Here is a 55,861-nt window from a genome sequence, read left to right as displayed (position 1 = left end):
CGTGCGGTGTGTAGCGCAGTGGGTCGCCAGTGGTATCGGCAAGGCCCGTGGCGATGAGGGCCTGGTCCAGCATCGTGCGGACGGTTTCGTCGGTGAACGCGCGGTCCTCGCCGGAGATGCGTCGTTGGAACAGCAACGGGGCTGGCGCCTGCCACTCGCATTCGCGGCGGTCCCAGGAACGGACCCTGGGAACCGCGCCGGTGCTGTCCCTGGCTCGGCAGATGATCGCGCTCAGGACGTCGGCGAGCTCGGGGCTGACCAGCAGCAGCCGCTCGGTATCCGTCTTGGATGGCACGATCTGCAGGAGGGGGACGAGCTCACCGGTGGTGGGCAGCCGGTATTGGACCAGGCTGTGGTGGCTGAGCTCGAGTAGTTCTTCGATGCGGATGCCGGTGGCCCGCAGGACCTCCACCGCGGCCCAGGTCCAGAAGGCCCGCTCGTCCTCAAGCCCCAGATCCCGGCGCTTGCCGGTGTCCGGATCCTCGGCCCAGATCCGGCCGGCCGTTCCGTACGGAACCACGGCACGTACGAGTTGCTGACCGGCCGCGGTGAACACCTCGCCGGGGCTAGCATGCCGGGCGGCTTCTAGCGCCGCTGCAGTGTCCCTGCGACGCCGGTCGACCGAGCGGACGAGGATGGGCAGGACCGGCAGGCGCTCGCGGGTGCGGGCGTCCATCCGCGCCTTGCGCCGTCGTTGGTGTTTGCGATTCTCCAACTCGTCAGCTCTCACGGGGCTCGGGGCCACCCATGGGCCCCAGCGGCCGGGCTCTTCCAGGGCCCACTGAGCGATATCGAGGTAGAAGGCCCGCACCTGGGTGAGCGTGTCCCGGTGATTGAGCCTCTCGACCTTTGCGCTCGTGCACCGGCCGTCGGGACCGGTGACGGTCTTGTCCTTGGTGCGACTCCTCTGCTTCCACTGCTCGATGACGTCCGGGGCAAGGCGGAGGCTGTCGGCGCCGGGATGGTGGTGCTCGATGTCCTGCCAGAAACACTTGCCGAGATGGTAGGAGAGGGACCTCAGGCTGTTGTAGTCCAGCGCGGGCTGGCGTTCACGCAGATAGTCCACCAGCAGGTCACGGACGGGGCGGCAGATCAATTGGTAGCGGTCGATCAGCTCCTCCGGAGTGCGCTGTCCCAGGTTACGGACCGCGCGCAGATTCTGCGGGGCGTCGTCTCCGAAGGCTCCGAGCTGGTGCAGCAGGCGGTAGAACACCTCGGTCCCCGCCATCGCCCGCTTGAGCACAACGGCTTGGGTCTCGAGGAGTATCCAGGACGTCGCCGATAGTGATGCCGGCCAGCGTGCCGCCCTTCGCCGCGAGGATGAGGGCGCTGCGGCAGAGCGTCGTGCTGACGGCGCCCGGCCGCACGCCCTGGGCTTGGGAGCCCAGCTCCCGCAGGCGCTCAAAGCCGCGCGGATCACGGCTGTGTGCCATGGAGCGGACCAGCACTCCTTGGCGGCTGGCTCCGGCGGCCAGCCAGTCCACCGACGGCCGCAGCAAGTCGGCGCTGATCACCGTCGTCAGGGCCCGGCCCACTACCGGCATACGCCAGGCTGCCTTCAGGCCGCGCTCGTGAAGCCACTGCTTGATCACCGGCCGCCAGACGGCGCCGGCCTGCTCGATGCCGCTGGCCTGCCACCGTTCCTGCCAGGTCTGCCCGGGCTGGTCTTCCAGCCAGTCCAGCACCATGACGATGCCGTGCTTGTGGTGCAGTTCGCTGCCAGCGTTCTCCAGCGTGTAGGGCGGACGGGACAGCACTCGGGCCGCCTCGGCGCGCGAGCGCTCGGTGCCCGGCCAGCTGTCAGGAACGGTCCGGGCGGGGAAGCGCTGCTGGGCGGCCATTGCGCGGTTGCGCCCAGGCGAAACCCCGTGAACCAGGGAGCGGTCGGCGCGTGCCGACAAGGTGGTGGTCATAGGGCACTGGCTCCGAACAGCACTTCGAGGCTCTCCGGCCGGTAGTCGGCTGCGGGAGGGGGTGCGATGCGGGCGGCTGCCTGCCGCGTCTGTTCGGGGTGGTGGGCCAGCTGCCGCTGGATCACCACCTCCTTGCGGGGCGTGAGGTAAAGCTGTGTCGTGGTCAACTGGGCGTGACCAAGGACGAATTGGACATCAGTTAGGGGCAGGCTGGGATCCTCGGCCATGCGGTAGGCGGCGGTGTGCCGCAGCGCATGCAGCGTCGCGGACGTGCCGGCCTTGGTGTTCGCCCGTTCGAACATGCGGTGAACCGCGTGGTAGGTCAGCGGTCTCGATGGTGAGCGCAGAGTCCACCACACCGGGAGGCGCTGCCCGCGTGGGATCGCATCGTCCATCTCCAGCTGGTAAAGCCGCAGCCAGACGAACGCATCGGTCGAGGCAGGGAGTTCCTGGACTTCTCGGGTGCCCTTGCGGACCACCGAGATCAGCTGGCGTCCCGGATCGACGCCCGCCTGCCATGTGCTGAGCAGTTCGCTGGCCCGGGCGCCGGTCGAGACGTAGAAGGCGACCAGCGCCCGGTCCCGGTGCGACGGGAGCCGGGCGAAGATCTCGTTGAACTCCTCGTCAGGGACGCTGCGGGGCACTCGCTTGGGCACCCTCGGCCGGTAGAGACCGGTGCGTTCGTTGCGGGGCGGATCCATCGGGTTGCGGTGGGCGTGGGCCCGCCGACCGCGACACGTCCGGTCCAGCGGGAACGGGTTGAGGAGCGGCCCCGTGCCGGTGTCGCGGTGGAAGTCGTAGAAGCTCCGCAGCACTGTCTCGCTGTGCGCTCGTACCGGCGGTGCGTAGGGCTTCCCGCCCGCAGCCCATCGGCCCGCCTCGCTCGGGCGCCGCCAGTGTGAACGCCTCGGCTGGCCGGCGATCTGAAGCCAGCGGGAAAAATCCCTCGCATCGATCCGACTTGCCCGGTCCCACGACACCTCGACAGCCCACAAGAAGCGGAACCAGCGCAGCAGATCCATCCCGTAGGAACGGGCCGTCGCCGCCGAACGACCGGCTCCCTGCAGATCCCTCAGGAAGGCGCCAGCTCCCTCGACCGGTTGTCCGGCCGGGTCGATGAGCCGGTAGGGATCCCACGGATCATCCATGGCCACCAGCTCCCCGACCAAGGGTACGGACAGGGCTGACAGATCTCTCGATGCCTCCATGGCCGACTCAACGACGCCCCCACTGCAAGGTCACTGACCTGCGGAAACTCCGCCAGTAGTTCAGTCAACAGGTCGGTAGCGGTGCCGCGCTTGTACTCGACGACCACCGGCGCCCCGTTCTCGTCCTGCCCCAACGAGTCGATCCGTCCGCCGTCAACACAGGCGATGACGTATTCGCTCGCCAGAAACCGCACCCCCAGCATCGCCTCCATGTGCGCCTCGACCAGACAGTAGACGGATGCACCCCATCAGGGGAGCTGACGGTGAACGTCTTCCAGGAATTTCCAGCCAGCAACCGTATGGCGCTTGCGCACGAAGGGACTGGGTGGCACAACAACCTCGACCGCATCACCCCGGACGTGGAGCAACCCGATGCCGTAGAAGTCAGCGCGCATCACGGCCTCGTTCTTGCGCCGCAAACGTGCCATCGATCAATACGGAACGAGCAGTGAAAGGTGTGAACCGCTCGGCCCGCTCCATCGCCGATTCCCAGCTGCGTCCGGGCACGAACACCATGTCGACGTGGACCGGCTGGGTTGCCAGACGGGTAATCAATTCGTCGCGTCGAACCACCGCCCCTTTTGGCAGGCACTTCAACGCTCGACGTTCCCTGCCGCTCAGTGATCCGGCAGGAACAGGCTCGCCGAGTGGCAGCGCCATCAAGAGGTTCAGGGCATCCGGTCGCGTCAGGGCATACCCGCAGCCGCCCGTCGCTCCCGCTCTCGCGCCTCGACTCGGTAGGCCGCAACGACTCTCGCTCCCTCGGCTTCAACAACCGCCAGGTCCGCACCGCGGGGTACGAGATCTCCGGGAGCCAGCGCTCCCGCAACCACACCCAAGGGCTCTCGTGCCACGATTGCCATCGATCAACCCGCTCTCGTCCTGCACCCGACGCTCCCCAGCAGGGCTGTACGCACTCATCCTTACCGCTTGCCCCGCGCTACCGGAAGCAGCCTCAACAACAAAGCCAGCGGACCTCAACCGCCCCTCGACACAGGGACGCGTCCCAACCGAACGGCAACGCTAGTACGGACACCCGTGCGACCATCGACCAACTCCCCGGATAGCTCCGCATCGGTCATCCGCTGCCCTCTCGCTGCAAAATTTGCACCCACAACACGTCGTGGACAAGCGACTGCGATCGTAGCCGTGCCGCGCCATGATGCCTACACCTGTTCGAATCCTTGGACGCGCGCCCCGACCTACCGGAAGCATCCGCTCCCAAGCTGCGGCCGACCAGCGCCGCGCCAGCGGCCCCGCAGGCCGAGGGAGGCAAGCATCTGTCACAACCGTGTCACCAACAGCGTCGACGCACCTGGACCGCGAAGACCAAACTCGCGCGACCGGCGTCGAACGGAACCACGTGGCGTCAGAAGGTCTTGCCTACCTGCGCCATGTGGTAGCGCGAAGCCCACTCGCTAGCACCACGGGCTCACCAAGATCCGGACCAGGCGCGGACCAACTCGGCTTCGAAGCAGATGATTCCTCCCCATACCGCAGGTCAGAAGCAAGCCAAGCGTGTACCACCAGCAGACCAAGAACCTGCTTTGACGAACGCGCGCGCCACGCCCAGGCACAGCGCCTTGCCCACGCACGCAGAGGCTGAGCGACGAGGACGGCTCGGTTCCTCACGCAACGACTCAGAGCCGATCAATCCCAGATGTCCGAGTTCAACAGAGCGTAGTCAGCACCAAGTCAGCACGGGAGTCACCGCACCGTCAAATCATCCCGAACTACGCGTCCCGGGCGGCGCTCACTTCGACCCCTTCGAGCCCCTGAACCGCCCTTCTGCGAGCTGACATGGTGGGCACAGGCATAGCCAGCCCTCGAACTATGTTGCCCCGCCACATGTGCCCCTGACCTGCACGTTCCTACCGTGTGCGAACACGTACCCGTCCCCACCGCACACGAGGAAGTGGCGCCCATGACCTCCGCACCCACCGCTCCCCCACCCCCCGCCAGCCTCAAGCGCATCGTCACCGCCAGCCTCATCGGCACCACCATCGAGTGGTACGACTTCTTCCTCTACGGTTCCGCCGCCGCGCTTGTCTTCAACAAGCTCTTCTTCCCGGACTCCGACCCGCTCGTCGGCACGCTGCTGTCGTTCCTGACGTACGCGGTGGGATTCGCCGCCAGGCCCCTCGGCGCGCTGGTGTTCGGGCACTACGGCGACCGGATCGGGCGCAAGAAGCTGCTGGTGCTGAGTCTGCTGATGATGGGCGGGGCGACCTTCGCGATCGGGCTGCTGCCGACGCATGCCACGATCGGGACGGCCGCGCCTGTCCTGCTCACCGTGCTCCGGCTGGTCCAGGGGTTCGCGCTCGGCGGTGAGTGGGGCGGTGCCGTGCTGCTGGTGTCGGAGCACGGGGACGCGCGGCGGCGCGGGTTCTGGGCCTCGTGGCCGCAGACCGGGGCGCCGGCGGGGCAGTTGCTCGCGACCGGTGTGCTGTCCCTGCTGACCGCCGTCCTGTCGGACGCCGCGTTCGGCAGCTGGGGCTGGCGGATCCCGTTCCTGCTCTCCGGGGTACTGGTGATCGTCGGTTTGTGGATTCGTCTGTCTGTCGATGAATCGCCGGTCTTCAAGCAGGCGTTGGCGCAGGCCGAGGCCCGCAAGGCGGACCGGGGCGCGGAGGCGGAGAAGCTGCCGCTCGTCGCCGTGCTGCGGCACCACTGGCGTGACGTCCTGGTCGCGATGGGCGCGCGCATGGCGGAGAACATCAGCTACTACGTGATCACCGCGTTCATCCTCGTCTACGCCACCACCTCGGCCGGTGTCTCCAAGCAGACCGCGCTCAACGCGGTGCTGATCGCGTCGGCGGTGCACTTCGTGGTCATCCCGGCGTGGGGCGCGCTGTCCGACCGGATCGGTCGCCGTCCCGTCTATGTGATGGGTGCCGTAGGTGTCGGGCTGTGGATGTTCCCGTTCTTCTCACTGATCGACACCGGCGGCTTCGGCAACCTGATCCTCGCCGTCACGGTGGGACTGGTGCTGCACGGCGCGATGTATGCCCCCCAGGCCGCGTTCTTCTCCGAGATGTTCGCGACGCGCATGCGCTACTCCGGAGCGTCCATCGGCGCGCAGTTCGCCTCGGTCGCGGCGGGCGCGCCCGCGCCGCTGATCGCGACCGCGCTGCTGGCCGACTACGGCAGCTCCACTCCGATCGCCCTGTATGTCATCGCCGCCGCCGTGCTCACCGTCGTAGCGGTGGCGGCGGCCAAGGAGACCCGCCACCGGGACCTGGCCTGCGTCGTCCCTTCCGCCGACGCGGACCGCACGACGGCCGCCCCGGCGGCGGAGGCCCGGCCCAGCTGATCCCGCCGGCCCAGCCCCCGTACGTCCGTGCCGGTCACGTACGGGGGTCAGTGCTGTCCCGGCTCCGACAACCGGTGTAGACACAGGGCGAGTTGGATCTCCAGGGCGCGGGCCGGGGTCTGCCAGTCGTCGCCGAGGAGGCGGCCGACCCGCTCCAGGCGCTGGGCGACCGTGTTCACATGGACGTGCAGTTCGTCCTTGGTGCGGGCGGGGCTCATGCCGCAGGCGAAGTACGCGTCGAGGGTGCGCAGCAGCTCGGTGCCCCGTCGTCGGTCGTACCTGACGACCTGGCCGATGGTGCGGTCGACGAAGCCGGGTATGTCCCGGTCGCCGGCCAGGAGCAGTCCCAGGAAGCCGAAGTCCTCAGCGGCGGCCCCGTCCCCGGAGCGGCCGAGCAGCCGCAGGGCGTCGAGGCAGCGCCGGGCCTCCGCATAGGCCGTGGCCACGGCGTCGGTGCGGGTGGCGAGGTCCTCAGCGGGGGCGGAGGCACCGACTGTGACCGGTGACGGGACCGCTGTGCCCAGCTGCCGGGCGGCGCGGCGGGCGAGGTCGGTGGCGCTGTCGCCGGGGCCGAGGGGCAGCAGCAGGACGGTGCCGCCGTCGCGCGCGGCGGCCAGGCCGTGCCGGGTCGCGGCGAGGTGGGAGGCCGCGGCCGCGAGGCGTCTGCGGGCGTCCGCCTCCTGGTCGGCGTCGGCCGCGACGCCTTCGAGGCGCGCGGCCAGCACCACGTGGACGGCGTCGAGGTCGGCGTGCAGACGGGCCGCGCGCTCCCGCAGCAGGCGCGGGTCGCGGTCGCGGGCGTCCAGCAGATCGTCCAGCAGTTCGCCGCGTACGCGCTGTTCGGCCTCGGCGGCGGACCGGCGGGCGAGGAGCAGCAGGGAGGTGACCATGGCGGCCCGCTCCAGGGTGCGCTGGTCGACGGGGTCGAGCCCCGGGTGGCCCCGCAGCACGAGGGCGCCGAGCAGTTCCCCGCCGGCGGCGACGGCGGCGATCCAGTCGTCCTGGAACCGCACGGCGTGCCCCTCCGCACGGGACGATTCCAGGGCCTCGGCCGGCGCGGCGGAGGCCTCGGCGAAGACGACCGTGCCGTCGAGGACCTCGGAGACCGCTGCGGCCACGTCGTGCACCCCGCCGCCCCGCAGGACCAGTTCGGCGAGCCGGTCGTGCACGTCGGAGGCTCGCTCGATGACGCCGCTGCGGTCCCGGATGATCTCGTTGGCCAGCTCCAGGTCGGCGAGGGCGGACCGGGTCTCGGCGAGCAGGTTGGCGGTGTCGATGGCGGCCGCCGCGAGGGCGGCGAAGGAGCCGAGCAGGGCGATCTGCTCGCGCTCGAAGACGCGGGCACGGCGATCCGCGGCGAACAGCACGCCGATGACGTGGTGCCCGAGCATCAGAGGTACGCCGAGGATGGCCACGAGCCCCTCGTCCCGCACTCCCGCGTCGATGGTGAGGGTGTGCTGGAAACGGTCGTCCTTGAAGTAGTCGTCGGTGACGTAGGGGCGGGCGGTCTGCGCGACCAGGCCGCCGAGGCCCTCCCCCATGCCGAGCCGTAGCTGCTGGAACCGGGCCGCGACCGAGCCCTCGGTGACCCGCATGTGGGTGTCGCCTCTCACCGGATCGTTCAGGCTGAGGTAGGCGACGTCCGTGCCCAGCAGCGACCGGGCGCGCTGCACGATCGCCTGGAGCACGGCGTCGAGGTCGCGCAGCCCGGCGAGGTCGTGGGCGGTCTCGAACAGGGCGGACAGCTCGGCCTCGCGCCGACGCCGTCCTTCCAGCTCCGAGCGCACGCGCAGGGCGAGCGGCTTGGCCCGCTGGAGCGCGGCGATCCACTCCGCGGACCGGCCTTCGGCGCGCGCGAGCAGCACCGGCTGCTCGTAGGCGTCGGCGGAGGCACCCCGGGCCAGCAGCTCGAGGAACGGCGTCTCGGCGTCGGCCGGCGGTGCTTCGGCGGCGCCGGCGGAGCGCTCGGCTGACTGGGCGTGATCGCTGGACATGCTCACAGGATTCACCATGACCGGGCCGTCCCGTCAGCCCTGTGGACAACGCGCGGACCGACGAGGGCAGGAGGTCAATGGGCGGTCCAGCCGCCGTCGAGCACGAGCGAGGTGCCGGTCACGAAGGACGCCTGCGGACCGCACAGATACGCCACGGCCTCGGCGACCTCCTCCGGTTCGATGAGCCGCTTGACGGCGCTGTCCTGCAGCAGCACCTCGGACAGGACTCGCTCCTCGGGGATGCCGTGTGCCTGCGCCTGGTCGGCGAGCTGCTTCTCGACCAGTGGGGTACGCACATAGGCGGGGTTCACACAGTTCGAGGTGACACCGTGGGGTGCGCCTTCGAGGGCGGCGGTCTTGGAGAGTCCTTCCAGGCCGTGTTTGGCGGCCACATAGGCCGACTTGTAGGCCGAGGCACGCAGCCCGTGTACGGACGACACATTCACGATGCGGCCCCACCCCTGTCCGTACATGTGGGGCAGGGCACCGCGGATGAGCCGGAACGGTGCCTCCAGCATCACGGTGAGCACCAGGTGGAAGGCGTCGGGCGGGAACTCCTCGATGGGGCGCACCAGCTGGAGCCCGGCGTTGTTGACGAGAACGTCGGTGCCGGCGGCGGCGCGTTCGGCGGCGTCCAGGTCGGTGAGGTCGAGGACGTGCGGTTCCAGGGTGCCCGCGAGGTCGTGGCCCTGTTCGGCGAGCGTCTCCAGGCCGGAGGCGTCGCGGTCGACGGCTCTCACCTCGGCCCCGGCGGCCGCGAGCCGCAGCGCGCAGGCGCGGCCGATGCCGCCGGCGGCGCCGGTGACGAGCGCGGTGCGGCCGCCGAGGTCGAGCGAGGAGGCGTGGGGAGCCGGGGAGACACGGGGCACGGTCATGTGTCGACCTTAGGAAGCGTCCCTGCCTCACCCCATATGGTCACGGCCCATAGTTCAGCCGGAGGCAGTGGGGTCGAACCACGTGGGGGCGTCCGACACAGCCTGCTTGATCCTGAGCAGGCCGAACTCGTTCAGTTCGGGCAGGGCGTCGACCTCGAACCAGCCCACGTCCAGCGACTCGTCGTCGTTGACCCGTGCCTCGCCGCCGACGGCCCGGCAGCGGAGGGTGATGTCCATGTACTGGCAGGTGTCGCCGTTGTCGTACGTGACGGGGTTGAGCGCCTGGACGAGGACGACCCGTTCGGCGACGCAGTGCACGGCCGTCTCCTCGTGGACCTCCCGCACGGCGCAGGCCGCGGGCTCCTCCCCCGGGTCGGGGATGCCGCCGATCACGGACCACTTGCCGGTGTCGGACCGGCGGTTGAGCAGCACTCTGCCCTCGTCGTCGAAGACGATGGCGGTGACTCCGGGGAGCCAGAGGAGCTGATGGCCGGCCGATGCGCGGAGGGTGCGGATGAAGTCAGGAGTAGCCATGGCGACGACCCTAATCGGCCGGTCGCGGTGCCCCACGCGATTCAGGCAGCGTGCGACGGGCGTACGGCTACACGTCACCTGCGCGTCGTCCACGCAGACCGGCGCCGACGGCCCACCCCAGGCCGCCGGCCGCGACCAGCACGAGGGCGATCTCCGGCAGGACTCCGAGCCGTGTCGCGGGGGTCTGGGAGGACCGCAGCGGCACCTTCTGCACCAGTGAGTCGGCGACGAACATGCCGGTCCTCTGCGTGATCTTCCCGTCCGGCATGATCATCGCGCTCACGCCGCTGGTCACCGGCACCGTCACGGTCCTGCTGTGCTCGACCGCACGGACCCGGGACATGGCGAGCTGCTGGTAGGTCATCTCGCTGCGGTCGAAGGTGGCGTTGTTGCTCGGCACGGAGATCATCTGGGCGCCGTCGGTGACCTCGGAGCGCACGGTCCAGTCGAAGGCTGCTTCGTAGCAGGTGACGAGCCCGACCTTGGCGCCGTCCATGGTGAACACGCCCGGCTCGGTGCCCCGGCTGAAGTCCTGGCGGACCATCGCCGTCCAGTTCTTGTTGATCGCGCCGATGAACGAGCGCAGCGGCAGATACTCGCCGAACGGCTGGATCTGACGCTTGTCGTAGGTGTCGAGGGGGCCCTTCGCCGGGTCCCACAGGATCTGCTCGTTGTACAGCTTGCCGTCGCGCTCCACTACGCCGCCGACCGAGATGGGCACGCCGATGGCCTTGGCCGCCTTGTCGATCACGGCGCGGGCGTCGGGGTTGGCGAAGGGGTCGATGTCGGAGGAGTTCTCCGGCCACAGCACGAAGTCGGGCTGGGCGGCCTTGCCGGCCTTGACCTCCGCGGCCAGGCGTTCCGTCTCGCGCGCGTGGTAGTCGAGCACGGCCCGCCGCTGGGAGTTGAAGTCGAGGCCGGCGCGGGGCACGTTGCCCTGGATCGCGGCGACGGTCACGCTGCCGTCCTCGGCCTTGTCGCTGACCAGCGTCCGGGCGGCCACCGCCCCGAGGACCGGGACGCCCAGGCTCAACACGGCGACCGCTGCCGCCAGGTGCCGCACGACCCCGGTCGCCCGCCTCTCCAGACCGATCCGCACGGCCTCGTACAGCCCGAAGCCGCACAGGACCACGGCGAAGCCGAGCACCGGGGTACCGCCCACGGCCGCGAGCGGCAGGAACACGCCGTCGGCCTGCCCGAACGCGATCTTCCCCCAGGGGAAGCCGTCGAACGGCACGCGCGCGCGTGCCGCCTCTCCGGCGATCCACACAGCGGCCGCCCACACCGGCCAGCCGGGCAGCTTCGACACGGCCGCGACGCCCGCGCCGACCAGGGCGACGAAGATCGCCTCGATGACGACCAGGGCGAGCCAGGGGCCCGGCCCGACCTCCACTCCGGTCCACACCAGCAGCGGCAGCAGGAAGCCGAGGCCGAAGAGATAGCCGAGGCCCAGTCCCGCCTTCCAGCTCCGGCCGCGCAGCACCCAGCCGAAGACGGCGAAGGCCGGCACGGCCAGCCACCAGAGGGTGCGGGGCGGGAAGCTGACATAGAGGAGCAGGCCGGAGAGCGCGGCTGTGGCGGCCGGAGCGAGACGCCGGGCCCACGTCCGCGCCCGGGGCGCGTTCCGCGGCTCCAACTGGTCCGACTCGCCGACGGAGGTTGCGGTGACGGTCACTCCCGGAGTCTAAGACGAGTGACCTTGAGGCCGACAGCGCGGTCCACAAGGCGGCGGCACCACGCCGTCGGGCGACCGCGCGGGGCGTCGTCCCGCGTCCGCGGCATCGTTCCCTCTCATTTCGTCACGACACATCCACAAACCGCCCACCAGCGGCTACGGTGTGCCGAAGTCTCAGTCGTGCGGCCGGTGGCGGCCCGTGCGGCCGGGGTCTTCACAGTCGGGGGCGACGTGGTGCGGGGGGCGGGGCGGAGTGGGTTCACGTGGGCTGACGTCCGCGTCCGGGCTGGACGCGGACGGCGAGAGAAGAATCGTTTCCGATGCGGCGGGCGTCGTGGTCCTGGGGGCCTGCGCCGGCTGGTCCCTGATCACGGCCGCGGTGCACGAGGGCCGGCCCGAGGGCGTGCTCCTCGCGGTACTGGCCGTGGCGGCCGGGTACGCCGCGGGACGGATCGGCGGGGCTCTGCTGCCGGTCGGCGCGCCGTGCGCCGGGGCGCTGGCGGGTGTCGCGCTGACCGTGGCCGTTCCGCACCTCGCCCCTGGTCCGCAGATCACCACGCCCCTGGGACACGCCGGGGCCACAGCGGCCGTGCTGACGCTGTCGGCGGGTGCCGCGTGCTGCGCGGCCTGGGCCGCCGCCGCTCCGGCCGCCCGGATCGCCCTGCGTCTGGTGGCCGCAGGAACCGCGGTGCTGGCGGCCGTGCTGGGCTCGACCACCGGCTGTGTCACCTGTGCGGCGGTGCTGTTGTGCTCGCTCGCCGCCGGCCGCACCCGTCACCGCGGCGCCGGCCTCGCCGTGCTGGCCGCGGTCGCCGCCCTGGTGGCCTGCCTGGCCTGGGCGGTCGCCGCGCGGGCCGTGCCGGGCGGGTTCGTGGCCGCCCTCGAAGGGCGGCTGACGCCGCACCGCGTACAGCTCTGGGAGGACGCGTGGCGGTTGCTGCGCGAGGACGCCGCCCTGGGGGTCGGCCCGGGCCGCTTCGGTGAGCTGAGCACGACGGCCGCGCAGTCACTGGTGTCCGACGGCAAGCCCCACTCGGCGCCCCTGCAGCAGGCGGCCGAGCAGGGCCTCGTAGGTGTGGCCCTGCTGGCGGCGGCGTTCGGCTGGGTGCTGTACGCCCTGTGGCGCGGCCCGCGCCCGACGCCGGTGGTGCTCACCGCGGGCGCGACCCTGACGGCGCTCGCAGCCATCGCCGCGATCGGCAACGCGCTGAGCTTCACCGCGGTGTCGGTGGGGGCGGGCCTGCTGGCGGGCATGGCCACGGCACGCCCCTGGGCGGACGAACGGCCGGACCGGGCCCCGGACACCCACCCGCGCGGCGCCGGACGCGCACCTGCCTGGTGACCGGCCGCCCCGGTGGTCACGGCCGCCGGACCACCGCCCTCAGTGCGCGGGAGCGCCCGGCTTCGTGGGCCGCAGCCGTGCTTCGATCACCTGTACGGCAGCCTCCGCGTCGTCCACGGTGATCGTGAAGGTGTGTCCGTCCCACAGCTCCAGCACGACGCCCTCGCCCTGTCGTACGACCACGGCGGTGCCCTTCTCGGGCCGCCAGCGGTAGCCCCAGCCGCCCCAGTGGCGGGGGGTGACGTGCGGGAGGTACGTGGCGCCGGCGACATGGGAGAGCGGGATGCGGCGGCGGGGCAGGCCGATGTGGCCGCAGCGCACCTCGAGGTGCTCGTCGTCGACCCGGAGCGCGACGTGCACGAAGGCGAGGGTGCCGAAGAGGACCAGCAGCCCGGCGGCGATGCACCCGACGACGGCCATGACGAGCGCGGCGCCGGACGTCCACGCCGAGTCGACGGCCAGCTCGATGCCCAGCGCCATGCAGGCGGCGCCGACGAGCGCCAGCAGCCACTGGACCCGGTTGGTGGCACGGCCGGTCCAGACATCGGTGTGCGAGTGGGGGGCGTTCTCGCCGTGGGGGTGGTCCCTCATGCATATGAGGTTACTCAGGTTTCGCTCTGCCGGTACCTGGTGGCGGAGCGTGACTGCGCCGACCGGGCGGCAGGCGGCCCGGCAGGGGCGACGGCGGTCGGTGACCGCTGCCGGTCAGCCGGCGGGCGTGACCGCCTGGAGCAGTCGCCCTTCGTCGTACGCCAGGGCCGGCTCGGGCAGCGTCCCCTCGCGTCCGCTCAGCAGCACGGTCAGGGTGCCGTGGGGGGTGGCTCCCGGTGCGGGCTGCTCGCCGAGCCGGCGCAGGGCCTGGGCGGCGACGGCGCCCGCGGAGCCGTGCAGCACGAGGGGCGGGCGGCCGGGGCGCTGGACGGCGGTCCGGATGCGCTCGGCGACCAGTTCGTAGTGAGTGCAGCCCAGAACGACGGTCGTCACCTCGTCGGGGGTGAGCGCGGCGGCCGCGGCCACGGTGGCGTCGATCGCCGCCTCGTCCGCGTGCTCCACCGCCTCGGCGAGGCCCCGGCAGGGGACCTCGGTGACGGGCACCCCGCCGGCGAAGTCCCTGATCAGGGCCTGCTGGTACGGGCTGCCGGTGGTGGCCGGGGTGGCCCAGATGGCTATGGGCCCGCCGCCGGCCGCGGCGGGCTTGATCGCCGGGACGGTGCCGACGACCGGGAGTTCCGGTTCGAGGCGGGCGCGCAGGGCGGTGAGCGCGTGCACGGTCGCGGTGTTGCAGCCGACGATCAGGGCGTCCGGGCGGCGCGCGGCGGCCGCCTCGGCGACGGCCAGGGCGCGCTCGGTCAGGTCCTCCGGGGTCCTCGGTCCCCACGGCATGCCGTCGGGGTCGAGGGAGAGTACGAGATCGGCGTCGGGGCGCAGCCGTCGCATCGCGGCGGTGGCCGCCAGCAGGCCGATTCCGGAGTCCATGAGCGCGATCTTCACCCGATCACGATAGACGATGAGCCTTCTCGGCCAGGTCCGGTGGGGCAGACTGCGCGCGTGAGCGCCGTTGTGTGGACTGCCGCTGGATCCCTTCTCGCCTGGCTGTGGCTGCTGCTCTGTCAGGGCTTCTTCTGGCGCACGGATGTGCGACTGCCGCCTCGCCGGGACCTGGACGTGTGGCCTGCCGTGTGCGTCGTCGTCCCGGCCCGCGACGAGGCGGCGATACTGCCGGCCGCGCTGCCGTCGCTGCTCCTGCAGGACTATCCGGGACGGGCGGAAATCTTCTTCGTCGACGACGGCAGTTCGGACGGCACCGGTGATCTCGCGCGGGAACTGGCACGCCGGCACGGCGGGCTGCCGCTGACCGTGGGCTCGCCGGGCGAGCCGCCCGCGGGCTGGACCGGGAAGCTGTGGGCGGTGCGCCACGGCATCGGCCTGGCACGCGCGCGTGATCCCGAGTATCTGCTCCTGACGGACGCCGACATCGCGCACGCGCCGGACAGTCTGCGGGAACTGGTGGCGGCGGCCCGCGCGGGGCAATTCGACGTGGTCTCGCAGATGGCCCGGCTGCGGGTGGAGAGCGCCTGGGAACGGCTCGTCGTGCCGGCCTTCGTCTACTTCTTCGCGCAGCTCTACCCCTTCCGCCGGATCGGCAAGAAGGGAACGCGGACGGCCGCCGCGGCCGGCGGTTGCGTCCTGCTGCGGACGGAGACCGCCGAGCGGGTGCGGGTCCCGGACGCGTTCCGGCACGCCGTCATCGACGACGTCGCCCTCGCCCGGTCCGTCAAGCGCGGCGGCGGGCGCGTCTGGCTGGGACTCGCCGACCGGGTGGACAGCGTGCGGCCCTATCCGCGGTTGCACGACCTGTGGCGGATGGTCTCGCGCAGCGCGTACGCCCAGCTGCGGCACAACCCCCTGCTGCTGGCCGGGACGGTCGCGGGGCTGGCGCTGGTGTACCTGGTGCCGCCGGTGGCGGTCGTGGCCGGACTGGCCGCGGGGAGCGCGGCGGCGGCGATCACCGGCGGACTGGCGTGGCTCGTGATGACCGGGACGTACGTCCCGATGCTCCGCTACTACCGGCAGCCGCTGTGGCTCGCTCCCCTGCTGCCGTTCACCGCGTTCCTCTATCTCCTCATGACGGTCGATTCGGCGGTGCAGCACTACCGGGGGCGCGGTGCGGCCTGGAAGGGCCGCACCTACGCCCGTCCGGACGCCGTGCCCGACGAGGGCTGACGGCCGCCGGAGACAAGGGGGTCACTTCCTTCCGGGGGTCCAGTTCATGCCCCACCCGTAGGCGTGGTCGACCGTGCGCTGCGGGCTGACCCCGCGCTCGGGCACCAGGTAGCGCGCCTCCCGCTGGACGACCAGGTCGCCGCCTGTGTTGGTGATCAGGGCGAGCGCGCACACGGGCGAGGGGACGGTGCACTCGTCGAGGGAGAACTCGATGGGAGCGCCGTACTGCGGCTGGAGCGTGACGGTGGCGTTCAGGTCGGCGAAGGAGCGGGCGCCTTCGTAGATGGTGACGAAGACGAGGATGCGCCGGAAGGCGTTCTTGTGGTCGAGATTGACGGTGAGGTTCTCACCGGCCGCCACGGCACCGGTGCGGTCGTCGCCGTCGAGGTGGATGTACGGGGGCTGGTGCAGCGCTCCGAAGGTGTTGCCCAGGGCTTGTACGACGCCCTTGCTGCCGTCGGTGAGTTCGAACAGCGCGCACAGGTCGAGGTCGAGGTCGGAGTGCGTCGCGGCCGGGCGGCCGAATTTGCTGCTCCACCCCGAGAACTGCTTGCGCACCTCCCAGTTGAGGTTCACATGGAGGGCGCCGGAGGTGCCGCCCTGCTTGGTGAGCGAGACGGAGGGGGCCGCCTTGGTGAGCGTCACCTTGGTCAGACGGACCGGTGCCGGTGCCGCCGGCGGCGCGGCGGGCGGGGGCGGTGCCGCCTGCTGCGTCATCGGCGGGGGCGTGGACGCCGGGGGCGCGGCGGCCAGCGATGCTGCCACGGAAGGTGCAGCGGCCCGGGCCGTCTGCTGCGGTTCGTCCACCGTGATGCCGTAGTCGGTGGCCAGCCCTTCGAGCCCGCTGCTGTAGCCCTGCCCGACGGCGCGGAACTTCCAGGCGCCCTGGCGGCGGTAGAACTCGCCCAGCACGAAAGCGGTTTCAGTCGTGGCGCCCGGGTTGTCGAAGCGGGCCATCGGGGTGCTCCGGCCGGCGTCCTGGACCTCGATGTACAGGTCCGGGACCTGCCCGAAGCTGCCGCCGTCGGAGGAGGCGGCGAGGACGACCGTCTCGATCGCGGGCTCCACGCGCGTGAGGTCGACGAGCAGCGTGTCGGTCACCCGGTCCCCGGCGTTCCGCTTGCCCTCGTGACTGATCGCGCCGGAGGAGTGCGCGGGCTGGTTGTAAAAGACGAAGTCCGCGTCGGAACGCACCTTCCCGCTTACCAGCAGCAAAGCGGAGGCATCCGCGTCAGGCACACCCGGTCCGGTACGCCAGCCCAATTCCACCCGCAGTGCCGCGGTAGGCACAGGAGTGTTTGAACCTTTCAGCATTTGCATGTCCGCCCCCATCGCGTATCACCGCGCCAGGCACATCCCGGCCGTCCGTCGAGTTCCGTGGGCACAACCTATTCCTCCCCGCGCCGAACTCCCATGCGCCGCCACCGGGAGATCCGGCGGCCAACCCCTGGTAACCCGCCCGGAACTCGGCCTTTACACGATCAGAACCCGGTTCGGTGCCCTTTTTTGGCGAGTTCGCTCGCATTGGGGATCCCAGGTCACTGCGGGCGCGGAAAACAACCCTCTTATCGGTCTCCCCAACCAGCACATCGTTGGCTTAACTTATGTGCCATGACCTCCCCCCGCTCCACCTATGGCGGCGGCTACTACTCCGCCTCCTTCCCGGACACCCCGATCTACGACAGGCTCGTCGCCGAGCGGGGCACCCCGCAGATCGCCCCGATCCGGGTTCCCGCGCAGTACGACATGCCCGGCAGCAACCTGCCCGCCCTCCCGTCCGCGCTGCCCGCTCTGCCGGCAGCCCCCTCCCAGCCCGCCTACGGCTACCCGCAGGCGCAGCAGCCCGCCCCGCTCCAGCAGGCGCCCGCGGCGTACATCCCGCAGCAGGCCTCCGCACCGCGCGGCTACCCCGGCCCCCAGCCCCAGCAGCCGCGCCCGGCGGCTCCCGGCGGCTATGAGGCGATGCGCCCCGCGGCTCCCCGGCCCGCGCCGGCTCCCTATCAGGAGCCGTACAACAACCAGCAGTACCGCGGTTACTGAGCGCACCTGGGGTTGTCGGTGCCGGCTGGCACGATGACCCCATGGGGAACGCACATCTGCACTCGATCCACGTCCATCCGGTCAAGGCGGTCCGGGGCCTGGCGCCCCGGAAGGCCGTCGTGGAGCCCTGGGGTCTGGCCGGAGACCGGCGCTGGGTGCTGATCGACGACGAGGGAAAGGTCCTCACGCAACGCCAGCAGCCGCTCCTGGCACCCGCCTCCGCAGACCTCCTGGCGGACGGCGGCGTCCGGCTGTCCGCGCCCGGCATGGAGCCGCTGACGGTGCCCGTTCCCCGCCCCCTCGGCACGGTGCCGGTGCAGATCTTCCGCGACAAGGTCGAGGCGGTCCCGGCCGAGGACGAAGCCGCGCACGCCTGGTGCAGCGCCTATCTGGGCATCGACGCGCGCCTCGTGTACATGCCCGATCCAGCCACGCGCCGGCCCGTCGACCCGGAGTACGCGCGTCCCGGCGAGACCGTCTCCTTCGCCGACGGCTTCCCGCTGCTGCTCACGACGACGGCCTCGCTCGAGGCCCTCAACACCCTGATCGCACAGGGCGACCACGCGGACGAGGGCCCGCTGCCCATGAATCGTTTCCGGCCGAACGTGGTCGTGGCGGGCACCGCCGCCTGGGCCGAGGACGCGTGGTCGCGCGTCGCCATCGGGGAGGTGTCCTTCCGGGTCGCGAAGCCCTGCGGCCGGTGCGTGGTGACCACCACCGACCAGGGCACGGGCGAGCGCGGCCGCGAGCCCCTGTACAGCCTGGGGCGGCACCGGCGGCTCGGCGGCAAGCTGGTCTTCGGCCAGAACCTGGTGCCCCTGTCCCGGGGCACGATCCGGGTCGGGGACCCTGTCAGGGTCCTCTGACAGCGCGGGCGGAAGGTCTCCGACGCGGTCGGGAACCGCCCCACGGGCCCGGGCGTTGGCCTTGTGTGAGAAGTTCATGAGAGACCCGTGAGAGGTGATGTGGCTCTCTCTTCGACGGGTCGGCGCGTGGAGGGCTCCGCGGGGGGTTATCACGGAGCGGGAAGGGGGTGCGGTCGGTGCGAGCGATCAGGGGGCTCTGGCGCTGGCGGCGCAATCCGCTGTGCCGTGCGACCGATCTGGCCGAGGCCTGGGTGGCGCTGGCCGCCCTGCTGCTGATCCTCCTGGTCGCCCCGGTGGCCGGGGCCTTCGTCGGAGGCGCCGCCCAGGACACGCTGCAGCGGTCCGTCCGGATCCAGCACGAGGCGCGGCATCTCGTGACGGCCACGGTGGTCCGCAAGCTGGACCGCTCCCCGCTCGACGCCGACCCGGAGACCTCGACGGGCAGGGATCTGCGCAACCGCGTCCTCGCCGACTGGACCGCCCCGGACGGCACCACGCACCGGGGCCCGGTCCTGGCGGGCCTCAAGGACCCGCAGCAGGGCGACGAGTTCCGGATATGGACCGACCGGCACGGCCGGATGGTGGCCCGCCCGCTCGACTCGGCCACGGCGTCGACGCACGCGGTCCTCGGCGGCATAGGCGCCGCCCTGGCGGTCGGCGGCCTCGTCGAGGGCGCCAGGCGGCTGATCGTCTGGCGCATGGTCCGCCGCAGGTACGCCCGTTGGGACCAGGCATGGGACAAGGCGGGCCCGGACTGGGGCAGGACGGGCACCGGCAGCTGAGACGGCCTTCCGACTCTGGTCAACCCACCACCCGCGCGCACGCTACGGTGGTCCGGCCGAGACGATCGGCACAACCCGCGCGCGAGCGAGCAGGAGGGGCGCGCCGGTGTCGCTGCCGCGTGCGCGCGCAGGCCCGAGAGGCCGAGCACGGCCGCGACTCACGACACGGGCTGAAGCGCCCCGAGGGCGAACGAGCCATCAGTACGACCGAGGTGGGGGCACAGCTACACCATGGCACAGGGCACGGTCCAGGTGACGCACACCGGAACGTCGCGGTGGCGGCGCCGCACGGGTGAGTACGCATCGCTCGCCGCCGCCCTGGAGGCCGCGGCCGACGGAGACGTCCTCACCGTCGCCCCCGGCACCTACCGGGAGAACCTCGTCGTGCAGCGCGCAGTGACCCTGCGGGGGCCTGAGGGCTCCCCCGGCTCGGTGCGGATCGCGCCGGTGGACGGGGTGCCGCTGACCGTGCGTGCCTCGGCGGTGGTGCAGGACCTGCACGTGGAGGGCCAGGACTCGGCCGCCCCCGCCGTCCTGGTGGAGGAGGGCACACCGGAGCTGCGGGACGTGCGGGTCGTCACGCGCTCGGCGGCGGGGATCGAGGTGCGCGGCAGCGCCCGGCCCACGGTCCGGCGCTGCGCGGTCGACAATCCGGCGGGCGTCGGCATCGCCGTACTCGACGGCGCGGGCGGGGTGTTCGAGGAGTGCGAGGTCGTCGCGGCGGGCCAGTCGGGCGTGGCGGTGCGCGGCGGCGCCCATCCCCGTCTGGAGCGCTGCCGGGTGCACCACACCTCGGGCTCGGGCCTGTCGGCGACCGGGGAGAACTCGGCGCTGGAGGCGGTGGGCTGCGAGATCTACGAGGTCCGGGGCAGCGGGGTGCAGATCACCGGCCGGGCCACCGCGCACCTCACGGACTGCGATGTGCACCGGACGACGGCCGACGGCGTCACACTGGACACGGACGCCGTGCTGACGCTCGCCGACTGCCGCATCCACGACATCCCGGAGAACGCGGTCGACCTGCGCTCGCGTTCGGTCCTCACGCTGACGCGCACCACGGTGCGGCAGTTCGGGCGCAACGGCCTGTCGGTGTGGGACCCGGGCACGCGCGTGGACGCCAACCAGTGCGAGATCTTCGACAGCACGGGCGACTACCCGGCGGTGTGGGTGAGCGACGGGGCCACGGCGGTGCTCGACTCGTGCCGGGTGCACGACGTGCCGGACGCGCTGTTCGTCCTCGACCGCGGCTCGCGCGCGGACGTCGTCGACAGCGACCTGTCGCAGGTGCGCAACACGGCCGTGTCGGTGAGCGACGGCGCGACCGCCCAGCTCGACGACTGCCGGATCCGGGACGCGGCGACGGGCGCCTGGTTCCGCGACCACGGCAGCGGTGGCACCCTCAGCAACTGCACGCTGGACGGCACCCAGACCGGCGTCATCGTCACCAAGGGCGCCGACCCGACCGTGGAGCGCTGCACGATCGACTCCCCGGCGGAGGCCGGGGTCTATGTCTCGGCAGGCGGCCGCGGCAGCTTCCAGAACTGCCGGGTGACGGGCAGCGGCGGCTACGGCTTCCATGTGATCGACGGCAGCCGTACGACGCTCAGGAAGTGCCGTACGGAGCGGTGCACGCGCGGCGGCTACGAATTCGCGGACAGCGGCGCGGACGCGGCGTCCGGGACGGGCCCGCTGGTGGAGGACTGCACCAGCGACGAGAGCGCGGGGCTCAGGGCGCCCGCGGCGCGGGAGACGGCCGTGCAGACGGTGAGCCACTCCCCCGGTCTGCTGGGCGCCCTGCCCGAACAGCGTGCCGAACCGGCGCCCCCGGCCCCGGCCGTGGAGCCTGAACAGCCCTCCCGTACCTCGAAGGCGGTCCTCGGTGAACTGGACGCGCTGGTGGGCCTGGAGAGCGTCAAGCGCGAGGTGCGTGCCCTCACCGACATGATCGAGGTCGGCCGGCGCCGGCAGCAGGCGGGCCTGAAGGCGGCGTCGGTCAAGCGGCACCTGGTCTTCACCGGCTCCCCCGGCACCGGCAAGACGACGGTCGCGCGGCTGTACGGAGAGATCCTCGCCTCCCTGGGGGTGCTGGAGAAGGGCCACCTGGTCGAGGTGTCCCGGGTGGACCTGGTGGGCGAGCACATCGGCTCGACCGCGATCCGCACACAGGAGGCCTTCGAGAAGGCACGCGGCGGCGTGCTGTTCATCGACGAGGCGTACGCGCTGTCCCCCGAGGACGCGGGCCGCGACTTCGGCAAGGAGGCCATCGACACGCTGGTGAAGCTGATGGAGGACCACCGGGACGCGGTCGTGGTGATCGTCGCGGGCTACACGGCCGAGATGGAGCGCTTCCTGTCGGTCAACCCGGGTGTGGCGTCCCGCTTCTCACGGACCATCACCTTCAGCGACTACGGCCCCGAGGACCTGCTGCGGATCGTGGAGCAGCAGGCCGAGGAGCACGAGTACCGGCTGGCACCGGGCGCCGCCGAGGCCCTGGGGAAGTACTTCACGGAGCTCCCCAAGGGCCCGGCGTTCGGCAACGGCCGTACCGCGCGGCAGACGTTCGAGGCCATGGTGGAGCGCCACGCGAGCCGGGTCGCCCAGGTCGCGGAGCCGAGCACGGACGACCTGACGCTGCTCTACTCCGAGGATCTGCCCGAGCTGCTCTGAGGCCTGGCCTACGCGGCGGGCGGCTCGGGCTCGTCGCGGGGAGCCGGCAGGCCCGGCCGCAGCCGGGCCAGCAGCTTGCGGCGTTCCTCGGCGAACGCCGGGTCGGCCTGGTAGTCGGAGTGGCCGAGGATCGGCGCGGGCAGCGGCAGCAGGTCCGTGCGGCCATAGGCGAGGGGGTCCTTCAGAGGGCCGTGGTCGACCTGGTGCCCGCGGTCGCCGGGCAGGCGCATCGGGCCGCCGATGGGGTCGGTGAGCCGGTAGAGGTTGCGCCAGCAGTCGACCTCCCGGTGCAGTGAGCTGAGCGCGGCAGGGCCGAAGTGTGCGGGAAACCAGCGGCCGTAGAGGCGTTCCAGCGGGGAGCCGTAGGTCAGCAGGGCGACGCGTTTGCGGGCGGACGGGGCGAGTTGCCAGGCCGCCGCGGCGGCGAGAACGCTGCCCTGCGAGTGCCCGGAGATGACCAGCCGTCCGCCGGTGGTCCGGGTCCAGGTCGCCATCCGCCAGGTCAGGTCGGGCACGGCGCGTTCGGCGTAGCAGGGCGGGGCGAAGGGGTGGGCGGCGCGCGGCCAGAAGGTGCCGACGTCCCAGAGGATGCCGATGGTGCGGCGGGCCGCCGCGTCCTTGTAGGCGCGCCGGCCCCAGGTGACGAACAGTATGAAGCCGAGGCCGATCAGCCAGGAGCCGAGTGCCTGGGCGGTCTCCGCGGCGCCGTGGACGACGGGGTAGGCGTTCTGCGCGGCCTCCCCCGGTGTCTCGTCGGTGGTCAGGGCGCCCACCAGGGCTCCGGCGCCGAGGAGCAGGGTGACTCCGGAGGTGACGGCGACGATGCGGGGTCCCCGGTCGGTGAGCGCGGCCATCGCGCGGGTGTAGGCGATGCGGCGGGTGCGGGCGCGGTCCTGGGACTCGTCCGGGTAGTCGCGTGCCACGGCCTCACGCTCGGCGCGGGCCAGCTGCCAGGCGCGCCGGGCCAGCCAGCCGAAGAGCACCAGGAGCACCACGATCAGGGGCGGGATGACGGACGCCTGCCAGGTCAGCAGGACCGGTGGGCCGTCTATCGACGTGCCGGTGCCGTCCAGCCAGTCGGACACGCGCTGGGACACGCCGCCGGACATCACCCCGCCCAGGGCGCAGGCGAGCATCGCAACGGCCGGTCCGCCGAGGCCGCGCAGCACGGCCCGCCGGTCGGGGTCGGTGCGGTGCAGGGCGTGGGCGACGCCGGCGAGGACGATCACGAGCAGCCCCTGCACCAGCGCGATACCGCCGAAGGCCATGTCGCCCGGCAGCCGCCCGGCCGACTCCCAGCCGGGGCGCTCCCACCCGGCGTACAGCAGGGCGAGGCCGAGCAGGACGAGCGCGGCGAGCGGCAGTCGTCGTACGAAACGGTCGTCGAGCTCCCGGTCGAGGCGCCTCTCGCTGCGGCCCCGGCGGCACACGACCCACACCACGGCGACCGCGCACGCCACGAGGGCCGCCTCCAGAAGCAGGCCGAGGATGTTCAGTACGGCGGGGCCGCCGGGCTCGCGGTCGCGGCGGGCGGCGGCGCCGGCGACCGCGGCCGCGACGGTGATCAGCCCGGCGGCGGTGTGCGCGGCGCGCAGCCGCGCGACCAGCCGGCGTCCGTACCAGAACCCGGGACGCCCCAGCGCGGTCGGGCTGCCGTCCTCGTCGGGCTCGGGGTGGCGTTCGATCGGCTGCTGGGACTCGTAGTCGCTCCAGGTGCGCTTGGACAGGTACCACAGCAGTGCGGTCAGCGCGGTGGGGACGAAGGCGGCGAGGGCGAGCCTGCGGCCGGGGCTGCTCCACCAGCCGCCGTCCGAGACGGTGGGTGAGAGGAAGCCCAGCCAGGAGTGGCGGTCGGCGCACGGATGAGTGCCCGCGCACTGCCATGCCGCCAGGTCGAGGGCGACCTCGCAGGCCGCCGCGACGAGCAGCACGGTCAGGGTGAGTCCCGCCAGCCGCACCAGGAGGCCGTAGAGGCGCACCGTGCGTCTTCGGCCGCGGGCGGTGGGGCGCATCCAGTGGGCGAGGTTGACGACCATGAACGGCAGCAGCAACAGCCACAGGGCGCGGGTGCCGTTTCCGGAGGTGAGGTTGCACCAGACGTAGGCCTCGGGCACCGGTCCGTCGCGGCGGTGGGCGTCGGGGCTGGTCTCCGCGTCGACGTCGTCGGCGCGGCGGAAGACGGCCGCGATGTTGTCGCCGGTGATCCGCACCGTGCGCGGATCGTTGAGCATGTCCTGCGGCGTGGTGCCGCCCACGCCGTGGACCAGGAGTTCCAGGGCGGTCCCGGTCTCGCCGGGCCGCTGGGCGGGCTGGTCCGGCCCGCCGGTCGAGACATGTTCCTGCGCACGTTCCACTGATTCGCACTTCCCCCGTGACACGCCGTCGGCTCTGTCCGTGCGGGCACAGGATCTCCACTTCTGCGGCTCCGCACACCTCCTGTCACGGAATCTCCCCGATCCGTGATACGGGGAAGCGGCAGCTGAGCTCCGAGTGACATGTGCGCGACGAGTGGTCGGTGGCGCCGCCGGCTCCGCGACATGCGAGGATGAGACGTCCGCGCACCGGAGCCCAGGGAGAATGTCCTAGTGGGGGCGGGTGTGCTGGGCGAGTCGGACGGCATTGAGGCGAAAGGACCGGAGCGTACGTGAGCGAGAATCAGAACCTCCTCGCGGAGCAGCGGCGATCCCTGATCCTCGACGAGGTCCGCCGCCGGGGCGGTGTCCGGGTCAACGAGCTGACCCGGAAGCTCGGCGTGTCGGACATGACCGTCCGCCGCGATCTCGACGCGCTGGCCCGCCAGGGCGTGCTGGAGAAGGTGCACGGCGGCGCGGTCCCGGTGGTCGAGGCGAGTACGCACGAACCGGGTTTCGAGGCCAAGTCGGGCCTGGAGCTGACCGCCAAGGAGGACATCGCGCGGGCCGCGGCCAAGCTGGTCGCGCCGGGCGCGGCGATCGCCCTGTCGGGCGGTACGACGACCTTCGCGCTCGCGCACCAGTTGCAGGACGTGCCGGATCTGACGGTGGTCACCAACTCGGTGCGGGTGGCCGACGTCTTCCACGCGGCGCAGCGCACCTCGGGCCCCCGGCAGGGCGCTGCCACGGTCGTGCTGACCGGTGGGGTGCGCACTCCGTCCGACTCGCTGGTGGGGCCGGTGGCCGACCAGGCGATCGCGGCGCTCCACTTCGACCTGCTGTTCCTCGGTGTGCACGGCATATCGGTCGAGGCCGGTCTGTCGACGCCGAACCTCGCGGAGGCCGAGACCAACCGGCGGCTCGTGCAGTCGGCCCGGCGGGTGGTGGTGGTCGCCGACCACACCAAGTGGGGCAAGGTGGGCCTGAGTTCGTTCGCCTCGCTGGAGCGGATCGACACGCTCGTGACGGACGCCGGCCTGCCGGACGAGGCGCGCGGCGTGGTCGTGGAGCATCTGCGGCGACTGGTGGTGGCCGGGGAGCCCGAGGAGGGGGCAGACATCTGACGGGCCGCCAGCTAGGGTGACGCTTCCGGTGCCGCCCGTTCCGTGCGAGGAGGGCCTCGTCCATGCCTCACCGTCTGCGCCCCGTCGGGCTCGATTTCGCCGGGATCGCGCCCGTGCGGCATGTCTCCGCGATGGTGATCTCGGCTCCGGTGGAAGCGGTCTACCGTGCGCTCGAGGACGTGCCCGGCTGGGTCGACTGGTTTCCCCAGGTGACGGCCGCCCGTGAGATCGACGGGGGTGCGGGCCGCGACATCACGCTCAGCGGGGGCGTCCGGTTCCGTGAGTCGGTCGTCGCGGCGAAGGAACCCGAGGTCTACGCCTACCGCGTCGACGTCACCAACGTGCCCGGCGTGCGGGCGATCGTCGAGGAGTGGCGGCTCGCACCGGCCGGCGACGGCACCCGGGTGCGGTGGACCTTCGCCACCGACGGGACGGCGGCGTACCGGCTCGCCATGAGGCCGATACGGATCGCCCAGGCGCGCGCCTTCCGGGATGCCGTCTCGGCACTGGACCGGAGGCTGGCGGCCTGACGCTGCGGGCCCGGCCTCAGTCCATCCAGACGCCCGTCTCCAGCAGCGCGTCGATCGCGGCCGTGTACGGCGCGATGTCCAGCCCCTGGGCGGCCAGCCAGGTGTCCGAGTAGTACTTGTCGAGATACCGGTCCCCCGGGTCGCACAGCAGGGTCACGACGCTTCCCTGCCGCCCCTCGGACACCATCTCGGCGACGATCTTCAGCGCGCTCCACAGCCCCGTGCCCGTCGAGCCGCCCGCCTTGCGGCCGATGGCGCGCTCCAGTGCCCGTACGGCGGCGACACTGGCCGCGTCGGGCACCTTCATCATCCGGTCGATCGCGCCGGGCACGAAGCTCGGTTCCATACGGGGCCGGCCGATGCCCTCGATACGGGAGCCGCAGTCGCAGGTGACGTCCGGATCGCCGGTGGTCCAGCCCTCGAAGAAGCACGAGTTCTCCGGGTCGGCCACGCAGACGCGCGTGTCGTACTGCATGTAGTGGATGTAGCGCGCGAGGGTCGCGGAGGTGCCGCCGGTGCCCGCCGTTGCGACGATCCACGCCGGCTCGGGATACCGCTCAAGTCGCAGCTGGCGGAAGGTGGATTCGGCGATGTTGTTGTTCCCGCGCCAGTCCGTGGCCCGTTCGGCGTAGGTGAACTGGTCCATGTAGTGGCCGCCGGTCTCCGCCGCGAGACGGGCGGACTCCTCGTACATCGTGCGAGGGTCGTCGACGAAGTGGCACCGTCCGGAATGGAACTCGATGAGGCGGATCTTCTCGGTGCTCGTCGTGCGCGGCATGACGGCGATGAAGGGAACGCCGATGAGCTTCGCGAAGTACGCCTCGGAGACGGCCGTCGAACCGCTGGAGGCCTCGATCACGGGTCTGCCCGGCCGGATCCAGCCATTGCACAGGCCATAGAGGAAGAGTGAGCGGGCCAGCCGGTGCTTGAGGCTGCCGGTGGGATGGGTGGACTCGTCCTTCAGGTACAGGTCGATGCCCCAGCGCTCCGGCAGGGGGAACTGGAGCAGGTGTGTGTCGGCCGAGCGGTTGACGTCGGCCTGGACCCTGCGGACGGCCTCTTTCAGCCACGCGCGGTAGCCGGCGTCACTGTGGTCGACGTCGAGGGTCACGCCGGTCCGGGTCTGCTGGGGAGTGCTCACGAGGGGGCTCCTATCGCTGCGCGCCGACGGCACGTCGCGCGGCCGACACCTCGATGATAGGCAGCTTCCGCACGCTTCTCACCTGCATAAACGCATCTTTGAGCCCCCCAAAGCGCCCCCTGGGGCAGAGGCCGGGGCAAGGGGGCGCGCGGTCCCGGGGGCGCATTCGCGTATGTGCTGCGGGCGCCCCCCGGCGAGGGGGTCTCACGCACTGGTGCTCGACGCCGGGTGCGGGCAGACTTCACCGCGGGACCAAGGCCTCGAACGGGGTACCGGCAGGGGTACGAACACCGCCGGAGCGGACTTCCGAGGCACACTGGATCAGAACACGAGCCGTATCGGCACCGCGGGGAGCGCGGGCCGGTACACCGAGGCGCACAAGGGGGCGGGTGGCATGGCGGAGCCGGAGTTCAGGGCCACGGGCGTGCGGATCGGGAAGCGGCTGCGTTCGCTCACCCGGGCCGGACAGGTCCGGATCAGCGACGGCCGGCTCGAGCTGCTGACCAGCTACGGCAGTGAGATCGACAGCGCGCCGGTACAGGCGGTGCGCGCGTCCAAGCCCTGGTTCGGCCCCGATGACCGGGCCACGGCGGATCTCAACGGCAATCGGTACCTGCTCACCCTGGGCGATCACGACCCCGCCCCGGGCGAGCCGGGGCCGCCCGCGGCACGGCGCTTCATCGAGGCCGTGCGCCGAGCGGCGGGGCGCGGCGACTGAGATGTCCGCGAGTTGCGGTACCTCACCCCCTGCGTCACTCTGGTCTCACGTCACTCTGGGTTTACCGGCGATAACGCTGCGAACCAGCCCGCCGGCCACGACAGCGGGCGGCAGTGCCATGAAGGCGCCCTGCTGGATCCGAACTCCGTGTTCTTCCGGACCTCACGTCGGGGAGTCGCAGCCGTGATCAGCTACCCAAGCAGACACTGCACGGTGGAGCTTCAAGCCCTGCCGTCGCGGATCGGCCAGGTCCGCAGAATCGTATCTGCGCAATTGCGCTACTGGCATCTGGACGCCCTGATCGACCGGGCCTCGCTCGGCGTGACGGAGCTGCTGTCCAACGTCCACCGGCATGCCCAGCCCGACAAGACATGCACGGTGGAGATAGAGCTCCTCCTCGACCGGCTCACCGTCTCGGTGCGCGATCACGACCCGCGGATGCCCGTGGTGGAGGATCCTCAGGACATCGCGCCGCTGGCGACCTGCGGGCGCGGGCTCGCGATGGTGGCCGCCATGAGCGAGAGCTGGGGTGTCCGGCCGGACGGCGAGTCCGGCAAGGTCGTGTGGTTCACCCTGCCGACCTCCGTGGTGGCGCCGTCGCGCCGGGCGCGTCGCCCGGTCCTGGAGAAGCCCGCGCGCAGGTTCGCGGAGGTCGGGCCCTCCGTCGACGGGCTGCGTCCCGACCATGCTCCCGCCCGGTCCGCCGTTGCCGGTTGACCGGGCGGTGACCACCCTTCGCACGGCGGTCACTTCGAGTTGACTCGTTCGGTCAGCATGCTCACGCACCACCGCCCTTGGCCGAGGGTCCGAACTCCTCGTTCAGTACGGACAGCCGGCGCCAGTACTCGTCCTCGTCGATCTCGCCGGAGGCGAAGCGGTGGCCGAGCACGGCGATGGGCGAGTCGTTCCCGACGGCGGACTGCCGCCAGGGGCCGCCCCGGCGTCCGCGCCACACGGTGCGGCGCAGCAGCACGATGCCGCCGCCGATCACCAGCGCCCAGATCAACGGGAAGAACAGGATCCACGGGCCGGGCCCGCCGTCACCGAAGTGCGCCAGGGTCTGCATGTCGTCCAACTCCTCGGATGCGTTGCCGCGATGTTTCCGTGTGCGCTTCCGAGAGTCGCCCCATGAGGGGGCCCGGGTCGTCGTACGGACAGCGGCAGTACGCGTACCTCACCGGGAGTATTGGCCTGCTGTAACTACTAGTATGTACAGTGAGGGCATGAGCACCTCGGAACGGCTGATCGAGTCCACCCGCGAGCTGCTGTGGGAGCGCGGCTATGTGGGCACGAGCCCCAAGGCGATCCTGGAGCGCGCGGACGCCGGGCAGGGCAGCATGTACCACCACTTCAAGGGCAAGCCCGATCTCGCACTGGCCGCGATCCGGCGGACCGCCGAGGAGATGCGGACTGCCGCCGCGGAAGTACTCGACGGCCCCGGAACGCCGTACGAGCGCGTCGAGGCGTATCTGCGGCGCGAGCGGGACGTACTGCGGGGCTGTCCGATCGGCCGGCTGACCATGGACCCGGACGTGATCGCGAGCGACCAACTGCGTGCCCCGGTCGAGGAGACCCTGGACTGGCTCCGGGTGCGGATCGCCGGGATCGTCGAGGAGGGCAAGGAACAGGGCCAGTTCGTGCCCTCGCTGGACGGCGAGGAGGTCGCGGCGGCGGTCGTGGCCACGGTCCAGGGCGGCTATGTCCTCGCCCGCGCCACCGGCTCCCCCGCCGCGTTCGACGCGGGGGTGCGGGGGTTGCTCTCGCTGCTGGCACCCCGTCCCGCCTGAGGAGGCTTCCGTGCACGCCATGCAGTACGAACTCACCCTGCCCGCCGACTACGACATGGGCGTCATCCGCGACCGGGTCGCCCGTGTGGGGCGGCTGCTCGACGACTGGGACGGGCTCGGTCTCAAGACCTATCTGATGCGCGAGCGCGGCCTGCGCGGCTCGCCGGTCAATCAGTACGCGCCCTTCTATCTGTGGAACACCGTGGAAGGCATGAACTCCTTCCTGTGGGGCGGTGGTTTCCAGCGGCTCGGTGACGACTTCGGGCGGCCGTCCGTCCGGCAGTGGACGGGGCTCGCGTACGAGGAAGGGGGCCGGTCCCGGGCGCGGTTCGCGGTGCGGCTGCGCCAACCGTTCCCGGAGGACGGGCTGTTGGCCGGGACGGTGGAGGAGGCGGTGCGGGAGACCCGGCGGCTGGCGAAGGAGGACGGGGCCCTGCTCGCCGCGGCCGCCGTCGACACGAGCAGGTGGGAGCTGGTGCACTTCTCGCTCTGGGAGCACGACACGCCCGAGGCCGACGGTGACGTGTTCGAGGTGCTGCACCTGTCGGCGCCCGGCCGGGACCGGCTGCCGCTGGGGCGCCAGTGGTGAGCGCGATACGAACGGTGTTGGGGGACGTACCCCCTGGAGACCTCGGCGTGTGCGACGCCCACGACCATCTGTTCTTCGGCAGTCCCCGGCTGCCCGGCCAGGAGCTGCGCAGCGTGGCGGCGGCGCGGGCGGAGCTGGCGGCGTTCCGGGAGCAGGGCGGCGGGGCCGTGGTGCAGTGGACGCCGTACGGGCTGGGGCGGCGGGCCGCCGATCTGCCGCCGCTGTCCCGGGAGACCGGTGTGCACGTGGTCGCCGCGACGGGGCTGCACCAGGCCGTGCACTACGACGACGACACACTCGCCGGGCTACGGGGCCGGCTCGCCGACGTCTTCGTCTCCGAACTCACCGAGGGCATCGGGGTGTCGGGGGTGCGGGCGGGGCTCGTCAAGGTCGCGGGCGGGTTCCACGCGCTGGACGCGCACGCCCGCTGGACCATGTCTGCGGCGGCCGAGGCGCATCACGCCACGGGGGCGGCCGTCGCCGTGCACCTGGAGCTGGGCACGGGCGCGCTGGACGTACTGGACCTGCTGTGCGGGGAGTTGGGGGTGCCGCCGCATCGCGTGGTGCTCGGGCACCTCAACCGCTCCCCCGACCTCGTGGTGCACCGGCAGGCCGCGGAGTCCGGCTGCTATCTGGCCTTCGACGGGCCGTCACACGCCCACCACGCCACGGACTGGCGGATGCCGGACGCCGTACGGGCCCTCGCCGACGCCGGGTTCGGCGACCGGGTGCTGCTGGGCGCCGACACCACCACGGCCGCCGCCCGCTCGGTGGACGGCGGCCCCGGGATGCCGTATCTGCTGCGCCGGGTGCGGCCCCGGCTGGTCCACGCCGTGGGCGAGGACCTGGTGGGGCGCATCCTCACGGAGAACCCGGGCCGGGCGTTCGCGGTGGAGTGGCGCTAGCCGGCGTGGTCGCGGGCCTCAGCCTCCGGCCTGGTCACTGTCCTTCAGCTCGCCCCAGCCGTGCCAGCGGTCGACCTCGATCCACGCGCTGACCCGGGGGCGGACGCGGTCCGGGTAGGGCTTTCCGATGTAGTGCCGGGCGAGGCGGTCGATGTCGGCCAGGCCCTCGTCGTCGTGCAGCTCGGTGACCTGGCCGATCAGGGTGACGTGGGTGTACCAGTCGTCGCCGGCGAGGACGGTGAGGGTGACGCGCGGGTCGCGGCGCAGATGCTTGAGGCGTACGCGGCCCTCGTCGAGGTTGATCAGGACGCGGCCGTCCTGCCACAGGTACCAGGTGGCGGTGGAGACGGGCGTGCCGTCGGAGCGCAGCGTGGCCATGACGCACGGGTTGGGCCGGCTCAGCAGGGCGTCGGCCTCGGGCGGCAGCGGCGGCTTGGACATACGGGAACCTCCTGGGTTGATCAGGTGGACGTCTTCTCGTCGAAGCTGGCGAAGTAGGCGGCGACCATGTCCTCGTCGCCGTGGCCCTGGGCGGCGGCACGCTCCATACGGGTGGCGGCCGCCTCGGCGACGTCCAGGCGGACGCCGTTGCCCGCACCGGCCTGGACGATCAGGCGGGCGTCCTTGGCGGCGGTGGTCACCGCGAACTGGGGCGGGGTGAGCCGGTCGTCGAGGACCAGCTCGGACTTGGCGCGCAGATAGCCCATGTCGAGCGGGCCGCCGGCGACCAGGTCGAAGAAGCTGTGCGGGTCGACGTCGAGGGCCTTGGCCAGCGCCAGGGCCTCACCGGCGGCGGCCGTGACGGCGAGGACCCAGCTGTTGGCGACCAGCTTCAGCCGCGTGGCGGCACCCGCGGCCCCGTCCTCTCCGGTCCACAGGGTGCGGGCGCCGACGGCGTCGAAGACCGGCGTCACACGGTCCCGCCCTTCGGCGGGCCCGGCGGCGAGCACGGTCAGCTGCCCGGCCTCGGCGGGCTGACGCGTGCCGAGGACGGGCGCGTCGTAGAAGACCAGGCCGTGCTCGCGGGCGAAGGCGGCCAGATCGGCGATGCCCTCGACACCGGCGGTGGTGGACTGCACCCATGCGATGCCGGGGCGCAGGGCCGGGGCGGCCTCGCGCATCGTCTCCAGGACGGCCGGACCGTCGTAGAGCATGGTCAGGACGACATCGGTGTCCCGCACCGCCTGTGCGGGCGTGTCGCAGATCCGCACGCCCTCGGCGGCCAGCGGCTCGGCCTTGGCACGCGTGCGGTTCCAGGCGCGGACGGTGTGTCCGGCCCGGGCGACGTTGCGGGCCATGGCCGCGCCCATGATGCCGGTGCCCAGGACGCTCACGGTGAGCTTGTCGGTCATTGCGCTCAACTTCCTCGGTGGTGCGGTGCGGGCGTGCTGCCTGCGAACCAGCCTGCCCGCTCAGCGGCGAGCCTTCCCGGAAGCGGCGCGGGCACGCCTGTCCCACCACGCATTCGTGCCGGTTCAGCTCACCGAGATGTCCACGGACGGCCGCAGCTTCGCCGCCGCCGCCAGTGCCTCGTGCACCGGGTGGGTGTCGAAGCCGTCCAGCAGGGCGGCGTCCGCCGGGTGCTCGGCGGCCGGGTAGGCGATCTGCTCGTATGCCGCCTGCACCTCGATGACGGACTCGTTGACGGTCTCCGACCAGGGGTGCCCGCGGTGGGCGAACTCGTCGATCTGGGCCGTCATGGTGGCGACGAACACGCCGGCGTTGAACGGGTCGACGGGCAGGTCACGGGTGCCGCGCCGGGCCCGCACCCGGTCGCTCACCGACCACATCGGGGATCCCCCGATCCCGCTCATCGGGCGTGCGCCGAGCCGCCGTTCGGCGAGGATCACGCTGCGCAGTTCGGTGCCGTCGGCGACCTCGTCGTAGATCTCGGCGACGATCTCGCGCGCGGGGGCGTAGGTGGCCGTGTACGCCCGGTCGAAGAGGTCCCGGCCGACGGGGTCGAGGCCCTCGCGCACGGCCCGCAGCGGGACCGGCTGGTGGTGGTCCCGGCCGATCCGGCGCCGGAGCCGTTTCCGATCGGGCTGTGCGTGCGGCGGGCCGATCTGCGGCGGCCGTCGGTGGCGGCGTTGTGGAGTCTGGCCTAGGTGAGCGCGCTGAGCGGCGTCCTGGGCCTCAGGCGAGCGCCCCGAGGGGATCGTCCAGCACCGGCTGCCACGCCAGTTCCGCCGCGCCGACCAGGCTGTTGTGGTCGAGGGTGCACGGCAGGATGGGGACGCCGCCGCTCTGGCCCCAGAGGCTGCGGTCGGCGACGACCGCGCGGAGGCGGTCGGGGTCGGCGTCCAGGAGGGTGCGGTGGAGGCCGCCGAGGATGATCCGGTCCGGGTTGAGGATGTTGACCAGGCCGGCGAGTCCGAGGCCGAGCCGGTCGATGAGGGCTTCGATGGCGGAGCGTACGCCCGGGTCGTCGGAGTGGTGGCGGACCAGGTCGATGGACTGCTGGAGCAGGGACACCTCGGGGCCCGGGTCGCGGCCCGCCGCCGTGAGGAAGGCCAGCGGGTCGGTCTCCACGTCCAGGCAGCCGCGGCTGCCGCAGTGGCAGGGGCGGCCCTCGGGGTGCACGGTGAGGTGTCCGACCTCGAGGGCGAGGCCCGAACTGCCTCGGTGGAGGCGGCCGTCGAGGACGAGTGCACCGCCGACGCCCCGGTGGCCGGTGGCCACGCACAGCAGGTCGCGGGCGCCGCGCCCGGCGCCGTGCCGGTGCTCGGCGAGCGCGGCGAGGTTGACGTCGTTCGCGGCGAAGGCGGGTCCCTCGATGCCGGCCGCGCGCACCTGCTCGGCGAAGATGTCGCGGACGGGCGCGCCCGCGGGCCAGGCCAGGTGCAGCGGGTTGAGCGCCAGGCCTTCGGGTTCGGCCACAGCGGACGGCACGGCGAGTCCTGCGCCCACGCACCGTCGCCCCGTCTCGCGCAGCAGTTCGGCGCCCGCCGTGACGACGGAGGCGAGCACTTTCGCCGGGTCGGCGTCGACGGTCTCGCAGCCTGGCGCGGTGGCGACGATCCGGCCGCCCAGCCCGACCAGCGCCGCCCGGAACCCGTCGGCGTGCACCTGCGCGGCGAGCGCGACGGGGCCGTTCTCAGCGACGGCCAGCCGGTGCGAGGGCCTGCCCTGGGATCCGGCCGCCGCGCCGGGCCGGGCGTCGACGCGGATCAGCCCGAGCGCCTCCAGCTCGGCGGCGACCGCGCCGGCCGTCGCCCGGGTCACTCCGAGCTCTGCGGTGAGTACGGCCCGGGTCGGCGCGCGTCCGGTGTGGACGAGTTCCAGCGCGGGTCCGAGTGCTCCGCGCCCCCGGTCCAGCCGCGTCCTCGAGGTGCTCCCATCCCCCGCCGGCCGGGGGTCCGCCTTCCCGCTCATGAGGGCGAGTCTCCCATGATCCGCCGAACCCGCGGCCTACAGACCGCTGACCCGGAGCGTGATGTTGAGCCGTCCGGCCAGGCCGAGCCCGGGCGGTGCCGTGCCCCCGTGTACCCGGGGAACGCCGTGGTAGGCGAGCCGGGACGGGCCGCCGAAGACGAACAGGTCGCCGCTGCGCAGCTCGACGTCGGTGTAGGGCCGGGTGCGGGTCTCGGTGTTGCCGAAGCGGAAGACGCAGGTGTCGCCAAGGCTCAGCGACACCACCGGCGCGTCCGACTTCTCGTCGCTGTCGCGGTGCATGCCCATGCGGGCGTCGCCGTCGTAGAAGTTGATCAGCGCGATGTCGTAGGCAGCCGTCACCGGGTCGCCCAAGGCGTCCCTGACCGCTCGGCGGCCCAGCTCACCGAGCCACGCGGGGAACGGCTTGACCGGAGCGCCGTCACCGTCGGCCACCGTGCGGGCGTAGGCGTACGGGTACCAGTGCCAGCCCAGACAGACCTGCCGGGCGGTCATGGTGCCGCCACCGGGCGTGCGGACCGTGCGCAGCCCGGCCGGTGGGCGGGCCCATTCCCGGCAGGCCTCCAGCAGTTCCCGCTGGCGCTCGGCGTCCAGCCAGTCCGGTAGGTGCACCGCGCCGGGTGCCACCTGCGTACGGGCCCTGGGGAACAGCTCGCCGTCCATGCTTCCCATCCTGCCCGACACGGCCTGAGCTGCGGCTCGGCTAGCCTTGACGCACGATGAACGACCGTATGACGACGCCGTGGGGCGAGTTCGCGCTGACCCGGTTCCCCGAGGATCCGCGGGACAGGCTGCGTGCCTGGGACGCTTCCGACGAGTACGTGCTGAGGCACCTGGAGCGGGAGCGGGTCCCACTGTCGGGCACGGTCGTGGTCGTCGGGGACCGGTGGGGCGCGCTGGTGACGGCGCTCGCGGAGCACCGGCCGACGCAGATCACGGATTCCCACCTGACCCAGGAGGCGACCCGGGCCAATCTCGCCCGGCACGGCGTCGAGCCCGGCGCGGTCCGGCTGCTCACCACGCAGGATCCGCCGCCCGACCGCGTCGACGTGCTCGTGGTGCGGGTGCCGAAGAGTCTGGCGCTGCTGGAGGACCAGTTGCTGCGGCTGGCGCCGGGGGTGCACGCGGGGACCGTTGTCGTGGGCACGGGGATGGTGAAGGAGATCCACACCTCGACGCTCCAGTTGTTCGAGCGGATTCTCGGCCCGACCCGGACCTCGCTCGCCGAGAGGAAGGCCCGGCTGATCTTCTGCACGCCGGATCCCGCACTGCAGCGGCCCGCCAGTCCCTGGCCGTACGTCTACACGCTGCCGGACGGCATCGGCCCGGCCTCGGGAGGCACCGTCGTCAACCACGCGGGCGTCTTCTGCGCCGACCGGCTCGACATCGGCACCCGGTTCCTCCTCCAGCACCTGCCGAGCGGCCGGGGCGGCCGGGTGGTGGACCTGGGGTGCGGCAACGGTGTGGTCGGTACGGCGGTGGCGCTGGCCGACCCGGAGGCCGAGGTGCTGTTCGTGGACGAGTCGTTCCAGGCCGTGGCCTCGGCGGAGGCGACGTACAAGGCGAACGGGGTGCCGGGGCACGCCGAGTTCCGCGTCGGCGACGGGCTCGACGGCGTGCCGTCGGGCAGTGTCGACCTGGTCCTCAACAACCCGCCGTTCCACTCCCACCAGGCGACGACGGACGCCACGGCCCGGCGGATGTTCAACGGGGCTCGGCGCGCGCTGCGGCCGGGCGGCGAGCTGTGGGTGATCGGCAACCGGCACCTGGGCTACCACGTCACGCTGCGGCGGATCTTCGGCAACAGCCGGCTGGTCGCCAGTGACCCGAAGTTCGTGGTGCTGAAGGCCGTCAAGCGGTAGCCGGGCCCCCCAGGGTCCTCAGGGCTCTCGCCACCGTCCGTGTCATCGCCTCTCGCGCCACCGTGAGGTAGCCGCGCGGGTCGACGGCCTCGGGGCGCTCGGTGAGGAAGTCCCGGATGGCGCCGGTCAGCGCGATGTTCAGGGCCGTGCCGATGTTGACCTTGGCGATGCCGCCCGCGACGGCCGCGGTGAGTTCGTCGTCCGGGACGCCGGAGGAGCCGTGCAGGACCAGCGGGACGTCCAGGGTTGCCGACAGGCGTTTGAGGAGGGCGTGGTCGAGGGTCGCGGTACGGGTGGTCATGGCGTGGGCGCTGCCGATGGCGACGGCCAGGGCGTCCACTCCCGAGTCGGCGACGAAGGCCCGGGCCTCGTCGGGGTCGGTGCGGGCGCCGGGGGCGTGCGCGTCCAGCGGGGGTCTGCCGTTCTTGCCGCCGATCTGCCCCAACTCGGCCTCGATCCAGAGCCCTTGGGCGTGGGCCCAGTCGACGGCCGCCCGGGTCGTGGTGAGGTTCTGGGCGTAGGGCAGCCGGGCCGCGTCGTACATCACGGAACTGAAGCCGGCGTCCGCCGCCCGGTGCAGCAGGGCGTCGCTCTGCACGTGGTCGAGGTGCAACGCGACCGGTACGGCCGCGCGTTCGGCTTCGGCGACGGCCGCGCGGGCGAGCGGGAGCAGTCGCCCGCCGCGGAACTTGACCGCGTTCTCGCTGACCTGGAGCACGACGGGGGCGTGCACGGACTCGGCACCCGCGATGACGGCCTCGACGTGTTCCAGTGTGATGACGTTGAACGAGGCGACGGCCGAGCGGGCCGCGGCGGCGCGGGTGACGAGCTCGCCGGTGGTGGTGAGGGGCACGGTGCCTCCAGGGTCAGGGAACGAGGATCACCGAGGTCAGTGGGTGAGGATCACGGAGCGGGTGAGATGGCGGGGGCTGTCCGGGTCGAGGCCGCGTGACGCGGCGACCGCGACGGCGAGGCGCTGGGCGCGGACGAGTTCGGCGAGCGGGTCCAGGGCTCCGGCGATCCACAAGGCGCCCGTGCCGCGGACCTGTTCGGCCAGACCGTCCGGCGCCTCCCCGAACATCCAGGTGGCGGTTCCGCTGGTGGTGACGCTGATCGGCCCGTGCCGGTACTCCATCGCCGGGTAGGCCTCCGCCCAGGACAGCGACGCCTCGCGCATCTTCAGCCCGGCCTCGTTGGCCAGGCCGATGGTCCAGCCGCGGCCCAGGAAGGCGAACTGGGCACATTCCACCAGGCCTTCGGGCAGGGGTTCCGCCAGGGCGGTGCGCGCGTCGGTGACGGCCGCGTCGGGGTGGAGTCCCAGATGGGCGCGGAGCAGCGTGAGGGCGGTGGTCGCGAACCGGGTCTGCACGACGGAGCGTTCGTCCGCGAAGTCGAGTACCGCGAGCTCGTCGGCCGCCGTCATCACCGGGGTGTCCGGGTCGGCGGTGATCGCGGTGGTGCGGGTGCGGCCCTTCAACCGGCCGAGCAGGTCGAGGACTTCGGTCGTGGTGCCCGAGCGGGTGAGGGCGACGACCCTGTCGTAGTCCCTGCCGTACGGGAATTCCGAGGCGGCGAAGGCGTCGGTCTCGCCCTGGCCGGCGTCCTCGCGCAGGGCCGCGGCGGCCTGCGCCATGAAGTACGAGGTGCCGCAGCCGACGATCGCGATCCGCTCCCCCGCCGCCGGCAACACCTCCGCGTACTCCGCCGCCTCCGAGGCGGCGCGTGCCCAGCACTCCGGCTGGCTGGTCAGCTCGTCCTCGACATGCGTCATGCCGCACCCCTCCACTCTGATTGTTCCTGCAAGGTATCGCCACCTTTCGAGCAACATCAAGCATCGGGAGAGATCGGGTGCGCTAGGGTCGCCCGGAGATCGAGACGTGGAGGTGCGGATGTCGCGCGACGCCCGCTGGAAGGCGCTGCTGGACCTGCTCGTGGAGCGCGGCCGGCTGGACGTCGAGGAGGCGGCCGGGGAGCTCGGGGTGTCGGCCGCGACGATCCGCCGCGACTTCGACGGGCTGGCCGAGCAGCAGATGCTGGTGCGCACCCGGGGCGGCGCGGTCGTGCACGGCGTGTCGTACGAGCTGCCGCTGCGCTACAAGACGGCCCGGCACGCCTCGGAGAAGCAGCGCATCGCGAAGGCGGTGGCGGATCTGGTCGCGCCCGGTGAGGCGGTCGGGCTGACCGGCGGTACGACCACCACCGAGGTGGCGCGGGCTCTGGCGGCGCGCGGGGACCTGGTGTCCGGGTCGCCCGCGCTGACCGTCGTGACGAACGCGCTGAACATCGCCAACGAACTGGCCGTACGGCCCCAGTTCAAGATCGTGCTGACCGGCGGGGTGGCCCGCGCCCAGTCGTACGAGCTGGTCGGGCCGCTCGCGGACGGGGTGCTCGGGCAGATCACCGTCGACGTGGCGGTGCTCGGCGTGGTCGCCTTCGACGTCACACACGGGGCGGCGGCACACGACGAGGCCGAGGCCGCGATCAACCGGCTGCTGTGCGAGCGCGCGGAGCGCGTGGTCGTGGCCGCCGACTCCAGCAAGCTGGGCCAGCGCGCGTTCGCCCGGATCTGCGCGGCCGAGGCCGTGGACACGCTGGTCACGGACACGGCGGCCGACCCGGAGACACTGCGGCGCTTCGAGGAGGCCGGGCTGCGGGTCGTCACGGTGTGACACCCGGCCGCTTCCCGGCTGCGGGCCTAAGCTGATAGCCAGGCGCTCGCCAGGGCAGGGAGGCTGCCATGCGGGGAACAGCGGACGGCCGGCGGTATCTGCCGATCGCCGAGCACGGACTGATCGGCGACCTGCGCAGTGTGGCCCTGGTGGGGACCGACGGCACGATCGACTGGTACTGCTGCCCGGCCTTCGACGCGCCGAGCGTGTTCGCCTCGATCCTGGACGCGGAGCGCGGCGGCTGCTTCGAGCTGGCGGCGACCGTGCCCGCCCGGACCAAGCAGTTCTACTTCCCGGACACCAACGTCCTGATGACCCGGTTCTTCACCGAGGACGGCGTCGGCGAGGTGCAGGACTTCATGCCGGTGGACGGCGAGCCGGCCGAGGCCGAGCGGCACCGGCTGATCCGGCGGGTGGTGTGCGTACGCGGCTCGATCCCGTTCCGTACGCGCGTGGCTCCCCGCTTCGACTACGGCAGCCGGCCCCACACCGTCCGGCTGGACGGTGAGACGGCGCTCTTCGAGGCCGACGGGATGGCGCTCGCGCTGACCGCGACCGTGCCGCTGGAGGCCGACGGGCCGGACGTGTACGGGGACTTCAAGCTCGGCGAGGGCGAGTCGGCGGTGTTCGCGCTGGACAAGGTCGGCGGCGAGGTGTCGCCCCGCCGGTGTGCGCGCACGGAGGCGGAGGAGCAGCTGGCGGCGACGGTGGCGTACTGGCGGGCCTGGCTGGCGTCGTCGCGGTACCGGGGCCGCTGGCGGGAGATGGTGCACCGCTCGGCCCTGACGTTGAAGCTGCTGACGTACGCGCCGACCGGGGCGATCGTGGCCGCGCCGACGACGAGCCTGCCCGAGCGGCTCGGCGGTGAACGCAACTGGGACTACCGGTACGTGTGGGTGCGCGACGCGGCGTTCTGTGTCTACGCCCTGCTGCGGCTGGGCTTCACCGGCGAGGCCGAGGCGTTCATGGACTTCGTGACCCGGCACATCAGCCCGGGCGACGGCAAGCACTCCGGCCCGCTGCAGATCATGTACGGCATCGACGGACGCACCGACCTGCCCGAAAGGACCCTCGACCACTTGGAGGGACACGAGGGTTCCGCTCCGGTACGGGTCGGCAACGCGGCGGCCGACCAGCTCCAGCTCGACATCTACGGCGCGCTGATCGACTCCATCTACCTCTACGACAAGTGGGCCAAGCCCATCTCCAGCGGCCAGTGGGACGATGTGACCGCGCTGGTGGACTGGGTGTGCGCGCACTGGGACCAGCCCGACGAGGGGGTCTGGGAGACCCGGGGCGGCCGCAAGAACTTCCTGTACTCGCGGCTGATGTGCTGGGTGGCGATCGAGCGGGCCATCCGGATGGCAACCCGGCGCGGGCTGCCCGCCGATCTGCCGCGCTGGCGGGAGTGCCGCGACACGATCTACCGGCGGATCATGAGCCGGGGCTGGTCCGAGGAGCGCCGGGCCTTCGTCCAGCACGAGGACGGCGACGTGCTGGACGCGGCCGTGCTGATGATGCCGCTGACGAAGTTCATCGCCCCGACGGACCCCAAGTGGCTGTCGACGCTGGACGTCCTCACCGAGGAACTGGTGTCGGACTCGCTGGTCTACCGCTACGACCCGCAGTCCAGCCCCGACGGCGTGCGCGGTGACGAGGGCACGTTCTCCATCTGCTCGTTCTGGTACGTCGAGGCCATGGTGCACGCCGGCCGGATCGACGAGGCGCGCCTGGCCTTCGAGAAGATGCTGACGTATGCCAACCATCTCGGCCTGTACGCCGAGGAGATCAGCCACACCGGGGAGCAGCAGGGCAACTTCCCGCAGGCGTTCACGCATCTGGCGCTGATCAGCGCGGCCTTCAACCTGGACCGTGCGCTCGGCTGAGGCTCAGTGCCCGTGGCCGTCGTCCGAGTGCCCCTCGGGGGTACCCGGCCCGTCGGTCGCCGCCCCGCCGGCCCGGACGGTGAACGCCGCCGTGCGGACCTTTTCCTCGTGCTTGAAGTCGAGGAACAGGCGGTAGGAGCCGGCGCTGGGTGCCGTGGCCGTGAACGAGACGTCCGGGCCGGGCCGGGTGGTGCCGTCGCCGGGTTCGCCGTTCGGGTGGACGTGCAGGTAGGCGAGGTCGCCGGAGCGCAGGGCGACCAGGTGGCCGTACGCGCCGAGGTAGGGCTGGAGGTCGGTGACGGGCCGGCCGGCCCGGGTGACCTTCAGTCTCAGTTCGCTCGCCTTGCCCGGGCGCAGGGCGCCGGCCAGCTCGACCTCGTAGCCGTTGGTCTCGGCCGTGGTGCTCGCCGGCGGAAGTTTCTCCGGCCGGTACGGGCCGGAGGCGGCGAGGTCCGCTCCGAGTGTGAGGTTCCGGGCGTTCTTCTTCGCCGGGGTGAAGTCGGCGAAGACGCGGTAGCCGCCGGCGCGGGGCAGGTCGACGGGGATGCTCCAGGTGCCGTCGGCTGCGCGGATGGGATGCAGGTGGCGGTAGGTGACCAGGTCGCGTGAGGCCACGATGAGGTGGAGTTCCTTCTCGTGCTCGCGCTGGTAGGCGGTGACGGCCCGGCCGCTGCCGTCCCGGACGGTGAAGCGCAGGTCGGCCCGCTGTCCGGCGGGGACGCGCGGGGTCTCGAGGTCGAGCGTGTAGCCGCCCTCGGAGATCTGGAGTCCGCCGGCCGGTGGCGCCCCTTGCCCGGCGTGACCGCCGCCCTCCTTCGGCTCCGGTGCGGGCCGGGTGTGCTCGTCCTCGTGTTTCGGCGGGGCGTCGGCGACGACGGGGTCGATGCCCTGCCCGACACCGTAGGCCGTGCCGAACGTCGCGGCCAGGGCGACGGCGAAGGTGGTGATCTTCAGTCCGGTATGCATGGCCGGCGTCTCCTTCAAGAAGCGGGCCTCCCGCTCGGATGCGGGGACTCCATGCAGCTCACCATACCCCCAGGGGGTAATGAGTCAAGTTGCGCTCGCGCTTGCATCTCATACCCCTCGGGGGTATACAGGAACTCAGCGAGGGATACCCCCGCCCCGTATTTTCAGAAGCACCCCTAGGAGGCACCGATGCCCGCCACGACCTACGCCGTCGCCGGAATGTCCTGCGGTCACTGCAAGGCCACGCTGACCGAGGCCATCGGCGGGCTGGACGGCGTCAGCGGCGTCGAGGTCGATCTCGGCAGCGGACACGTCACCGTCACCAGTGCCGCCGAGCCCGACGACGCCGTCATCGCGGAAACCGTCGACGAGGCCGGCTACGAGCTGACCGGACGGGTCTGACCATGACCATCGAAACGGTCGGGACCGGCGCCGAAGTGGAGCTCGCCATCGGAGGCATGACCTGTGCCTCCTGCGCGGCGCGCATCGAGAAGAAGCTCAACGGCCTGGACGGGGTCACCGCCACGGTCAACTACGCCACCGAGAAGGCGAAGGTCAGCTACTCCGGTGACGTCTCGGTCGGGGAGCTGATCGCCACTGTCGAGGCGACCGGGTACACCGCTCAGGAGCCGGCGCCGCCCGAGCGGCACACCGAGCCCGAGGAGTCCGACGAACTCCGTCCGCTGCGCGAGCGGCTGGTCACGGCCGTGGTGCTGGCGGTTCCCGTCGTGGCCATGGCCATGATCCCGGCGCTGCAGTTCGAGTACTGGCAGTGGCTGTCGCTCACGCTGGCCGCGCCGGTCGTGACATACGCGGCCTGGCCCTTCCACAAGGCGGCGTTCACCAACGCGCGGCACGGCGCGGCCACCATGGACACACTGATCTCGGTGGGCACCGCGGCCGCGTTCCTGTGGTCGCTGTGGGCGCTGTTCTTCGGCACCGCGGGCACGCCGGGCATGACGCACCCCTTCGAGCTGACGATCGAGCGCACGGACGGCGCGGGGAACATCTACCTGGAGGCCGCCGCGGGCGTGACGGCCTTCCTCCTGGCCGGGCGGTACTTCGAGGCCCGTGCGAAGCGCAAGGCGGGAGCGGCGCTGCGGGCGCTGCTGGAGCTGGGCGCGAAGGACGTCACCGTGCTGCGGGACGACGGCCGGGAACAGACGGTTCCGGTCACGGAGTTGAGGGTCGGCGACCGCTTCCTGGTCCGGCCCGGCGAGAAGATCGCCACGGACGGGACGGTCGTCGAGGGTTCCTCTGCCGTGGACGCCTCGATGCTCACCGGCGAGTCCGTGCCGGTGGAGGTCGGCACGGAAGATCCCGTCACGGGCGCCACGATCAACGTCGGCGGCCGGCTCGTCGTGCGCGCCACCCGGGTCGGCTCCGACACTCAACTGGCCCGCATGGCCCGGCTGGTGGAGGACGCGCAGAACGGCAAGGCCGCGGCGCAGCGGCTCGCCGACCGGATCTCCGCCGTGTTCGTGCCCGTCGTGATCGCACTCGCGCTGGGCACGCTGGGCTTCTGGCTCGGCAACGGCGTCGGCCTGACGGCCGCCTTCACGGCCGCGGTCGCCGTCCTGGTCATCGCCTGCCCGTGCGCCCTCGGCCTGGCCACGCCGACCGCGCTGATGGTCGGCACCGGGCGGGGCGCCCAGCTCGGCATCCTCATCAAGGGCCCGGAGGTCCTGGAGTCCACGCGCCGGGTCGACACCGTCGTCCTCGACAAGACCGGCACCGTCACCACGGGGCGGATGACCCTGCTGGCCGTGCACACCGCCGAAGGCACCGGCGAGGCCGAGGTGCTGCGGCTGGCCGGGGCGCTGGAGCACTCCTCCGAGCATCCGATCGCCCGTGCCGTCGCCGACGGGGCACGGGAGAAGCTGGGCGGCGCGCTGCCCACGCCGGAGGACTTCGCCAATGTGCCCGGGCTCGGCGTACAAGGCGTTGTAGAGGGCCACGCCGTGCTCGTCGGGCGGGAGCGGCTGCTGGCCGACTGGGCGATGGAGCTGCCGGAGGATCTGGCGCGTGCCAGGGCGGCGGCCGAGGACGCCGGGCGTACGGCCATCGCGGTCGCCTGGGACGGCGAGGCCCGTGCGGTGCTGGAGGTCGCCGACGCGGTGAAGGAGACGAGCGCCGAGGCGGTCGGACGGCTGCGTGCCCTCGGGCTGACCCCCATCCTGCTGACCGGCGACAACGAGGCGGTGGCCCGGTCCGTCGCCCGTGAGGTCGGTATCGCCGCGGAGGATGTCGTCGCCGAGGTCCTCCCGCAGGACAAGGTCGACGTCGTCAAGCGACTGCAGGCCGAGGGCCGTTCGGTGGCGATGGTCGGCGACGGTGTCAACGACGCGGCGGCGCTCGCCCAGGCCGATCTCGGACTGGCCATGGGCACCGGCACGGACGCCGCGATCGAGGCCGGGGACCTGACCCTGGTGCGGGGCGACCTGCGGGCCGCGGCGGACGCCATCCGCCTCTCCCGCCGCACGCTCGGCACCATCCGCTCGAACCTGTTCTGGGCCTTCGCCTACAACGTGGCGGCCCTGCCGCTGGCCGCGGCCGGACTGCTCACGCCGATGATCGCCGGGGCGGCCATGGCCTTCTCCTCGGTCTTCGTCGTCGGCAACTCGCTGCGGCTGCGCACCTTCCGGGCCGCCGGCTGAAACGGCCGCGGGACCGGGACGACGGTCCTGTCAGCGGTGGCGCCACACCAGCGTGTAGCGCCAGAACAGACGGCGGCGCAGGCGGGCACCGGGCAGGACGGCACGGGCCTCGCGGAGGATCTCGGGGAAGGTCATGTCCGCCGGTCTCGTGGGGGCGGTCATCGAGGCCGGGCGCGCTGCCCGGCGGCCCCGGTTCTTCACCAGGGCCATGACGATGTTGAGCGGGACCGACACGATGCCGAGAAGGCGGTCGGTGAGGGTCTGTTCCCGGGAGACACCGACGACGACCAGGGTGCCGCCGGGCGCCAGACGGTCGCGGAAGGCCTGGAGGGTCTCCGTGAACGGCAGGTGGTGGAGCACGGCGACGCAGGTGATGACGTCGTACGTCTCGTCGGGAAGCCCGGCCGGCGCGTCGGCCACCGCGTAGGTCACCGGGGCCGTCGCCGGGGTCAGCTCCCGCGCCCGGGCCGTGATCGCCGGGTCGGCGTCGATCCCCCGCACCCGGTCGGCCCGGGTGGCCAGCAGCCGGGCGAGGTCGCCACTGCCGCACCCCACGTCCAGGGCGTTTCCCGCACGCGCGGGGAGTTGCCGCAGGGTCCAGCGGTGGAAGTGGGCGTTGTGGTCCCAGGGGCGGGCGGAGTGGAAACGGTCGAGTGCGCGCAGGGCCCGGTGTGGCAGGAGCGTCATGCGCTCAGTCCAGCAGACGGGTGCACAAGGACGCCGCCCGCCTGCCCCGGCTCATCGGGATGGCCGACCGCCGCCTGGGCACTCGGGAGGTACCGGCCCGCGGGGGTGCCGAGCCTGCGCCCGGTGCGTGGCGGTACCTTGCTGAGGAAGGCCACTGCGGGGAGAAGCACATGACCGATCCGACGACCACAGACGCGGACGCCCCCCGTCCGCTCCCGAGCGGCGGGAAGCCCGCGGGCGGACCCGGCAGGCTCCTGGCCGCCGTACTCGGCGATCTCAGGGCGGTGGACGGCGCCCTGTACGCGGCGGTGGCGGCCACCCCCACGCCCACCCTCGACCGGACGCTGCGCCATCTGTCCCACGCGGCCGACCACTCCAAGATCTCGTTCGGCATCGCTGCCGCCCTGGCGCTGGCCGGGAAGCGCCCGCGCCGGGCCGCGGTCGTCGGCGTCGGGGCGATCGCCGTGGCGTCGGCCTCCGCCAACCTGCTCGGCAAGCGCCTGGTGCGCCGGGCCCGGCCCGACCGGGAGGCGGCCCGGGTGACCGTTGACCGGCACGTCCGGATGCCCACGTCGGCCTCGTTCCCGTCCGGGCACACGGCGTCGGCGGTCGCGTTCGCCACCGCCGTCGGTGTGGCCCTGCCGCCCGCCGCGGTGCCGCTCGGGGCGCTGGCGAGCGCCGTCGGCTACTCCCGCATCCACACGGGCGTGCACTATCCGGGCGACGTGGCCGCCGGCGCGGTCCTCGGCATCGCGAGCGCCGCCGCGGCACTGGCCGCCGCGGCGGCCACTCCGTCGGCGCGGACCCAGGCGCTCTTGACGGCGGCCCGTTCGTGGCCGCGGATCAGCATCGGTTCCGTCGGCCGTTGAGCCCGTCGGCCGGGCGCGCGGCTTGCCGCCCCGCGCCCGGCCCCGGCAGACCCTCAGCCGAGGGCCCTCACCGCCTGGTAGTACGTCCACGCCGTGCTGTCGCAGGCGTTCTTCGTGCCGCCCGGGTAGGCGGCGCAGATCCGCTTGAGGTCCTCGTAGAAGGCGCTGTCGAGACGGGACTTGTCGGCGCTGAAGGTGCCCGCGGCCTTGTAGTTGCGGTAACCGAAGTCGTGGCGGGCGCAGGACATCGAGAAGGGGAAGCCGAACGGGTTGTCCGGCGACGAGGAGCAGTAGTCGGTCGACCAGTCGAAGGCGTACGCGGACCAGGCGGACTGGTCGGCGCGGGCGGCGGCCCAGGTGTTGTAGCTCGACGCGCTGGTCTGCGTCCAGCTCGCGAGCACCTGGGGCTTGTCGGCGGGGGCGGCACTCGCGAGGGTCGCGGTGCCGACGACGGTGACGAGGGACAGGGTCGAGGCGGCAAGACCGGTGGCGAGTCTGCGGTGCATCCCACACCTCCATGAGGCCGCGGCCCGCCGATCGAGCCGCAGGTTCATGACAAGAGCATCGCCACCTCCTGGGGGTGCTCACACCTGAGGTGCCCCAATGGCCCCTTAATTCTTGGCTACTGAACGAGAACGGCAGCCGACCGGCGTACGTCGACGGCGGTGAGCGCGAGGGCCATCGGCCCCGGGACCAGGAAGGCCAGGGGCAGCAGCATCCAGGCGCACAGCGCGGCCGTCGCCACGGCGAGCAGGACCAGCCCGCTGCCGCCCACGTCCGCCACCGCGTCCCGGGCGGCGCCGCGCACCGCCGCGCGCCAGTCGGTGAGCGACTCGGGGCGTCCGCAGGCCCGCAGGCCGACGACCCCCGCGCAGGCGCCGATGACAGCGGCGGCCACCGCGAACAGCGGCGCCCCGGGCAGCCCCGCCCCGGCCAGCGCCAGATCCGCCGCGAGCAGCAGCAGACCCGCCAGCGCGACGCCACCGGCCAGCAGGTCACCGGCCCTGAGCCGCCGCAGCAGCAGGGCGAAGTACCGCCCCGCCGTGACGGGCCGGTCCCGTCCCGCGCCGCGCAGTACGGCGCAGGCCGTCGACAGCGCGGCCGGTGCGGTCACCAGCGGCAGACAGGCCGCCGCCGTGGCGAGGCCGACGCTCAGCACATCGGCGAACAGGGCCATGCGCGGCCCGAACACCTCACCGGCCTCCCGTGTGCGCACCCCGCTCACCCCTTGACCCCGGAGCTGGCCATGCCCTCGACCAGGAACCGCTGGAAGGCGAGGAAGAACAGCACGATCGGCAGCAGCGCGATCACCGACAACGCGAACATCGGGCCGAACGCGGAGGTGCTGGAGGCGTCCACGAAGGAGCGCAGCGCGAGGGTCAGCGTGAACTTCTCCGGGTCGAAGAGGTAGATGAGCTGGGTGAAGAAGTCGTTCCAGGTCCAGATGAAGGTGAAGATGGCGGTGGTGATCAGGGCCGGCCGGGTGAGGGGCAGGACGACCTGGAAGAAGCTGCGGAAGGGCCCGCAGCCGTCGATCCGGGCCGCCTCCTCCAGCTCGCGCGGCAGCCCGCGCATGAACTGCACGATGAGAAAGACGAAGAACGCCTCGGTGGCGAGGAACTTCGGCAGGATCAGCGGCCAGTAGGTGTTCACCAGGCCGAGCTGGTTGAAGATGATGTACTGCGGGATCAGCACCGCGTGGTGCGGCAGCATGATCGTGGCGATCATGAAGGCGAACAGCGGCCCGCGGAAGCGGAACCTGAGGCGTGCGAAGGCGTAGGCGGCGAGCGAGCAGCTGATGACGTTGCCGAGGACCGCGCCGCCCGCGATCAGCAGCGAGTTGCCGAGCAGCCGCCAGATGGAGACGTCGTTGACGCCGTCCAGGGCGGTGGAGTAGTTCGACCACTCGAGGTGGCTGGGCAGCAGGTTCAGGCTCGCGATGACCTCGTCGGCGGGCTTGAGCGAGGTGGCCAGCAGCCAGGCCAGCGGGTACAGCATGACCAGCAGCGCGGCCAGGCAGCCGAGGTGCAGGGCGACGCGGCCCCAGCGAACGGGCTTGTGGGAAACGGCGGTCGAGGTCATCGGTCCCCCTCGGAGGCGTAGAAGACCCATGAGCGCGAGGTGCGGAACAGCACCGCCGTGACGACGCCGATCACGACGAGCAGCACCCAGGCCATGGCGGAGGCGTAGCCCATGTGGGAGGCGACGAAGCCCCGGTCGTAGAGGTACATGGTGTAGACGAGGGTCGAGTCGGCGGGCCCGCCCTTGCCCGCGCTGATGGCGAAGGCGGGCGTGAACACCTGGAAGGCCTGGATGGTCTGCAGGACCAGGTTGAAGAACAGCACCGGGGACAGCATCGGCACGGTGACCGACAGGAACTGCCGCCACTTCCCGGCCCCGTCCACCGCCGCCGCCTCGTACAGTTCGGCGGGGATCTGCTGGAGCCCGGCGAGGAAGATGACCATCGGCGCGCCGAACTGCCACACCGTCAGCAGGGCGACGGCCAGCAGCGCGAAGCCGGGCTTGTTGACCCAGCCGCCGGTGCCGAGCAGGTTGTCGACCGTGCCGCCGTCGTTGAAGACGGCCCGCCAGACCAGGGCGATGGACATCGACGCGCCGAGCAGCGAGGGCGCGTAGAAGGCGGAGCGGTAGAAGGCCTTGCCGCGCTTCATGCCCTTCAGGGCGAGTGCGACGACGAGGGCGAGCGCGAGTTGCAGGGGCACGGCGATGACGACGTACGTCAGGGTCGTCACGACGGAGCGCCAGTAGCGCGGGTCCTCGGTGAACATCTGCGCGTAGTTGCGCAGGCCGACCCACTTGGGCGGGCTGAACAGGTCGTAGTCGGTGAACGACAGGTACAGCGACACGGCCATCGGCAGCAGCGTCAGGACGGTCGCGCCGAGCACCCACGGGGAGAGGAACACCCAGGCGGGGCCCTGGCTTTCGCGCTTGGGGCGGCGCTTCGGGGTGGTGGCGGGGGCGCGCTTCGCCTCCGGGGGGATCGCGGTGGTGGTCATGACCTCAGCTCCGCCTTCGCCTCGGTGACGTAGTTCTCGGCCGCCTCGCGGGGCGACATGCGCGCGTAGGACACCTGGTCGTAGTCGCGCTGGAAGGTGGTCTGCAGGGCGTTGTCGCCCGAGGGCGGGGCCTGGGGCGGGTCCTTGAGCTTGCCGTCGAGGGAGGTGTGGAAGTCGGCGATGGTCTTGTCGAAGTCCTTGAGCTCCGGGCCGATTTCGTCGCGGATGGTCTCGTTGACGGGGATGCCGCGGCCGGCGCCGAGGATCTTCGCGGCCCGCGGGTCGTTGATCATGAAGTCGACGAGCTGGGCCGCCTCCTTGGGGTGGCCGGTGTTGGCCGAGACGCCGAGGAACATGGACGGCTTGAAGTACTGGCCGGGGGTGCCGTCCTCGCCGGACGGCATGGGGGCGAGGGCGACTCCGCCCTTGACCAGGGCCGTGTAGCCGCTGGACGGGGCGTCCCAGTTGTTGTCGGAGGTCGCCTCGCCGCGCCCGAGCGGGGTGTTCTCGACGGTGGCGTCCAGCTGGGTGGTCTGCTCTGCGGACGAGACCGCCCCCTCGCGGCGCAGTTCGTCGGTGAAGGTCCACCAGCGGGTGAGGTCGTCGGCGGTGAAGCCGAGCCCGCCGTCCTCGGTGTAGAGGGACTTGCCCTGGCCGCGCAGCCAGACCTCGAAGGCGTCCTCGCTCCAGCCGGGGTCGGTCCCCCCTGGCTTGCCCGTCCTCTTCGCGAGGGCGCGCATGGCGTCGGCCCACTCACTCCAGGTCCAGCTCTCGCCGGGCAGGGGCACGCCCGACTTCTTCCAGGCCTCGACGTCGTAGACGACGGTCTCGGTGCCGCGCCCCTGTGGGATGGCGTACTGGACGTCCTCCACGCGGCCGGTGGCGAGCAGCCCGTGCTCGATCTCGGAGGTGCGCAGGACCGGCTTCTGTTTCGCCAGGTCGAGCAGCACGCCACCGGAGGCGTACTGGTCGATCTGGCGGTAGTCCAGCTGCATCACGTCCGGCGCGTCACCGCCGGCGGCCTGGGTGGCGAGCTTCTGCTTGTAGGCGTCGTAGCCGGAGAACGACGTCGTCACGTCGATGTTCGGGTGCTGTTTCTCGAACAGCGCGACGGCCTGTTCGGTGCGTGCCGCGCGGTCGGGGTTGCCCCACCACGTGTAGCGCAGCACGACCTTGCCGCCGGCGACCGATTCCCCGGATCCTCCGCAGCCTGCCAGCACGGCGCACAGTGCCAGTGCGGCGGCCGACGCGCAGAACCCCTTTGTCCTGTGTCCGGGCATGCCGAGGTCACCTCTCCTTTCCTCGGACTTCCTGTTGGCCCCCCTCGGCCTGTCGCCCCCCGGCTCCCTGGCTCGGTTACTCGCCCTGGTACGGCAGCGTCGTCCCGGGCAGGTTGTACTCGTCCCGGCGGCCGCACATGCCGAAGCCGCCGAGCCTTGTGGGCGCTGCCTCGTGGGCGGTGGCCTCGCCGAGATGGACGGGCTCCCCCGCCTCCAGCGCGTCGATTTGGGCGCCGGTGCGTTCGGCGGTGGCCAGGGCGCCCGCCCGCCACAGCTCGCGCCAGGTCGGCACCTTGTCGCGCACGATCCTCGCGGCGGCCCGCTGGAACTCCAGGTACGGGCCGTTGTCGCCGGCTTCGAGAGCCTCGCGCAGGACGAGGTAGCCCTCGACGGCGAGATCCCTGCGGCACCGGGCGGCCGCCGCCGTCTCCGGCCCCGTGCCGGGCGGCAGCTTCGCGGCGGCGGCGTACTTCTCCGGGTCGGCGAGCACCTCCGGCGGGAAGGTGAACACGGCGTCGCCGGCCTCGGGCAGGCCGCTGTTCTGCATCAGTACGGTGATACGCAGGTCGCCGCCCTGCACCATGCGGTGCACGGTGCCCGGTGTGAACCAGGCGATGGAGCCGGCCGCGAGGGGGATGTCCCGGTAGCCGTCGGGGCTCAGTGTCTGGACCGCGCCCCGGCCGCCGGTGACGACGTAGGCCTCGGTGCACACCAGGTGCAGATGCGGGCTGCCGCCGCAGACGCCGTCGGCGGCCTCCCAGTCGTAGCCGCTCAGATGGGACAGGCCGATCGCGCCGGGCAGCGGGTGCGGCAGGGCGGATTTCGGGTCGCTCACCACGGCAGGCTCTCCATGTGGGTGCCGACCCGGTCGCGGTCCCAGGCGCCGTCGGCGACGACCAGCCGGTAGCGGTAGCCGAAAGACTCGCCCGGCGGGAGTGCGAACTCCTCGAAGAACGCCCAGGAGAAGGCGACCGTCGGGAAGGGCTCGGCGCGGACGAACCAGTGCGACTCGTGGATCGCGGACGTCTCGTCGAGGTTCTCGGGAGCGTGCGCGAAGACGAGCGTGGAGTGGCCGTCGACGTCGTCGTGCTCGGTGGTGAAGGCGAGCCAGGGGCCCTGGGTGCCCATGAGCTTGCCCGCGTCGGCGTCGGTGTCCGGGGCGAAGACCGTGCCGCCGGTGAAGTCGCGCGGGCCGCGCCACTGCAGTCCGGTGTAGCCGGCCATCTCACGGCCCGCGGTGGTCGGTGAGCCGAAGGCCAGGGGCTCGGAACGGAGGTTGGTGAGGCGGATCGACCAGTCGAGGGCCCAGGATCCGGCCTCCTCGTCCACCGAGTGGACGGTCAGCCCCCGCACCTCGCGGGCCCACTCCTCGCCGCCGTTCTCGACCCAGGTGAGGTTCTCCGTGAAGGCGAGCCGGTCGTCCTCGACCGTGAAGTCGGAGAAGCCGTCGTGCCGCATCGAGCCGACACGCTCGGGCAGGGGCAGATAGCCCTGGCCATGGACGTAGCAGTTGCCGCCCCAGAAGTTCTGGCCGGACAGATGGCTCGAGGTCATCTGCAGGCCCTTGTGCCAGCGGTGGTCGTTCGGGCGGTAGCCGGTGACCGTGCGGCCGGAGAGGGTGCGCACGGGGTGGGCGTACGGCTTGCGGGACTCGAACGGGTCCGGGTCGGGGCGGTAGACGTAGCGGAGGATCTCCGTGCCGCCTGCCGCCGTGACGACGATGTCCTCGCCGTGCGTGTGGGTGACTCGGATGGTCATGCGCGCTCCTTCGGGGCCCAGTCGGGGTACTCGCCGTGCATGGCCTCGTAGAAGGGGTCGCCGGGGCCGATCTCTCCCGCGTGCACCGAGCGGCCGGTGAAGGCGGCCTTGTACAGCGCGGCGGCGAACTCGAGGGTGGCGCGGGCGTCCTGGCCGCTGCCCGGTGGCCGGGTGCCGGTGTCGTAGGCGTCGAGGAGCGCGCCGAGCTGGGCCGTGTGCGAACTCGGCACGTCGTTCGCGGGGGTGCGCCAGGCGGTGGCGCGGTCGGAGGCGACGTGCGGGGCCGGGGTGTAGGCCCAGCTGTCGTTGCTGTGACCGTACAGGTGCGTGAGCTCGACCGTGGCCTCGGCGCAGTCGACGCGGATGCGGCTCACCTCGTCGGGGGACAGCACGCTGTTCACGACGGTCGCGAGGGCGCCGTCGCGGAAGCGCACCAGCGCGGTGGAGACGTCCTCGCTCTCGGTGTCGTGGACGAGCCGGGCCGCCATGGCCTGGATCTCCTCCCACTCGCCGAGCAGGTGCAGCAGCAGGTCGTACTGGTGGATGCCGTGGCCCATGGTGGGGCCGCCGCCCTCGCTGGCCCACTTCCCGCGCCACGGCACCGCGTAGTACGCGGCGTCCCGGTGCCAGGTGGTCTGGCAGTGCGCGACCAGCGGGGCGCCCAGCTCGCCGCTGGTGATCAGCTCGCGGGCGTGCACGGCGCCGGAGCCGTAGCGGTGCTGGAAGACGACCGCCGCGTACGCGCCGGATGCCTCCTCGGCGGCGGCGATCTCGTCGTACTCGGCGAGTGACAGCGTCAGCGGCTTCTCGCAGAGCACCCAGGCACCCGCCTTGAGCGCGGCCACCGTCTGTTCCCGGTGCAGGGAGGGCGGTGTCCCGATCAGGACCAGGTCGGGGCGTACGGCGTCCAGCATCGCGTCCACCGAGGTGTACCCGGCGACCTGGTCGCCGGCCAGCTCGCGGAAGTCGTCGAGCCGCTCCTGGTCCACGTCGACGGCGGCGACCAGCTCCACCCGGTCGGAGTGGGCCCGCAGCGCGGGCAGGTGGCTGCCGCTGACGATGGCTCCGGTGCCGACGACGGCCACGCGGCGGCGGGTGGGAGACCCTGGGGACACGGACATGCGGCGCTCCTCGGACGGCCGGTGGACTCACGCTTGGAAAGCGCTTGCACTCGGTAGGTGACCCTAGGCGCGGGACCATGTCTGGACAACCCCCCTGCGACGACCTGCACAAGGTCTGCGCGAGCGTTCTCCCAGCTTGGGGCGTCGATTCCGGTTCTCACCGGCCGCGCGGAAACGGCATTCCCCCGTCTGGCCGCTGGGGTTGGCCCCACCATGAACCGGTGGCCGGCCGGAGTGATCGGGAAGCGGCGCTTCCCTACCGTTCTGTCGCACCAGATCCCCCCACGGCATGCCCCTGCCAGGCCACCGAGGGGGACGTCCGCGACAGAAAGGGACACCCACGTGTTATCCCGTTCCCCGGGAACCGCGAGAAGAGCCGCCCTCGCCCTGACGGCAGCCGCCCTCGCCTTCACGGCGCTGCCCGCCACGGCCCGGGCGACCCCCGATCCTCTCGCCCGCTACCACCAGCAGCACCTCACCTGGAAGAGCTGTGTGCTCGGCCCTGACGACACGACCGGCAAGGAGCTGCGGCAGGCGGGCGCCCGCTGCGCCGATGTGACGGTTCCGCTGGACTACTCGGACCCGGGCGGCCGCACGATCACCGTCGCGATATCCCGGATCCGCGCCACCGACACCGACCGGCGCGTCGGCCCGCTGCTGCTCAACGGCGGCGGCCCCGGCGGGCCGTCGCTCGGCGACCCGCCGTGGGTGAGCAAGGCGATGAAGGACGTCGCCGCACGGTACGACGTGGTGGGTGTCGACCCCCGTTTCGTCGGCCGCAGCACCCAGCTGGACTGCCACTGGCCGACCGGCTCGGCGCTTCGCGGCGCGGGTTCGGACCGGGCCGGCTTCGACCGGGTGACCGCGTTCTCGAAGGACCTCGCCGAGCGCTGCCGCACCAACGCGGGCGACGTCCTGCCCCACGCCACGACCCGCAACACCGCGCGCGACATGGACGTCGTCCGGGCCGCGCTCGGCGAGCGGCGGATCTCCTACCTGGGCTACTCGTACGGCAGCTACCTCGGCGAGGTGTACACCACGATGTTCCCCGGCCGCACCGACCGGGTCGTCCTGGACGGTGTGATCGACCCGGACCGGTACAAGCCGAGGCTGCTGCGGGGCGTCGAACGGGCCAACCGGCACGCGCTGGAGGGGTGGGCGTCCTGGGCCGCCGCGCGCGAGGCCGTCTACGGACTGGGCGGGACACGCGCCGAGGTGCTGGCCACGGTGGACCGCGTCCGGAGGGCCTCAGCCCGTACACCGTTGCGGCTCGGTGGCCACCGGCTGGACGAGCATGTGATGCCCATGGTCGTCTTCAACGGCCTCTCCCAGCACAACGACGCGGCCTACGGTGACTTCGCGCAGGGCGTGCGGGACATGCTGCGGGCGTCACAGGGGCAGCGCGTCACGCCCTCCCCCTGGCTCGCCGGGGTGCTCGAGTTCACGCTCACGGGCACCGACTCCCCCTACGGCAGCGCGCAGACGGCGATCCTGTGCGGCGACGGCACCGCTCCTCGCGACCCGGAGGTCTACTGGCGCGACGTCCAGCGCACCCGTGCGCAGGACCCGCTGTTCGCGCCCGTCACGCACAACATCAACCCGTGCGCGTTCTGGGACCGGCCGCGTGAGCGCCCGACCAAGATCCGGGACGACCTGCCGGCCCTCCTCGTCAACGCCACCGGTGACCCGCGCACCGACTACGACGGCGCCGAGGCCGTGCGCGACATGTGGCCCTCCTCGCGCCTGGTCACGCTGAGCGGGGCCGATCAGCACGCCGTGTACGGCGTCTACGGTGCGCCGTGCGTCGACGACACGGTCAACGCCTACCTCGCCACGGGCCGCCTGCCGGCGAAGGACGTCGGCTGCGCCGCGCGGTAACAGGGCAGGCCGTCCCCCTGATGGTGGACGAGACCGGCTCTGTGACGAAGGGCCACTCCTCTGCCGGCGAAGCGGACGCCCAGCATCTCGTTCTCCCCCGATGAACTCGGCTTTTGCGGGCCGCCGCAACAGCATGGCCGGACGCGGTGCCACTCAGCAGAGTGGGTCTCGCCATGCACAACAGTCCTAGGGGGAAAACGTGCAGAAGAACCTCAAGACGCTCGCCGTGGCCGCCGGCGGTCTTGCTCTGGCACTCGGCGGATCGACGGTGGCTGTCGCCGCTCCGCAGGGCGACGTGAGCGCCCAGGTCAGCTGCTACGACGGGGCCTCGTCCTTCTCGAAGGCGTCCGGCCGGTCCACGACGAGCGTCTTCAAGACGTCGACGAGGTGCAACGACATCAACCTCAAGATGGGCTCCAGCGGCCGTTACGTGAAGGTGTGCTTCAAGCTCAGCAGCGGCTCCTTCGACTGCCAGAGCGACTACAAGTGGGCCCCTTCGGGATCCTGGAAGGTGATCGCCACCGACGTCCGCGACTCCCAGGAGTTCGTGTTCTTCTTCCAGACCACTGCCTCCGCGTCGGGCTCATACGCCGCCTGACCGCAACCGCACCGACTTGTCGGCGCGAGCATGAAGCGGGCCCGCTTCATTCTCTCGCCGACAGCGGCGAACCCCTTCTTGTCACCCCCTCCGGATCCCGGCTCGCAAAAAAGACGCCCCCCACCGGGTGGGGGTGTGCCGC

At 72.1% G+C, this 55,861-nt stretch carries 52 protein-coding genes and 2 pseudogenes (1 of these 54 only partly in view); 22 read left to right on the top strand and 32 right to left on the bottom strand.

Annotated elements, in window-relative coordinates:
- From AC07DF_RS19170 to AC07DF_RS19150, 5 genes and pseudogenes are all read right to left on the bottom strand, one after another.
- A protein-coding gene (locus AC07DF_RS19170; protein WP_478972160.1) for a tyrosine-type recombinase/integrase crosses the window boundary here: on the bottom strand, positions 1–1,213 show its 5' portion. It extends 569 nt beyond the left edge of the window; only the first 1,213 of its 1,782 coding nucleotides appear in the window; its start codon is at positions 1,211–1,213; the stop codon falls past the left edge of the window.
- Positions 1,140–1,913, bottom strand: coding sequence for a hypothetical protein (locus AC07DF_RS19165; RefSeq protein ID WP_478972157.1), 774 nt, complete (start codon positions 1,911–1,913; stop codon positions 1,140–1,142). Before AC07DF_RS19165 ends, AC07DF_RS19170 begins: the two co-directional genes overlap by 74 nt.
- The gene (locus AC07DF_RS19160; RefSeq protein ID WP_478972154.1) at positions 1,910–3,082 is read right to left on the bottom strand and encodes a tyrosine-type recombinase/integrase; all 1,173 of its coding nucleotides are present in this window, start codon (positions 3,080–3,082) and stop codon (positions 1,910–1,912) included. Before AC07DF_RS19160 ends, AC07DF_RS19165 begins: the two co-directional genes overlap by 4 nt.
- A 98-nt stretch (positions 3,083–3,180) precedes the next feature.
- Positions 3,181–3,348 (bottom strand): annotated as a pseudogene (locus tag AC07DF_RS19155) (transporter); the annotation flags it as partial.
- A 157-nt stretch (positions 3,349–3,505) separates the two neighbouring features.
- Entirely contained in the window at positions 3,506–3,781 is a 276-nt protein-coding gene (locus tag AC07DF_RS19150; protein WP_478972151.1) for a hypothetical protein, read from the bottom strand.
- Between the two features lie 1,264 nt (positions 3,782–5,045).
- Here AC07DF_RS19150 and AC07DF_RS19145 point away from each other — a divergent pair.
- Positions 5,046–6,434, top strand: coding sequence for an MFS transporter (locus tag AC07DF_RS19145; RefSeq protein ID WP_478972148.1), 1,389 nt, complete (start codon positions 5,046–5,048; stop codon positions 6,432–6,434).
- A 47-nt stretch (positions 6,435–6,481) separates the two neighbouring features.
- Here AC07DF_RS19145 and AC07DF_RS19140 read toward each other — a convergent pair whose 3' ends face one another.
- From AC07DF_RS19140 to lnt, 4 genes are all read right to left on the bottom strand, one after another.
- Positions 6,482–8,428: a helix-turn-helix domain-containing protein gene (locus AC07DF_RS19140; protein WP_478972145.1), complete on the bottom strand. Its 1,947-nt coding sequence runs from the start codon at positions 8,426–8,428 to the stop codon at positions 6,482–6,484.
- Positions 8,429–8,502: 74 nt separating this feature from the next.
- The gene (locus AC07DF_RS19135; protein WP_478972142.1) at positions 8,503–9,303 is read right to left on the bottom strand and encodes a 3-hydroxybutyrate dehydrogenase; all 801 of its coding nucleotides are present in this window, start codon (positions 9,301–9,303) and stop codon (positions 8,503–8,505) included.
- A gap of 54 nt (positions 9,304–9,357) precedes the next feature.
- Positions 9,358–9,837, bottom strand: a complete 480-nt coding sequence (locus tag AC07DF_RS19130) for an NUDIX hydrolase (protein ID WP_478972139.1) — start codon at positions 9,835–9,837, stop codon at positions 9,358–9,360.
- A 67-nt stretch (positions 9,838–9,904) separates the two neighbouring features.
- Entirely contained in the window at positions 9,905–11,512 is a 1,608-nt protein-coding gene (lnt, locus tag AC07DF_RS19125; RefSeq protein WP_478972136.1) for an apolipoprotein N-acyltransferase, read from the bottom strand.
- 286 nt (positions 11,513–11,798) lie between these two features.
- Between lnt and AC07DF_RS19120 the strand changes: the two genes are divergently transcribed.
- Complete coding sequence (locus tag AC07DF_RS19120) at positions 11,799–12,854, top strand: O-antigen ligase family protein (RefSeq protein WP_478972742.1); 1,056 nt, start codon at positions 11,799–11,801, stop codon at positions 12,852–12,854.
- A 39-nt stretch (positions 12,855–12,893) separates the two neighbouring features.
- Here AC07DF_RS19120 and AC07DF_RS19115 read toward each other — a convergent pair whose 3' ends face one another.
- Entirely contained in the window at positions 12,894–13,445 is a 552-nt protein-coding gene (locus tag AC07DF_RS19115) for a hypothetical protein (RefSeq protein ID WP_478972133.1), read from the bottom strand.
- A gap of 114 nt (positions 13,446–13,559) precedes the next feature.
- Complete coding sequence (locus AC07DF_RS19110) at positions 13,560–14,345, bottom strand: glutamate racemase (protein WP_478972130.1); 786 nt, start codon at positions 14,343–14,345, stop codon at positions 13,560–13,562.
- 39 nt (positions 14,346–14,384) lie between these two features.
- Between AC07DF_RS19110 and AC07DF_RS19105 the strand changes: the two genes are divergently transcribed.
- Complete coding sequence (locus AC07DF_RS19105; RefSeq protein ID WP_478972128.1) at positions 14,385–15,578, top strand: glycosyltransferase; 1,194 nt, start codon at positions 14,385–14,387, stop codon at positions 15,576–15,578.
- A gap of 21 nt (positions 15,579–15,599) precedes the next feature.
- Here the strand turns inward: AC07DF_RS19105 and AC07DF_RS19100 are convergent, their stop codons facing one another.
- Positions 15,600–16,892 carry a TerD family protein gene (locus AC07DF_RS19100; RefSeq protein ID WP_478972126.1) on the bottom strand — a complete coding sequence of 431 codons (1,293 nt, stop codon included), beginning with the start codon at positions 16,890–16,892 and terminating at the stop codon, positions 15,600–15,602.
- Between the two features lie 297 nt (positions 16,893–17,189).
- On the opposite strand from AC07DF_RS19100, the gene AC07DF_RS19095 reads away from it, so the two are divergent.
- The 4 genes from AC07DF_RS19095 to AC07DF_RS19080 all read left to right on the top strand — a co-directional run bounded on the left by AC07DF_RS19095 (position 17,190) and on the right by AC07DF_RS19080 (position 21,933).
- Positions 17,190–17,618, top strand: a complete 429-nt coding sequence (locus tag AC07DF_RS19095; RefSeq protein ID WP_478972124.1) for a DUF6643 family protein — start codon at positions 17,190–17,192, stop codon at positions 17,616–17,618.
- A 41-nt stretch (positions 17,619–17,659) separates the two neighbouring features.
- Entirely contained in the window at positions 17,660–18,484 is an 825-nt protein-coding gene (locus AC07DF_RS19090) for an MOSC domain-containing protein (protein WP_478972122.1), read from the top strand.
- Positions 18,485–18,660: 176 nt separating this feature from the next.
- The gene (locus AC07DF_RS19085) at positions 18,661–19,266 is read left to right on the top strand and encodes an Rv1733c family protein (protein WP_478972120.1); all 606 of its coding nucleotides are present in this window, start codon (positions 18,661–18,663) and stop codon (positions 19,264–19,266) included.
- 231 nt (positions 19,267–19,497) lie between these two features.
- Positions 19,498–21,933 (top strand): right-handed parallel beta-helix repeat-containing protein, encoded by a 2,436-nt coding sequence (locus tag AC07DF_RS19080; protein WP_478972118.1) that lies wholly within the window; start codon positions 19,498–19,500, stop codon positions 21,931–21,933.
- An 8-nt stretch (positions 21,934–21,941) separates the two neighbouring features.
- Here AC07DF_RS19080 and AC07DF_RS19075 read toward each other — a convergent pair whose 3' ends face one another.
- Positions 21,942–24,287 (bottom strand): hypothetical protein, encoded by a 2,346-nt coding sequence (locus tag AC07DF_RS19075; RefSeq protein ID WP_478972116.1) that lies wholly within the window; start codon positions 24,285–24,287, stop codon positions 21,942–21,944.
- 290 nt (positions 24,288–24,577) lie between these two features.
- On the opposite strand from AC07DF_RS19075, the gene AC07DF_RS19070 reads away from it, so the two are divergent.
- Positions 24,578–25,408 (top strand): DeoR/GlpR family DNA-binding transcription regulator, encoded by an 831-nt coding sequence (locus AC07DF_RS19070; protein ID WP_382488087.1) that lies wholly within the window; start codon positions 24,578–24,580, stop codon positions 25,406–25,408.
- Between the two features lie 62 nt (positions 25,409–25,470).
- Positions 25,471–25,938, top strand: coding sequence for an SRPBCC family protein (locus AC07DF_RS19065; protein WP_478972114.1), 468 nt, complete (start codon positions 25,471–25,473; stop codon positions 25,936–25,938).
- Between the two features lie 16 nt (positions 25,939–25,954).
- On the opposite strand, the gene cds1 is transcribed toward AC07DF_RS19065, so the two are convergent.
- Entirely contained in the window at positions 25,955–27,079 is a 1,125-nt protein-coding gene (cds1, locus tag AC07DF_RS19060) for an L-cysteine desulfhydrase Cds1 (protein ID WP_478972112.1), read from the bottom strand.
- Between the two features lie 394 nt (positions 27,080–27,473).
- Between cds1 and AC07DF_RS19055 the strand changes: the two genes are divergently transcribed.
- Positions 27,474–27,797 (top strand): hypothetical protein, encoded by a 324-nt coding sequence (locus tag AC07DF_RS19055; RefSeq protein ID WP_261682162.1) that lies wholly within the window; start codon positions 27,474–27,476, stop codon positions 27,795–27,797.
- A gap of 183 nt (positions 27,798–27,980) precedes the next feature.
- Positions 27,981–28,514: an ATP-binding protein gene (locus AC07DF_RS19050; protein WP_478972109.1), complete on the top strand. Its 534-nt coding sequence runs from the start codon at positions 27,981–27,983 to the stop codon at positions 28,512–28,514.
- A gap of 61 nt (positions 28,515–28,575) precedes the next feature.
- Here AC07DF_RS19050 and AC07DF_RS19045 read toward each other — a convergent pair whose 3' ends face one another.
- A complete protein-coding gene (locus AC07DF_RS19045) occupies positions 28,576–28,863 on the bottom strand; it encodes an SHOCT domain-containing protein (RefSeq protein ID WP_478972107.1) in 288 nt (95 codons plus the stop codon).
- A gap of 157 nt (positions 28,864–29,020) precedes the next feature.
- Between AC07DF_RS19045 and AC07DF_RS19040 the strand changes: the two genes are divergently transcribed.
- The 3 genes from AC07DF_RS19040 to AC07DF_RS19030 are packed head-to-tail and all read left to right on the top strand — an operon-like array spanning position 29,021 to position 31,078.
- Positions 29,021–29,584 (top strand): TetR/AcrR family transcriptional regulator, encoded by a 564-nt coding sequence (locus AC07DF_RS19040; RefSeq protein ID WP_478972105.1) that lies wholly within the window; start codon positions 29,021–29,023, stop codon positions 29,582–29,584.
- Positions 29,585–29,594: 10 nt separating this feature from the next.
- On the top strand, positions 29,595–30,173 hold the full coding sequence (locus tag AC07DF_RS19035) for a DUF4865 family protein (RefSeq protein ID WP_478972103.1): 579 nt from the start codon (positions 29,595–29,597) through the stop codon (positions 30,171–30,173).
- The gene (locus tag AC07DF_RS19030) at positions 30,170–31,078 is read left to right on the top strand and encodes a phosphotriesterase family protein (RefSeq protein WP_478972101.1); all 909 of its coding nucleotides are present in this window, start codon (positions 30,170–30,172) and stop codon (positions 31,076–31,078) included. Before AC07DF_RS19035 ends, AC07DF_RS19030 begins: the two co-directional genes overlap by 4 nt.
- Positions 31,079–31,096: 18 nt before the next feature.
- On the opposite strand, the gene AC07DF_RS19025 is transcribed toward AC07DF_RS19030, so the two are convergent.
- From AC07DF_RS19025 to AC07DF_RS19005, 5 genes and pseudogenes are all read right to left on the bottom strand, one after another.
- Positions 31,097–31,519 (bottom strand): PPOX class F420-dependent oxidoreductase, encoded by a 423-nt coding sequence (locus tag AC07DF_RS19025; protein ID WP_478972099.1) that lies wholly within the window; start codon positions 31,517–31,519, stop codon positions 31,097–31,099.
- A gap of 20 nt (positions 31,520–31,539) precedes the next feature.
- Positions 31,540–32,430 (bottom strand): NAD(P)-dependent oxidoreductase, encoded by an 891-nt coding sequence (locus AC07DF_RS19020; RefSeq protein WP_478972097.1) that lies wholly within the window; start codon positions 32,428–32,430, stop codon positions 31,540–31,542.
- Positions 32,431–32,703: 273 nt separating this feature from the next.
- Positions 32,704–33,066 (bottom strand): annotated as a pseudogene (locus tag AC07DF_RS19015) (ketol-acid reductoisomerase); the annotation flags it as partial.
- Positions 33,067–33,214: 148 nt separating this feature from the next.
- Entirely contained in the window at positions 33,215–34,453 is a 1,239-nt protein-coding gene (locus tag AC07DF_RS19010) for an ROK family protein (protein ID WP_478972095.1), read from the bottom strand.
- A 36-nt stretch (positions 34,454–34,489) separates the two neighbouring features.
- On the bottom strand, positions 34,490–35,134 hold the full coding sequence (locus AC07DF_RS19005) for an alpha-ketoglutarate-dependent dioxygenase AlkB family protein (protein ID WP_478972093.1): 645 nt from the start codon (positions 35,132–35,134) through the stop codon (positions 34,490–34,492).
- Positions 35,135–35,202: 68 nt separating this feature from the next.
- Here AC07DF_RS19005 and AC07DF_RS19000 point away from each other — a divergent pair, with 68 nt between their 5' ends.
- Positions 35,203–36,333: a methyltransferase gene (locus tag AC07DF_RS19000; protein ID WP_478972091.1), complete on the top strand. Its 1,131-nt coding sequence runs from the start codon at positions 35,203–35,205 to the stop codon at positions 36,331–36,333.
- On the opposite strand, the gene AC07DF_RS18995 is transcribed toward AC07DF_RS19000, so the two are convergent.
- Both AC07DF_RS18995 and AC07DF_RS18990 read right to left on the bottom strand, forming a co-directional pair.
- A complete protein-coding gene (locus AC07DF_RS18995; RefSeq protein ID WP_478972089.1) occupies positions 36,323–37,186 on the bottom strand; it encodes a class II fructose-bisphosphate aldolase in 864 nt (287 codons plus the stop codon). The two genes, AC07DF_RS19000 and AC07DF_RS18995, sit on opposite strands and share 11 nt — an antisense overlap.
- Positions 37,187–37,222: 36 nt before the next feature.
- Positions 37,223–38,104 carry an SIS domain-containing protein gene (locus tag AC07DF_RS18990; protein ID WP_478972087.1) on the bottom strand — a complete coding sequence of 294 codons (882 nt, stop codon included), beginning with the start codon at positions 38,102–38,104 and terminating at the stop codon, positions 37,223–37,225.
- A 118-nt stretch (positions 38,105–38,222) separates the two neighbouring features.
- Between AC07DF_RS18990 and AC07DF_RS18985 the strand changes: the two genes are divergently transcribed.
- On the top strand, positions 38,223–39,002 hold the full coding sequence (locus AC07DF_RS18985) for a DeoR/GlpR family DNA-binding transcription regulator (RefSeq protein ID WP_478972085.1): 780 nt from the start codon (positions 38,223–38,225) through the stop codon (positions 39,000–39,002).
- 68 nt (positions 39,003–39,070) lie between these two features.
- Positions 39,071–40,888: a glycoside hydrolase family 15 protein gene (locus AC07DF_RS18980; protein ID WP_478972083.1), complete on the top strand. Its 1,818-nt coding sequence runs from the start codon at positions 39,071–39,073 to the stop codon at positions 40,886–40,888.
- 3 nt (positions 40,889–40,891) lie between these two features.
- On the opposite strand, the gene AC07DF_RS18975 is transcribed toward AC07DF_RS18980, so the two are convergent.
- Positions 40,892–41,854 (bottom strand): hypothetical protein, encoded by a 963-nt coding sequence (locus AC07DF_RS18975; protein ID WP_478972081.1) that lies wholly within the window; start codon positions 41,852–41,854, stop codon positions 40,892–40,894.
- A 189-nt stretch (positions 41,855–42,043) separates the two neighbouring features.
- Between AC07DF_RS18975 and AC07DF_RS18970 the strand changes: the two genes are divergently transcribed.
- Positions 42,044–42,256: a heavy-metal-associated domain-containing protein gene (locus AC07DF_RS18970; protein ID WP_454360671.1), complete on the top strand. Its 213-nt coding sequence runs from the start codon at positions 42,044–42,046 to the stop codon at positions 42,254–42,256.
- A gap of 2 nt (positions 42,257–42,258) precedes the next feature.
- Positions 42,259–44,511 (top strand): heavy metal translocating P-type ATPase, encoded by a 2,253-nt coding sequence (locus AC07DF_RS18965; RefSeq protein WP_478972078.1) that lies wholly within the window; start codon positions 42,259–42,261, stop codon positions 44,509–44,511.
- 30 nt (positions 44,512–44,541) lie between these two features.
- On the opposite strand, the gene AC07DF_RS18960 is transcribed toward AC07DF_RS18965, so the two are convergent.
- A complete protein-coding gene (locus tag AC07DF_RS18960) occupies positions 44,542–45,198 on the bottom strand; it encodes a class I SAM-dependent methyltransferase (RefSeq protein ID WP_478972077.1) in 657 nt (218 codons plus the stop codon).
- A 170-nt stretch (positions 45,199–45,368) separates the two neighbouring features.
- Between AC07DF_RS18960 and AC07DF_RS18955 the strand changes: the two genes are divergently transcribed.
- Complete coding sequence (locus AC07DF_RS18955; protein WP_478972075.1) at positions 45,369–46,067, top strand: phosphatase PAP2 family protein; 699 nt, start codon at positions 45,369–45,371, stop codon at positions 46,065–46,067.
- A gap of 53 nt (positions 46,068–46,120) precedes the next feature.
- Here the strand turns inward: AC07DF_RS18955 and AC07DF_RS18950 are convergent, their stop codons facing one another.
- The 8 genes from AC07DF_RS18950 to AC07DF_RS18915 all read right to left on the bottom strand — a co-directional run bounded on the left by AC07DF_RS18950 (position 46,121) and on the right by AC07DF_RS18915 (position 53,243).
- A complete protein-coding gene (locus tag AC07DF_RS18950; protein ID WP_478972073.1) occupies positions 46,121–46,573 on the bottom strand; it encodes a phospholipase in 453 nt (150 codons plus the stop codon).
- 116 nt (positions 46,574–46,689) lie between these two features.
- Positions 46,690–47,292: a hypothetical protein gene (locus AC07DF_RS18945; RefSeq protein ID WP_478972071.1), complete on the bottom strand. Its 603-nt coding sequence runs from the start codon at positions 47,290–47,292 to the stop codon at positions 46,690–46,692.
- Entirely contained in the window at positions 47,289–48,149 is an 861-nt protein-coding gene (locus AC07DF_RS18940; protein WP_478972069.1) for a carbohydrate ABC transporter permease, read from the bottom strand. Before AC07DF_RS18940 ends, AC07DF_RS18945 begins: the two co-directional genes overlap by 4 nt.
- Complete coding sequence (locus AC07DF_RS18935) at positions 48,146–49,084, bottom strand: carbohydrate ABC transporter permease (RefSeq protein ID WP_478972067.1); 939 nt, start codon at positions 49,082–49,084, stop codon at positions 48,146–48,148. The genes AC07DF_RS18940 and AC07DF_RS18935 overlap by 4 nt, the downstream gene beginning before the upstream one ends.
- Positions 49,081–50,364, bottom strand: a complete 1,284-nt coding sequence (locus AC07DF_RS18930; RefSeq protein ID WP_478972065.1) for an ABC transporter substrate-binding protein — start codon at positions 50,362–50,364, stop codon at positions 49,081–49,083. The genes AC07DF_RS18935 and AC07DF_RS18930 overlap by 4 nt, the downstream gene beginning before the upstream one ends.
- 76 nt (positions 50,365–50,440) lie before the next feature.
- A complete protein-coding gene (locus tag AC07DF_RS18925; protein WP_478972063.1) occupies positions 50,441–51,202 on the bottom strand; it encodes a cupin domain-containing protein in 762 nt (253 codons plus the stop codon).
- The gene (locus AC07DF_RS18920; RefSeq protein ID WP_478972061.1) at positions 51,196–52,122 is read right to left on the bottom strand and encodes a DUF6807 domain-containing protein; all 927 of its coding nucleotides are present in this window, start codon (positions 52,120–52,122) and stop codon (positions 51,196–51,198) included. Before AC07DF_RS18920 ends, AC07DF_RS18925 begins: the two co-directional genes overlap by 7 nt.
- Complete coding sequence (locus AC07DF_RS18915; RefSeq protein WP_478972059.1) at positions 52,119–53,243, bottom strand: Gfo/Idh/MocA family protein; 1,125 nt, start codon at positions 53,241–53,243, stop codon at positions 52,119–52,121. The genes AC07DF_RS18920 and AC07DF_RS18915 overlap by 4 nt, the downstream gene beginning before the upstream one ends.
- A 342-nt stretch (positions 53,244–53,585) precedes the next feature.
- On the opposite strand from AC07DF_RS18915, the gene AC07DF_RS18910 reads away from it, so the two are divergent.
- Positions 53,586–55,121 (top strand): alpha/beta hydrolase, encoded by a 1,536-nt coding sequence (locus tag AC07DF_RS18910; RefSeq protein WP_478972057.1) that lies wholly within the window; start codon positions 53,586–53,588, stop codon positions 55,119–55,121.
- Positions 55,122–55,320: 199 nt separating this feature from the next.
- Positions 55,321–55,719: a hypothetical protein gene (locus tag AC07DF_RS18905; protein WP_478972055.1), complete on the top strand. Its 399-nt coding sequence runs from the start codon at positions 55,321–55,323 to the stop codon at positions 55,717–55,719.
- Positions 55,720–55,861 lie beyond the last annotated feature (142 nt).

The organism is Streptomyces sp. NPDC044719, assembly GCF_056433405.1.
The sequence above is the reverse complement of the archived record's forward strand: the minus strand, read 5'-3'. Positions and strand labels throughout refer to the sequence as shown.

Bases quoted from the DNA above. Each gene is read 5' to 3' on its own strand.
- AC07DF_RS19165 (WP_478972157.1), bottom strand. From the start codon at position 1,913: ATGACCACCACCTTGTCGGCACGCGCCGACCGCTCCCTGGTTCACGGG.
- AC07DF_RS19150 (WP_478972151.1), bottom strand. From the start codon at position 3,781: ATGGCGCTGCCACTCGGCGAGCCTGTTCCTGCCGGATCACTGAGCGGC.
- AC07DF_RS19145 (WP_478972148.1), top strand. From the start codon at position 5,046: ATGACCTCCGCACCCACCGCTCCCCCACCCCCCGCCAGCCTCAAGCGC.
- AC07DF_RS19140 (WP_478972145.1), bottom strand. From the start codon at position 8,428: ATGTCCAGCGATCACGCCCAGTCAGCCGAGCGCTCCGCCGGCGCCGCC.
- AC07DF_RS19135 (WP_478972142.1), bottom strand. From the start codon at position 9,303: ATGACCGTGCCCCGTGTCTCCCCGGCTCCCCACGCCTCCTCGCTCGAC.
- AC07DF_RS19130 (WP_478972139.1), bottom strand. From the start codon at position 9,837: ATGGCTACTCCTGACTTCATCCGCACCCTCCGCGCATCGGCCGGCCAT.
- AC07DF_RS19115 (WP_478972133.1), bottom strand. From the start codon at position 13,445: ATGAGGGACCACCCCCACGGCGAGAACGCCCCCCACTCGCACACCGAT.
- AC07DF_RS19100 (WP_478972126.1), bottom strand. From the start codon at position 16,892: ATGCTGAAAGGTTCAAACACTCCTGTGCCTACCGCGGCACTGCGGGTG.
- AC07DF_RS19095 (WP_478972124.1), top strand. From the start codon at position 17,190: ATGACCTCCCCCCGCTCCACCTATGGCGGCGGCTACTACTCCGCCTCC.
- AC07DF_RS19090 (WP_478972122.1), top strand. From the start codon at position 17,660: ATGGGGAACGCACATCTGCACTCGATCCACGTCCATCCGGTCAAGGCG.
- AC07DF_RS19080 (WP_478972118.1), top strand. From the start codon at position 19,498: ATGGCACAGGGCACGGTCCAGGTGACGCACACCGGAACGTCGCGGTGG.
- AC07DF_RS19065 (WP_478972114.1), top strand. From the start codon at position 25,471: ATGCCTCACCGTCTGCGCCCCGTCGGGCTCGATTTCGCCGGGATCGCG.
- AC07DF_RS19055 (WP_261682162.1), top strand. From the start codon at position 27,474: ATGGCGGAGCCGGAGTTCAGGGCCACGGGCGTGCGGATCGGGAAGCGG.
- AC07DF_RS19045 (WP_478972107.1), bottom strand. From the start codon at position 28,863: ATGCAGACCCTGGCGCACTTCGGTGACGGCGGGCCCGGCCCGTGGATC.
- AC07DF_RS19040 (WP_478972105.1), top strand. From the start codon at position 29,021: ATGAGCACCTCGGAACGGCTGATCGAGTCCACCCGCGAGCTGCTGTGG.
- AC07DF_RS19025 (WP_478972099.1), bottom strand. From the start codon at position 31,519: ATGTCCAAGCCGCCGCTGCCGCCCGAGGCCGACGCCCTGCTGAGCCGG.
- AC07DF_RS19020 (WP_478972097.1), bottom strand. From the start codon at position 32,430: ATGACCGACAAGCTCACCGTGAGCGTCCTGGGCACCGGCATCATGGGC.
- AC07DF_RS19010 (WP_478972095.1), bottom strand. From the start codon at position 34,453: ATGAGCGGGAAGGCGGACCCCCGGCCGGCGGGGGATGGGAGCACCTCG.
- AC07DF_RS19005 (WP_478972093.1), bottom strand. From the start codon at position 35,134: ATGGACGGCGAGCTGTTCCCCAGGGCCCGTACGCAGGTGGCACCCGGC.
- AC07DF_RS19000 (WP_478972091.1), top strand. From the start codon at position 35,203: ATGACGACGCCGTGGGGCGAGTTCGCGCTGACCCGGTTCCCCGAGGAT.
- AC07DF_RS18990 (WP_478972087.1), bottom strand. From the start codon at position 38,104: ATGACGCATGTCGAGGACGAGCTGACCAGCCAGCCGGAGTGCTGGGCA.
- AC07DF_RS18985 (WP_478972085.1), top strand. From the start codon at position 38,223: ATGTCGCGCGACGCCCGCTGGAAGGCGCTGCTGGACCTGCTCGTGGAG.
- AC07DF_RS18980 (WP_478972083.1), top strand. From the start codon at position 39,071: ATGCGGGGAACAGCGGACGGCCGGCGGTATCTGCCGATCGCCGAGCAC.
- AC07DF_RS18975 (WP_478972081.1), bottom strand. From the start codon at position 41,854: ATGCATACCGGACTGAAGATCACCACCTTCGCCGTCGCCCTGGCCGCG.
- AC07DF_RS18970 (WP_454360671.1), top strand. From the start codon at position 42,044: ATGCCCGCCACGACCTACGCCGTCGCCGGAATGTCCTGCGGTCACTGC.
- AC07DF_RS18965 (WP_478972078.1), top strand. From the start codon at position 42,259: ATGACCATCGAAACGGTCGGGACCGGCGCCGAAGTGGAGCTCGCCATC.
- AC07DF_RS18960 (WP_478972077.1), bottom strand. From the start codon at position 45,198: ATGACGCTCCTGCCACACCGGGCCCTGCGCGCACTCGACCGTTTCCAC.
- AC07DF_RS18955 (WP_478972075.1), top strand. From the start codon at position 45,369: ATGACCGATCCGACGACCACAGACGCGGACGCCCCCCGTCCGCTCCCG.
- AC07DF_RS18950 (WP_478972073.1), bottom strand. From the start codon at position 46,573: ATGCACCGCAGACTCGCCACCGGTCTTGCCGCCTCGACCCTGTCCCTC.
- AC07DF_RS18940 (WP_478972069.1), bottom strand. From the start codon at position 48,149: ATGACCTCGACCGCCGTTTCCCACAAGCCCGTTCGCTGGGGCCGCGTC.
- AC07DF_RS18935 (WP_478972067.1), bottom strand. From the start codon at position 49,084: ATGACCACCACCGCGATCCCCCCGGAGGCGAAGCGCGCCCCCGCCACC.
- AC07DF_RS18930 (WP_478972065.1), bottom strand. From the start codon at position 50,364: ATGCCCGGACACAGGACAAAGGGGTTCTGCGCGTCGGCCGCCGCACTG.
- AC07DF_RS18920 (WP_478972061.1), bottom strand. From the start codon at position 52,122: ATGACCATCCGAGTCACCCACACGCACGGCGAGGACATCGTCGTCACG.
- AC07DF_RS18915 (WP_478972059.1), bottom strand. From the start codon at position 53,243: ATGTCCGTGTCCCCAGGGTCTCCCACCCGCCGCCGCGTGGCCGTCGTC.